The organism is Vibrio spartinae, assembly GCF_024347135.1.
GTDB lineage: Bacteria > Pseudomonadota > Gammaproteobacteria > Enterobacterales > Vibrionaceae > Vibrio > Vibrio spartinae.
Window position 1 is genome coordinate 1,038,088 of sequence record NZ_AP024908.1, and the last position, 57,671, is coordinate 1,095,758.

Consider the following 57,671-nt stretch of genomic DNA (forward strand, 5'->3'; position numbering starts at 1 on the left):
CAAGTGTTTGCCACCAACACGCCATCCTTGGTCATGAGTCGTTGCACTTCTTGTAAATATTCCCGGGTCATTAAATGCTCCGGAATATAGTCACCGGTAAACGCATCGAGAATAATAAAGTCATATTTTTTCTTCCGGAGAATGGCACGTTTGACAAAAACGCGTCCGTCCGCAACGGACACCGAGGTATGCGGCGTTTCTTTAAAATGAAAGTAATCCCGCGCAACTTTCACCACGCCCGGATCCAATTCCACCACATCCAATGCAGCGTCAGGGTAAAGCTGCGTCAACACATTCGGAATCGAAGCACCGCCCAGCCCAATCAACAGTATCCGCTGCGGATGAGGATTCATTAACAACCCGCCCATCACCATCTGACTGTATGAATACACCAGCCGATGATCGTGCTCGTCTTGATACTGACAGGTCTGCACACTGTCGCCTTTGACCAATGCAAACACCAAACAACGCAACCCATCTTTCTCAACCACCGCAATATCCCGATAGAGCGACTTCTGGGTATAGATCACTTCACTCTGAGCGGAAAACCCAACCACGAACAGCAATACAGGCAGCCAGATACGTACCGATAACATCGTCTTCAACATCATTTTAAGCCTCTGCAACCACACGGGGGAACCGGACATAGAATGCAACCACGCCTCCGGCACATAAAATCCCAATCAAACTCAATAGAATCGTATTCACTTCAAACCACAGCACTAGATAGAACGACGTCGCGAGCGTTCCCAATGCGCTGCCCAAAGTCGAGACAAAATAGAGCTTACCGGCAACCTGCCCGCTGCGCCCGGAGTCACTGACGAGCAAACGGATCGAATAAGGTGAGATCATCCCTAAAATCAGAGTCGGCAGGAGAAACAACAACAGAGACGCCACCAGTGAGCCATAACGCGGGTCCTCTATTCGGATGAAAACCAGTTCCATGACCGTATCCCCCCAGAACACCAACGGGAGTAACGTCGCCGCACCACACAGATAAAGTAAACTGAATTTACGCAAAGAAGGGGAATGCATCGACCACTGTCCGCCCAGCAGATAACCAGCCGACAATGCCACCATAAAAATGGTGATAATACTGCCCCACACATAAATACTGCTGCCAAAGTAAGGGGCCAGAATCCGCCCGCCCATCAGCTCGACCGACATGATGCAAAAGCCGCTCAGAAATGCGAGTAAAAAAATAAACCGATTCTTCAACAATCCATTGTCAAACGCCATATGATCCCTATTGTCTATTCCACGATAAAAAATCCACCAATCTCATAATACTTGCAGGAATCATTCATATAGCAAGTCAAATCATCAATAATTGGTGCACTAAAAGCCCACATGCCAGAATAGCATTGAATAAACCATGGCATTTAATAAAAATAGTAGTCAATCTTGAGATAACTGGCGCGAATATGCTCAATCAACAGCCGAATCTTATTCGGTGGCTGACGGGTAAACGGATAGATAGCATAGACCCCGAGTCTTTTGCCGACTTGCATCGGGAATAAATCAATTAATGTCCCGTCCTGTAAATCCGGGTAAACCAGACAGCGCGGCAGATAGGCAATCCCGTAGCCGCTCAGCGCTGCCTTTCTCAGTGCAATCGCATTATCACTGGAAAAACTCCCCGACACCTTTAACAAGTAGTTACCATCCTGACCTTTAAATTCCCAGTCACTGGCACCGGTAGACTGGTATACGTATTGCAGACAATTATGATGAACCAGATCTTCAGGCCGATACGGAATCCCCGCCCGGGCAATATAACCAGCCGTGGCACACACCACCCATTGCGAATCAATAATGTGCCGGGCAATTAAACTGGAATCATTCAGTAACCCGGTCCGAATCACCAGATCATAGCCTTCGCCAATCGGGTCAACAAAGCGATTATCCAGCGACATATCAACCGTCAGCCCCGGATGCATCTGACAAAACTCGGCAATCGCCTCTGCCAGAAGCAATTCACCGGAAATCGTCGGTACCGACATGCGGATATGTCCACTGAGGTTTTCACCATATCCGGCGACCGCGTCCAATGCCTCCTGAGTGGCTTGCTTCACATTTTTAGCACCTTGTAGCAAGGCTTTTCCCGCTTCTGTCAGGGTGAGTTTGCGGGTTGTCCGATACAAAAGTTGCGCCCCGAGCTCTTTTTCCAGACGCGCAATCCGTTTGCTAACCACTGAATTAGTAAGGTTATTTTTCTCAGCAACGAGACTAAAACTACCCAGTTCAACCACAGAAGAAAATAAAATCAGATCGTCAGCTCTCATTTGATTATGTCACTTTTGGAATCAATCATTTTCATTATTTCCCTATATCCATAAAAAATAAAGCGCTAGATTTACACTGACTTAACAAAAACATCATAAATAAAAACAAATTGTAGATATCCCTACCCATGCGGCCCGCTGTTGCGATGCGTAAAACGTCGCCATCCCACATGGCTGAATGCTACAAATAAGGAAGTAACCCAATGCGTGAAACATTATTAGCCTTACTTGCTTTTTCTCCGATTGTTGTCGCCGCAATCTTGTTGATCGGTTTAAACTGGCCGGCAAAAAAAGCGATGCCAATTGCATTTGGTCTGACCGTTGTCATTGCCTTATTCGGCTGGGACATGTCTGCCAATCGCGTCTTCGCCTCGGTGCTACAGGGGCTGGGCATTACCGTCTCGGTACTCTGGATAGTCTTCGGTGCGATTTTTCTGCTCAACACCCTCAAACACTGCGGTGCCATTACGGTGATTCGTAATGGCTTTACCGATATTTCACCGGATCGACGCATTCAGGCCATCATTATTGCCTGGTGTTTCGGCTCTTTTATTGAAGGCGCTTCCGGCTTCGGCACCCCCGCGGCCATTGCAGCGCCACTGCTGGTTGCGATTGGTTTTCCGGCACTGGCAGCGGTACTGATGGGGATGATGATTCAATCGACTCCGGTGTCTTTCGGGGCGGTCGGCACCCCCATTCTGGTCGGTGTCAGCAAAGGGCTCGATAGCCACCATATCAACCAGCTACTGACAGCACATGGTTCCAGTTGGGAGAGCTACCTACAGCAGATCACCACCAGTGTTGCACTCATCCATGCCACCGTCGGCACCCTGATGCCGGTTCTGATGGCGATGATGTTGACGCGCTTTTTCGGCAAAAATAAAAGCTGGACCGAAGGATTAGATATTCTGCCATTCGCCCTGTTTGCCGGACTGGCCTTCACCATCCCTTACGCGCTGACCGGTGCGCTGCTCGGCCCGGAGTTCCCCTCACTGATCGGTGGGTTAGTCGGGCTTGCGGTGGTTGTCACTGCGGCGAAAAAAGGATTTCTCGTCCCTCGTTCTGTCTGGGATTTCCGTCCTGAGCACGAATGGCCAAGTCAATGGCTCGGTTCGCTGAAAATGGATCTACAAACCATCCGCACCAACCCGATGAGCCTCACCCTGGCCTGGACGCCTTACCTGCTCCTTGCAGTAATTCTCGTCGCAAGCCGCGTCAGCCCCGACTTTAAGGCACTATTACAGAGTATCAATCTCTCATTTGCCAACATTCTCGGGGAAGTCGGTGTCAGTACCTCATTCCAGCCATTGTACTTACCCGGTGGGATTCTGGTGTTTGTGGCGCTGCTTGCTGTTCTGATTCAGGCCAGAAACCCGGCACCGATGTTCAGAGCGCTTGGTGAATCAAGTAAAACCCTGGTCGGTGCCGGATTTGTACTGGTCTTTACGATTCCGATGGTCCGGATCTTTATCAACTCCGGTGTCAACGGTGCTGAACTGTCCAGTATGCCGGTGACCACCGCTGATTTAGCTGCCGGACTGGTTGGCAATGCGTTTCCGGCGTTAAGCGCAACGGTTGGTGCGCTCGGTGCCTTTATTGCCGGTTCAAATACCGTTTCCAATATGATGTTCAGTCAATTTCAGTTTGAAGTGGCCCACACGCTCTCGGTTTCAAGCGTGATTGTGATTGCCTTACAAGCCGTCGGGGCCGCTGCCGGTAACATGATTGCCATTCACAATGTCGTCGCAGCATCAGCCACGGTCGGTCTGTTGGGCAGAGAAGGCGCAACCCTGCGTAAAACCATTATCCCCACGGCATATTATCTGGTGGCAACCGGGTTGATCGGATTATTGGTGATTTATGGATTTCATGCCACAGACGCCCTGATGAACTCAGTCTGATCGCTGAGAATTCACCACAAGAATTACCAATTGGCCATCACTCTTCTTTCCAACCGACATTTCCCCCAACGTCGTGTTTCTTTGAGTGTGATGGCCTTACTTTACTCATGCATTCACTGGAGAGCCTTATGAGAATTTACCCAGCGAAACCGGACAAAGTCTATTTCTACGCGACTTGTCTGGTGGATCTATTTGACCCCGATGCGGGGCTCGATGCCATCACGCTGCTCAAGCAGCAAAATATCGAGGTGATTTACGTTGAAAAACAGACCTGTTGCGGCCAGCCGGCCTACACATCAGGCTATGATGATGAAGCCAAATCCGTGGCCCTGAATCAAATCGCGCTGTTTCCCGAACCTTATCCAGTGATTGTGTTATCCGGCTCTTGCGGCGGAATGATGCATCACCATTATCGTCGCCTCTTCGCAGGCAGCGCGCAGCAAACCATGGTCAATGTCTTTTGTGATCGGGTGTTTGAATTCACTGAATTTCTGGTGCATGTCTGCCGCGCCAAACTGCAAGATCACGGCCCCGACACATCCGTCGTGATGCATACCTCCTGTGCTGCCCGGCGAGAAATGAATGTGCATGTCACCGCCACCCAGTTACTCAATCAGCTTGAACACGTCGAGCTGAAAGAACAAGACTACGAAAGCGAATGTTGTGGCTTCGGCGGCACATTCGCGGTCCGTCACCCGAATATTTCTCAGGCCATGGTGGAAGATAAAACCCGTCATCTCAAAGCGACACAGGCTGATCATCTGGTGAGTGCCGACTGGGGATGCTTACTCAATATCAACGGTGCACTGGATTTTCAGCATCAGCAAGGCGAGACGGCCACCATGCAGGGACGTCATTTAGCCAGTTTCTTACGCGAAAGAACATTACCGAAGCCGACACAGGAGCAATCATCATGAATGACTCTCCGCAACAATTTCATGCACAGGCCAAAACAGCGCTTGATGACGCCCAGCTCCGCGCCAATTTTCGCGGCGCAATGGATTACCTGCAAAGCAAACGCAAAGCCGCCTTTGCAGACCCGCAAGAAGAAAAACAGACCCGGGATCTGGCACAAGCGATTCGTCAGCGGTGTCTGAGTAAACTGCCGCAACTCTTAGAACAACTGGAAGCCAACTGCCAGAAAAACGGGATTCAGGTACATTGGGCTGACAATGCTGAACAAGCCAATACCATTATCGCCGGGATTGCGGAACACCACCGGGCATCTCTGATGGTCAAGGGCAAATCGATGGTCAGTGAAGAGATAGAACTCAATCATGAAATGGCCAAGCACGGGGTGACCTGTCTGGAAAGTGACATGGGCGAGTACATTATTCAGCTCGACGGCGACAAACCTTCACATATCATCATGCCGGCCATTCATAAAAATAAGCAGGAGGTCAGCAACACGTTCCGCGATAACCTGCCGGACTTTCAGCCCACCACCGATGTCGATCGCTTAATCCGAACCGGCCGCGCCCAGCTCAGGGAAAAATTTCGCACCGCAGATATGGGGTTATCCGGGGTCAATTTTGCCGTCGCAGAGACCGGTACGCTGTGTCTGGTCGAAAATGAGGGCAACGGCCGGATGTCCACCACCGTGCCGAACGTCCATGTGGCTATCACCGGCATCGAAAAAGTGGTGGAATTCCTCACCGATGTCCCCCCGTTATTCAGTGCGTTAACCCGCTCAGCCACCGGTCAGACAATCAGTACCTATTTCAATATGATCACCTCGCCTCGCCGGGCAAACGAGAAAGATGGTCCGCAAGAAGTCCATCTGGTATTGCTCGACAACGGGCGCAGCCAAGCCTATCGCGACGAAGAGTTACGCAAAACGCTGCAATGTATCCGCTGTGGCGCCTGTATGAATCACTGTCCGGTGTACACGCGAATCGGCGGTCACGCCTACGGAACCGTCTATCCCGGCCCGATTGGCAAAATCATTTCACCACACCTGATGGGGCTGGCGGCAACCAAAGAGCTGGTCACCGCATCGAGCTTGTGCGGTGCTTGTGGCGAAGTTTGCCCGGTCCGCATTCCGATTCCCGACATGTTATTGCGGCTGCGTCGCGAGGCCAAACATGCACCGCAACCCGGCCTAGAAGCCATGCGCGGGCAGAAGTCTGCTTATAAACCCGCAGAAAAACTCGCGATGCGTAGTTTTGCGTATTCCGCCACCCACCCGACCATTTATCGGATCGGGACGCGCCTTGCCGGACAGATGCGCCACCTGATCCCAACGAAATTGGGACCATGGACGCAGTGCCGGACCGCACCGAAACCCGCCGCCAAAACCTTACATCAATTGATGAAAGAACGCGCTCGCCAGCCACAGAAACAAGGGGAATCGTCATGAACCACGCCAGACAGCAGATTTTCGACCGCCTCAAGGCTGCCCAACCCGAGCCACTGGAAAATGATTCCGCAGCGCTTGCCCGCAATTTTGCGCATCATCACTTCAGCGCCGATGAAAAATTAGCGCATTTCAGTACCGCATTAACAGCGAATCATGCGCAGGTATTACCGATTGAACGGCAGCAATTGATTCACACCCTTCATCAATTATGCCAAGACCACGGTTGGCAACACGCAGCGATTGGTACCAATAGCCTGTGGCATCATGATTTTCGTCAAGGGCTGGAGAACGTTCAGATCACCGAATATCAGCAAACCATCGAGCAGTGGAAAGATGACTTATTCACCACCGTTGATGTGGGCCTGACCGACACGCGTGCCGGTATTGCCGACAGCGGTGCACTGGTCCTCTGGCCGGATATCCATCAGCCGCGCACCCTGTCATTGGTGCCCCCTTGCCATGTTGCCGTGATCCGACAATCAACGCTGTTTAACAATTTGACGGAACTGATGATTGAGCAACAGTGGCACCAGCAGATGCCGACCAACGTGGTTTTAGTCTCCGGCCCGTCTAAAACGGCGGATATTCAGCAGACGTTAGCTTATGGGGCACATGGGCCACGGGAGTTAATTGTGATTGTGTTGGTGGATGAGTAAGTTTTCGGAGGGCTGAGGTTTGGGGCGCGGTTACTTTTGTTGATTTCAATGGCTTCTTCGACAGCGCCCCCTTGTGCTTTTTCAGAATAGAGAAGTTCCCATTCATCGAAGCTCGTATGTTTTAACAGCGGCCAAATGTATTTCTCAGACGTAATACTGAGAATTGAATGTCATAGGTACGGTAAATTTGGTCACCTCATAAATTAACAGGTGACACTATGACAAAACGAACAAGACGCCTATTTAGCTCTAATTCCCCCTGTAGGTATAACGCTTCAATAATCGACGAAGCTTTGCTGCGTCCGGTGCCGAAGGAGCGAAATTGATTGACTTGTTATGTCGCTTTAGCTCATACACCTGAATCACTTTTTTCACTATTGATATCATGGGCGACCCGCCACCCTTTCTCGGTTAACTGATAATATCCGTCCGCTTGAGCTTCGAAGATACCAATTTCAACTAAATCTTTTACAACGAATATCCAATGAAGCCTCTCCTCTCTGTTTCCTGGAGATTTTCCTGAACGCAAGCATTCTTCTGGCGTTCTTTCCCAGCCCCATTGCATATCCATTGGATATCCGGGAACCCAAAGACATTCATACTCCCCCTTTGAAGCTCCGATGCGGCAAAACCCGTTATCCTGGTGGTACAAGCGATAAAGTAGTTTTTTTTGATCATTAGTTAAGATTTCACTCAGGCTGTTTTGCTGCGGAGTCTTGCTAGTTGCCTCCGAGAGCTCTCGGAGCATAGAAACCGTAGTTACCCGAAATAGCGTCTCGTGCTGAGAACAGGCAGTACAAAGAGCAATGGATAGTGACTTGATATGGGTTGACGCTTCTTCTTCACTTAGCAGAAAGAAGTCCTGTGGATGATCAATCTTCGAGCGAACATATTTCCACTGCTCAGTGAGTGCAGAATCCCAGCTCTCCTCCGATGGAATCTTCAAAGATTCTAACTCTGAGCGAAGATTGGACAAACAAGGGCGTTCCGCAAGTTCTTCATCTGCTACATGACTCGGAAACAATGCATTTGACGAAGTCAAACTTGCATGAGAAGGAAGATTAGACGCCCATTTTTCTACAGCCTTATGTAGATCGACAGTTAACTTATCTCTCTGGAATAGTTTAAGTACTCGATCAGCAAGTTTGGTTCCTGCATATCCAAATAACCACGTCTCAATTCCCGATGCCATTACCATGCCTCCATAGCTACATAACAGTTATTTAGACAACACTCTCATTGTTCTGTTGCTGCCATTCACCCTTTTTCGGATAAGCTCCATTGGTTCTCGTATAAGCACTTAAACACCGTACATAGCATTGAATAGGTTACAGAAAACATCCAGAAAAAATTGTATAGGCATGACATTCTTTGATGCAGGTAGAGTTTGCAAGAAATTGCAGTGTTTTAACAATCAGTAAGGTGTGATGTAACGGTTTGGTACACGAAGCCGTAACACTGTTGGTTTGGCTTTAAAAATGTTTCACCCAATTCAAATAAGCCACCCAACCAAGAAAATCATTCAAGGAAGAATGATTAAGCTTTTCCGGGCAGGACGCTCGTAAAAGCTGGTTCTGGACAACGTGCGACGCCGTCAAACAGAAAAGATTTTCTGGTTCGTCTTTCATCTCTGAAAGATGAACTGACGCACAGAGTACCGATGTCTCTGAAACTGAGGAATGCAATTGTGCGTCATATTTCGGAGCCCGGAGGCAAAATAGACAAAGAAACAAACGGCTATCCCCCTACAAGGGAAATGAACCCCATTGAATATATTGCAAATAACTCTATGATAATGGCTCTTATTATGAAATATGGGGGATTTATGTTCAAAAGAATTACTTTATTTGCAGTTGCATTACTTTCATTCAATGTGTTCGCGACACCCACACCAGCTGAACTTTTTTCAACCATTAATCTTCGGTTAAGTTATATGGAAGATGTTGCCCTGTACAAAGCAATCCACAGAAAACCGATAGAAGACCTTGAGCGAGAAGCTGTCGTTATTGAAAAAGCCAGTCTGTCCGCAGAAAAAGAAGGTCTGGATAAGCACAGTGTGATCGGCTTTTTTAAAGCTCAGATTGCAGCCGCTAAAGCAATACAATATAGATATCGGGCTGATTTATTAAGCCAGCCAGAAACTGGCACACCCAGAGACTTAAAAACGGTCATTCGGCCAGAATTAATCAAACTCGGCAAACAAATAAATACGGATATTGCTCATTATCTGCATGACGGTGGTGTTTTTTCTGCAAACGATCTGGCAACCTTTAAAGCAACATTAAATTCAAAATACTTAACTGACGCAGATAAAAAAGCCTTATTTGATGCATTGACCCAAATACGACTCCAGTGAGTTTCACTGGGGAATGTAAGAGAACATCAATCCCGAAACAGATTAAATGAATTACAGATATCTGCCGCTCAAAGGAAGAAATCCACGGATGGATTTCTAGGTCTTTCTGAGTCCATCGATCAATTCGCCTTTAAAAAAGGTTCACCCAATTCAAATCAACCACCAAACCAAGAAAACCATTCAAGGAAGAATGGTTAGGCTTTTCCGGGCAGGACGCTCGTAAAAGGCGGTTCTGGACAACATACACATTAGCCAAATAAAAAAAGATTTTCTGGTTCGTCTTTCATCTCTGAAAGATGAACTGGCGCACAGAGCACCAATATCCCTGAAACCGGAGAAGCTGATTGTGCGTCAAAATTTGGAGCCGAAGGCTGGGAAGGTTGAAAGTTGAGGTGCAGCGGTTTGGTGCGCAATCACTTTCCTCAATTTCAATAGCATCTCCGACAGCGCCCCAGAGACTTTTGCCCAGCAGCAAAAGTCCCCAAAAGTGCCTTGAGTTTGAGTTCAACGCACCGAATCAGGGTCGGATTGATTCGCATCCTGCTCAGACAATCCTGAAAAATCGTCCATGATTTTTCCCCCTGAGTTCAGTGATCAAATTGACTTTTTAAGAATGTTTCACCGCACGCAAATCAACCACCAAACCAAGAAAACCATTCAAGGAAGAATGGTTAGGCTTTCCGGGCAGGACGCCCGTAAAAGCTGGTTCTGGACAACGCGCGACTCCGTCAAACAAAAAAAGATTTTCTGGTGACTCTTGCATCTTGGCAAGAGTCACTGACGCACAGAACATCGATACGACTGAAACCGAGAAACCTGATTGTGCGTCAAAATTTGAAGCCGGAGGCTGGGAAAGCGGTTAGGGATTTCCGAGTAGGACATATATATCCCTGAGGCCGGAAAATTAATTACATCATATTTCAGTTCCAAAAAATAAAATAATAATATCACTCTATATAATTCATAACATGAATATTATTAAATAATAACAAGCATGTGAAACTGTAGCTATTTTCATCCAGTCATTCCAGCCACTATATTGACAAAAATAATATTAGCAACATATTGTAAATTTATTGTTTACAACATCATATGCAAGTGATAATTTAATTAACGATGTGTTAACATCGTAACATTAATAGCTAATTTAAAAGGAAAATAATATGAAATTCAAAAATAAAATGCTCATGAAAGGAACTACGACAATGAATGTTCAGACAATTGGTTCTGACGAGTAACAAGTTCCATAAGGGAGTGACTTATAGTCACTCCCTTATATTTTATAAATAATAACAATGGAAAAATTATTTTATTATTATATCTATCAATGAGAAAAATTAAAAAATGATTCCACATAATAAACATAGAGAGTTAATTGAAAAATTCTCACCAGGAGGTACAGAATGGGGTAAGAAAGACTTCAGACCTGTATTCCCTGATCTGGTTGATCATTTAGTTGACGACATATATGGTTTTGCATACATGCGTGAGACTATAGATATAAAAACGAGGCACCTGATTTCAATTGGCATTCTGTCAGCAATGGGAGGATGTGAAAACCAATTAGAATTTCAATTAAAAGCAGCCCTAAACCTAGGTTTAACTGAAGAAGAGATTAAAGAAGCATTTATTCAAGTCTGTGTATTTGCTGGTAACGCGAGAGCCATAAATGCTGCGAGAATATTTTATGATAAAGTTCTGGAGTCAAAAGTAGAAAATGATAAATAAAATTCCATATAAAATTTATCTATATATTATCTCCGATGTTTTTTCACAGGTTAGCTATAGATTATTCCAAGTATTCTGTACTTGGTATTACATTCAATATTATAATCAAGAAGAAAACTTAGCTAGTATTATGTTTTTTGTCTGGTTATCCAGTGTACTGTTTCTCCCTATTAGTGGCATTGCCTTAGAAAAATATAGGAAAACTTCCGTATTATCCATTTCTTGCTTTATTATATGTATTTGTTCAATTTTCACACTTGCTTACTACCACTATTATACTAACCATAATAATTATACAGATATTGTGTTTTTAGTCATTTCTATATTTTTAAGTGCCGCATCATCATTTATTCTTCCTCTAGGTGTATCCCTGATCCCTGAAATCTCTTCAAATCAGAATGAAACTTCCTTTGGAATAAGGATAAAATCATCTACCTTTATCATAAATTTATTTCTTGGTCCAATGCTGGGAGGATTTCTAGCTGGTACTTTAGGTGGAGAATCAATTTTGGTCGCTGCATTAATTTTCTCTTTTCTATCTGTTATAAGTTCATTGTATTTATCAATTAAAACTAATTTAAAAATAGTAAAAAACACTCAAGAAAAATTCATATTCGCATTAACCGAAGGTATAAAAAGAACTATAAAAATTAAAGAAGAACGAATTGTTGCCATTATATCTTCAGGTTCGAACTTATTTTTAGTTCCATTTATTTTTTTACTCCTTCCGAGCAAAGTAATTAGTGAAGGTAACACTATGGTTGATATATCTATTATTGAAGTATGTCTTGGCATCGGCATGTTATTATCTCCGATTGTGTTCATCCCATATTTAGAAAAATCACTTGGAAAACATATAACGATATGTTTAGGTCAAACTCTTATAGCTTTTAGTATATTCTCATTTTCACTAACAAATAATTTATACATCCAATATTTATTAGGATTCGCTCTAGGTATTGGCCTTAATTTATTTAATGTTATTATTAATACATGTAGAGCTATTTCTATTCCTGATGGCTATCGTGGTTCAATGGAATCATCATTCTTACTTCTATGTATGATAACGATTCCAACTGGATTCTGGATCTCTAAATTATATTTAAATACTTTCACTGCAAATGACATCATTTCATCATCAATCATAATATACATACCATCATTGCTCATTGTAATAATGTCTACCAGCATTAAAAATATCGTAGGTTCTAGCTCAGAAAATCAACCTTATTATAAGACAAAATATAAAAAATTATTTGTGTAGGTAAATAAATCATGGATTATAAATTTCTTCCTAACATATCAACTCCGAATTATTTGAATAAACAATTTCAAGAACAATTAATGAATAGTTATCTAGAACTTCTTAATGATGCAAATTCATTCATACCTGAAATTATTCCTAAACATTTTCATAATGATTTTTCACGACTAACGCCTGATAAATTAAATGGCTTTCACAGCATTGCTTATCATAAAACTATAGAACTATTAAATGAAGAGAAATTCAATGAAGCCCACATTATTCTAGAATCTGTTATTTATAGTGGCATTGAGAACTATACAGGTATTATCCTTAATAAAGAAATAAATGATATTTTTATAAATACAATATTAAGGCAAGCTACAATCGGTCTCGAACACTATAATATTCACCTAGAAAAAATGACAGAAGAGTCTGATCTTGTAGCAAGAAAAAACCTAGAATATGGTATATCTATTTTGAGTGCTTCAAATCCAAACTTATACAATGAAATTGATAAACTCGTATATTCAGTTGTATTCTTTTCATCAAAAAAAGGAAATGAAAATAATAAACTTTATTCACTGACCAGTAACGCAATGCAATCATTAATCATGATTGAAGGAAATCATGATAACAGCTGGATCTTCCTCTTGGATAAATATATTCATGAAGGTGCCCATAGCTTATTATTTGCTTTAAATCTCACAGAGGAACTTTTCTATAATTCGGATGAAGAAAGGTATAGTTCCCCTCTAAGAAAAGATCCTCGTCCTTTACCTGGAATCTATCATGCAACTTTCGTCGTTCAGAGATTAATCTATGCTTTCAAAGGTATTTTAAAATCACCTCATATCAGTATCTCTGATGTTGAGACAATAAAAAAATTGCTTAGCTTTTATTTGGAAAGAGTCAATGATGGATATAATACTGTTATGAAATATGGAAAACTTTCACCAATAGCAAAAGACATTATCCAACAAGGACAATCTATAATTTATTCTGACTAATATGAATTGTGCGTCAAAGTCCGTTGCCGAAGGCTGGAAAAATCAAAGTTAAAATACAGCGCTTAGGGGCGCTCAGCCCCAATCCTCCCCCGACAAACCCGCTCTGTTAACGCCTGCAAGCGCTGTACCTCTGCCACCAGATAATTGAGTTCTTCTTCCGTGATTTCAGCATCTTGGTAAGAGTCACTGACGCACAGAACATCGATACGACTGAAACCGAAGAACGCCATTGTGCGTCATATGCCGATGCCCGAGGCTGAAATCAGAGAATATCCGTCACTGAATCAATTCACTGACCGCCTGCTTTGCACCTACGAGTTCAAGTCGCTGATAGGCTTGGATGACCGATTCCACAAAATCGTAGTTGGTCGGGAGTTCTGAGCCAAAGACAGAGGTGATATCCAGTAACGATTGCACTCGTGCCACTTCATTTGATGAGCTGTGAAAGCGCTGATAAAGCATATCTGCGATCGGATCCCGCACATCGATTGCTTGACCTTGCTCATCAACAGCCCCCACGTATTTTATCCAAGCAGCGACAGCTAATGCGATATGAGGGAACGGACGATTGTGATGGATATGCCATGTGGCTGATTCCAGTAAGCGTTGTGGCAATTTTTGGCTACCGTCCATCGCAATTTGCCAAGTGCGGTGCTTTATATTGGGGTTACAGTAACGATCAATTAAACAATCCGCATATTGTGCTAAATCAACACCGTCCGGCATCGATAAAGTTGGTGCCTGTTCCTGTAACATCAAATGATAGGCTGCGAGTTTGAGTTGCGGGTCTTGCATACAGTCAGCGATATGTTCATAACCGGACAGGTAGCCTAAATAGGCGAGAAAGGAGTGGGAGCCATTTAACATACGCAGCTTCATTTCTTCAAATGGTAAAACATCAGCCACTAATTCAACGCCGACTTTCTCCCACTCAGGGCGTCCGCTGACAAAATTGTCTTCTATCACCCACTGTCTGAACGGTTCACAAATAATCCCGCATGGATCATGTTCACCGACTAATTCATCCACTTCTTGCTGTGCTGCTTCTGTGAGTGCCGGAACAATTCTATCCACCATCGTTGAAGGAAAAGAGATATTTTCTTCAATCCAACCAGCCAAGGCAGGATTAACATGGTGAGCAAAATCAACAATCGCATGATGTGTTTTCTTACCATTCTCCGGCATGTTGTCGCATGACATGATGCTGATCGGCGCAAGATGGTTTTCCATGCGGCGCTTCAATCCTTGCACAATACATCCGACGGCTGATTTTGGCTGATCAAAATTGTCTAGGTCAGTTTTGATAAATGGATGATTTATATCCAGACGTTCGGTATGTAAATCAATACCATAACCTTTCTCGGTAATCGTGATAGAGACTATTTTCGTTTCAGGATCGGCAATTTTATTGATGATAGCTTCGTGCCCGTCAAACGTGAGATGGAATGACTCACATACCGAACCGACCGTTTTAACTTTTGGGCCTTGCGGGCCTTTTTCGATGACGGTAAACAGGTGTTGCTGGTTGCGGAGATCTTCGATGAGCTGTTCACCACCAAATAGGTTTACTTCGCAATATCCCCAATCGGAGTCTGTCACACTCGCGAGCTCATCCGCAAATAGGGCTTGATGGGCTCGGTGGAAGGCACCGAAACCGATATGGACAATTTTAGGCTTAAGTTGGCTTCTAGCATAGTTGTTATGAAAGGTAGGCATCGTGTTATCTACTCGTTGTGTCGGTTAGTCCGGCTATTTTTTACTGTTATACATTTGGAAATTGTGATCCAAACAGTAAAAATTGTACAGACCAATTATTGTTTATTGGCTTTTCAATATTGATCACAAAAACAACCAATTTTTAACGGTTAAATAGATTCAAGCAACATTCTTAGTGTCAGGAGACCTCAATGAAAATTACCAGCGCCAAAGTTATCGTCTGCAGTCCCGGACGAAATTTTGTCACACTCAAAATCGAAACAGATGAAGGAATTTATGGCTTGGGCGATGCAACCGTGAATGGCCGTGAGCTAGTGGTCGCTCAATACTTGGAGGAGCATGTAATCCCTTCATTAATTGGTCGTGATGCTGGTCAAATTGAGGATATTTGGCAGTTCTTCTATCGGGGTTACTATTGGAAGAAAGGCGTGATTGACATGGCCGCACTTGCCGCTGTCGATATGGCACTGTGGGATATCAAAGCAAAAGCAGCCGGTATGCCGTTATATCAACTTTTGGGCGGCAAAAGTCGTGAATACATTAACGTTTATACCCATGTCAATGGCGAAACAATCGCAGATGTATTGGCAGATTTTGAAGTGGCTCTCAATAAAGGTTACAAGTTTATTCGCGTGCAGTGTGGTGTGCCCGGGTTAGCGAAGACCTACGGGGTCACCAAGAAAGGCGTGGCTTACGAGCCTGCCAATGCCAACCTACCAGAAGAACAGGTATGGAATACCACAAAGTACCTCAATAGCGTCGAAGCAGTCTTTAAGGCGGTGCGTGAAAAATTTGGTGATGAGGTTGAGTTACTGACGGATGTGCATCACCGACTCACACCCATTGAGGCCGCAAGTTTGGGCAAAATGTTAGAGCCATACCGCTTGTTTTGGATGGAAGATCCCACGCCGATCGACAATCAGGAATCATTCAAACTGATTCGTCAGCACACCACCACGAAAATTGCAGTGGGTGAAGTGACCAGCTCAATCTATGACATTAAAGATCTGATCACCAATCAGTTGGTTGACTATATTCGAACCACGATTGTTCATGGCGGTGGTATTACCCACATTCGTCAGATTGCAAACCTTGCTGCGTTATATCAGATAAAAACGGGCTTCCATGGCGCAACAGACTTATCACCGATCACGATGGGATGTGCCCTGCATGTGGGGACAGCAATCAATAACTTCGGTATCCAAGAGCATATGCCTCACTGTCAGGTGACCGAGTCGGTCTTTACCCATGCTTATCAGTTTGATCACGGGACCTTCCAAGTCGGTGAGGCGCCCGGACATGGCGTAGACATTAATGAGGAACTTGCCGCACAATACCCTTACAAAAGAGCGAGTTTACCTGTAAACCGCCTAGAGGATGGAACGTTACATCCGTGGTAAGCAAATAAGAGAGGCATATGTGTCGGTAAGCGAACGTTTATATATCAAGGTTGCTACAGATATTCTGCAGCAGATTCAAAATGATCCGATTCAAGTTGGTGAAAGAATTCCACCTGAACGAAAACTGTCTGACGATATGGGGGTGAGCCGCACCGTCATTCGTGAAGCGATGGTTTATCTCGAATTACTCGGGGTAGCCGAAATCCGTAAAGGATCGGGTGTCTATGTCATCAGTGATAAACCGCTGAATCTACCGACAGATTTACCGGACATAACCCCTTATGAGGTGACGGAAGCGCGTCGGGCGGTTGAGTCTCAGCTGGCCGCTATCGCGGCTGAAAAAGCAAGTGATCAGTTAATTGATGAATTGGAACAATGCTTAATTTTGATGGAAGCCGCCAAGCGTTTCTCCCGTCCCGATTTACGTAAAAGTGCCTCGGTCGATGCGGATATGCAATTTCACGCCTTAATTGCGCAGGCAAGTGATAACCCAATGCTCATTAAGTTCCATAAAGAGCTGATGCAGAATCATATGGGCGGCAAGATGTGGGAACGCCTTAATATCATGGCAGGCGAACCGGCAGAACGAGGTATCTGGGCCGATGATCATCGGCGGATATTTGAAGCAATCAAGGCAAGAGATCCACAGCGTGCATTTCAAGCAATGCAACAACACCTTGATAACGTTATATGCGAGATTACTTAGGATAATGTATGAAATCCCTTGTTGTTCAAGAACCGAATAAATTTATCATGTCTGAGAAAGCCATCCCTGAATGTGGTGACGATGACGTTTTAGTGAAAGTCGCGTATGCGGGAATTTGTGGTTCCGATATGCATATTTTGCACGGCCACAACCCTTTTGTGGTTTACCCTCGCACCAGCGGTCATGAATTCTCAGGTACGGTTGCCGCTGTTGGCGCGAAGGTCAGCGAATTGTCGGTCGATGATCATGTGGTTGTTGACCCGGTCATTAGCTGCGGACACTGCCGGCCTTGCCGTCATGGTCGGGTGAATACTTGCCTTAATCTACAAGTGATTGGCGTTCATCGAGATGGTGGTTTTTCACAATACCAAGTCGTACCCGCGAGTAATGTGTACAAAATTTCAAAACAAGTGCCACTGAAACAGGCCGCATTAGTCGAACCCTATACCATTGCTGCGAATGTATTTGACCGACTCCGTCCATGTGATGGGGATTCTATCCTTATCTATGGCGCAGGCGTGATTGGACTGACGTTAGTCCAAGTTGCCAAAGTGCTCGGTATTCCATCGATTGTGGTTGATATTGTGGATGAGAAACTTGCCGTCGCGAAGCAACTTGGGGCAACCGATACTATCAATTCTAAACAACAAGATGTTGAAGCGGTGATCATGGAAATGACTCAGGGTGAGGGCGTTCCGTTAATTGCCGATGCAGCATGTATTCCATCTTTAGTTCCCCAAATTTTACGACTGGCAGCCCCTGCCGGAGCGGTTTGTCTACTCGGATTCTTGTCCGAGCCGAGTGAACTGGCACAGATCGAAGTGATTAAGAAAGAACTGACGATTGTTGGCTCTCGGCTGAATAACAAGATGTTTTCAAAAGTCATTCCATGGATTGAAGCCGGTGAACTGAATACCGAAGCCATTGTCAGCCATGAATTTGCATTTGAAAATTTCTCTGATGCGGTTCATCAACTGGAAACCTCACCAGAGTCGTCTCGAAAAATCATATTAGCTTTTTAACTGCACACCACCCTACACATTAACTCTACCCGACAAAAATATAAAAATACTGATAAGAGGCAATAACGATGAAACGACTTACGCAAGCTTCACTACTCGCACTCTCCATACTATCCACCACTGTCATGGCGGCTGATTACACGCTAAAACTTGGTCATGTTGCGAATGAAGCACATGTCTGGAACAAAGCATTTATCCACTTCGCAGAAGTGGTGGATCAAAAATCAAACGGTCGCCTGAATATTGATATTTATCCCAATTCACAATTGGGGTCTGAGCGTGACGTGATTAGCGGTATCCAACTTGGCATCGTTGATATGACGATGAGTGGCGAAACCTTACAAAACTGGGCACCGAAAGCAGCATTACTTGCTGTCCCTTATGCGATTCGCAATAGTGAACATATGGCAAAAGTTGCGAATGGCAAAATCGGGAAAGAGATTGAACAACAGATCACCGAACGTACAGGTTTAGTTCCGATTGCCTGGTTTGAGCGCGGTGCCCGGAACCTGACATCGAATCAACCCGTCAAAGAGCCGGCTGACCTTAAAGGACTGACGATTCGTGTCCCTAATGTCCCCATTTTTGTATCGACATGGAGTGCTTTGGGAGCAAAACCAACACCAATGGCATTTAGTGAAGTGTTTACGGCGCTCCAACAAGGGACCGTTGACGGGCAGGAAAATCCTTTGTCTTTAATTAAGAGTGCGTCTTTCTTTGAAGTCCAAAAATATGTGAACAAAACGGAGCACGTTCGGAGTTGGATATATGTATTAATCGGTAAACGACAGCTCGAAAAATTACCTGCCGATTTACAAAAAATCCTGCTAGAAAGTGCAGTGGAAATGCAAGCATACGAACACCAATTAGCCACTGAAGCGGAAACAAAACTGGTTGATGAACTCAAAGCGAAAGGCATGAAGTTCATCGAGGTCGATCAGGATAAATTCCGTGCGATTGCGATTCCTGCCGTTAAGAAAAATTTGAAAGGCGATGCCCTCGATCTGTTTGAACAAATTCAGCAGCTTTAAGCCACAAGGTGACGTAAGGGGGAAGACCCGTCTTCCCCCTATCTGTGCAACCGGAGCAGAGTATGGAAGTTATGAATGTGAGTAAAATCAATCAAAAACAGGGTTGCTCGTCAGCGTTAGCCGTGGTTGTTCGGATTGAATCGATAGCCGACAAATTATTAGGTTATCTCGCCGCTATCGGTTTGGTCGCATTGAGCAGTGTTGTCCTGTTACAAATCTTTGGTCGATTATTTTTAGATACGCCCCCGGCATGGACAGAAGAACTTTCTCGCTACCTGTTTATCGGTACTGTCGCAATATCCGTCGGCATTGCTTATAAGCGGGGAGAATTAGTCTCGGTTGAGCTGCTGGTGAATGCATTAAGCCAACGTCATGCACATCTATTTAGTGCGTTGGTGGCTGCCATCATCTTTATATTTAGTTGGATTCTTTATCCTTCAGCGGTTCAGTTCGCACAAATTGGACAATTTCAACTCTCACCAACCATGTTTATCCCGATGAGTTATGTTTTTTACTCGACTGTCGTGATATTGGTCAATTTAATGTTTTTCTCAGCGCTAGGATTTATCCGACATCTCTTGAACTTATTCAATGCGGAGGCGATGTAAATGGAAGTGATCATTCTCTTCGCGACCTTTTTTATTTTACTCTTCGTTGGCTTACCAATCGCAATAACATTGGCATTGGCCTCGATGAGTTATCTTTTCTTAATGGATATCCCATATACCGTCATTCCGCAAAAGATGTACGCGGGGATGGATAGCTTCGTCTTATTGTGTGTCCCAGGATTTATTCTCGCGGGTAACCTGATGAATCGCGGTAATATTACGGAACAGATTATTAATCTGAGTAACGCGATGGTCGGCCATATTCGAGGCGGTTTGGGGCTGGCTAACGTGGCAGGTTCAATGTTATTTGGGGGGGTCTCCGGTACGGCGGTGGCAGATACGGCCAGCATTGGGGGCGTGATGATTCCCGGCATGTCCAAAGCCGGCTATGACACGCCATTTTCTGCGGCGATAACGGCTGCATCATCAACCATTGGCCCCATTATTCCGCCGAGCGTCCCCATGATTATTGTTGGGACGTTAACGGGGATTTCTGTCGGGCAGATGTTTTTAGCGGGTGCGATTCCGGGATTGTTGCTTGGCTTTGGCATGATGATTACGGTCTATATTTTGGCGGTAAAACGTCATTATCCGAAAGAAGAAAAAGTAACATTCAAACAACTGCTGATTGAAATGAGAAAAAGTAGTTGGGCAGTGTCACTCACGATGCTCATTCTGGTTGGGATTATCGGTGGTTTCTTTACCCCGACAGAGGCTTCTATTGTCGCTGCTTTTTATGCACTGATCATCGGGTTATACATCTATCGAGGTCTCAAATGGCGGGATGTTCCCAGTGTATTAGTTGCAACAGCGGTGACCAGCGCTTCGCTGCTCATTCTGGTTGGTTTTGCGAATGTATTCGGCTGGATTCTGACGTCAGAACGCATTCCGCAAATGATCGCGAGCGCGATTCTTAATTTGAGTGAAAATAAGTACGTCGTGTTGTTGATTATCAACCTATTGTTGTTACTGGTTGGTTCCTTTATGGAAACGATTGCGGCTTTGATCATCCTGTTCCCGACCCTATTGGGCGTCGCAACATCGGTCGGTGTGAATCCGGTTCATTTCGGCATTATTGCCGTCCTCAATCTCATGATCGGCCTCTCCACACCACCGGTCGGTGTCTGTTTGTTTGTTGCTTCTTCAATCGGCGGGGTATCGATGGAGAAAGTCGCGAAAGCGATTGTGCCATTCTTGATATGTAACATCATTATTTTGCTGATTGTGACTTATGTCCCCGCATCTGCACTATGGTTGCCGGGAATGTTCTACCAGTAACCTGCGGAGTTTACACTGTAAAACGCAAAAAGCCCCTGTTATCAGGGGCTTTCGATAAGCAAAAATGATCGTTCAATTGCCAAGTGTCTGCAATAGCCACCAGTACACACCACTGCCAGCGATACCGCCACCCAACACAAACATCATCGCCAGTTTCCACCAGCTGGTACCCGGCCTATTCACCGGCGTAGCAGCGGCAGGACGGCCGTTTTCCGTAAACTCTCGCCGCTTTAAAGCCACCTGATAACAGGTTTCTAAGCGATCAATCTGTTCAAAAATAATATAACCAATCGACTCAAAATCAGCTTTCACACCCGGCCTTTCTGACTGAAGCAAATAACTGATGCGATCACAGAGCTGTTCACAACGGTAAAGCTCACGCAGCATTTCATAACTGGCGCGAAGGTTTTGCAGTTCAATCAACGCTTGTGCATTCGCCCAATGAAATAACCGCTCAATATATTTATCGCTCTCTTTGATATCCTCTTTCAGGCTCACCAAACAGCCATACATCAACTCTAACCCGTTGGTATAACCGCGTAATCCATCCAGCTTGAGACAAGCAATGCTGTAATACACACACATTGCCAAATCAAGTCCGGTGACTTGTGCCAATTGCTCACTGTTTTGTTTGACCAGTTCCCAATCCGTGCCACCGGCAAAAGGAGAACGCTCGCGATAGATCTCTTTCTTGACCGCCTGATACAGGGCGTGATTGTGTAATGCTTCTTGTTCGGCTGTGAGAATGAAAGGCGTGTTTTCAATCAATAATCGTGGGGACATGGCGTTAAATAGCCCTAATCAATGTAGGGAGTGCCCGTAGGCACTCCGCAATTTGTTGTATGTTAATTCGTTGAATACTAATTTGTTGAATATTAATACAGGTTACCTGAGAGTTTGAATGATTTAAACAAACGCTGGGTAAATGGATTCATATCGGCTTCAGAGTTAATCCGGTACACCATATTACCGCCATCAACCGTAAACTTGTAGTCTACCGAGGTGGTACTTGCGGCCAGCACATCACCCGCATCAAGTAAGCGGAAAAATGCCCATGGTCCCTGAATAATAATACTCCGTGGCGACAAATTCGATTTGGTCGGGATCAGCGTGATTTTCGAAATTGCAGAATCACGTAGCGTATTCGGCCAAATCAGCTCCACATTCTCTCTTGAGCCATGACTGTACGACAAGAATTGCCCGTCAACATTCAGAACACTGCGACGTTTATTCCCCGTCAAGCGTATCGGTTCAATCGAGAAGCTCACATCCAGCACACCTTTACGATTGAAGAATGCATCCTGAATGTGCCGTGCACGTTCAATCTGCTCCAATACTTCGGATTTCACCACACTCTGACCACTTTCCGAGTCAGATAAACCCACTTTTTCATCAATGAAGATCTTCAGCTGATTCTGATAGAAGCTATCTAAAATCCCATTCGGGGCAAAGAATTCTTCAAAGTCAGTCAATGATGCATCTTTGTTTGAGTTTGGATTGAACGGATAACGGTCCGCCAGTTTTTCGCGGAAGACACGGTAAACATCATCATGCCAACGCACTTCCAAATATTTCACCGCTTCTTGCTTGATCACATACCAGCTTTCATCAGCCAGTTTGGTCAAGATTCGATCCAGCGGTGCCGGTAACCCTGATGCAACCCGTCTGAGTGTATAAATCGGATCGCCGTTCACCAGCTTCATTCTCGCCTTGGTCGCATTCAGCGCGGCCATTCCCATATCAGGTGATGCCTGAATACCTTTCAGGTAGAGCTTCAGTTCATCAATCGACCCCATCACTTCGCTGATATAAGCCGGTTTGTCACCGACAGCGTCCAACATACCGTTGAGATCCGCAAACGGGGTATCGATCATCGACGCAACACGATACTTCGGTGATTTCAGCAGTTCGTCCTGTGCCGCAGAATCATCCGGGATACCGGCGATCATTTTGGTGTTGGCTTCCAGTGTTCGCAACAAACGCTGGATGGGCTCAACACTACTGGTGATGTTATCCAGTACGGTGACCGCATCGTTGATATCTTTGAAGTATTTGATATCCACTTCTGCCAATGCTGCCCGCCAAGTCTTGGTATAGTCCGCAACATAAAGTCCCCGGATTTTATCCCGTAGGTCTTGCTTGTCAGCTTCACTGAACTCAGCAGAACGGTTCTGTCCCAAAACCCAGCCATCAATCAATGCCAGTTTAGAAACCGATTCAACCTGCGGAATAAAGTAGTCTTCAAAGCCGCGCTTGGTCAGCATTTGCGGAATATATAACCCATCGCCATTCATAACACGTTCATCAAAGACGAGGTCAAAGATCGGCCCCACCAGATTACGCAAGTTCAGCGCAGGTCCAAGCACGGTCGGTGCATTCAGTTTGAGGTTACGATAAACACGCTGCTTGTTCGGCATCGCATTCAGTTCAGTCTGAACTTTGGCAATGGTCTTATCGTATGCACCCATAATTTTATCAGCATTCGGATCACCGTCTTGCCGGGCCGTCGTTAAGTCAGTATGGTCCATCGCATAATCTAAATGCCCCATCAACTCTTCCTGAACAGCACGGCGAGCCGGGAATTCTCGCTGCCAGTATTTACCGAAGTAATCCAACACGATGGATTTATAACGCCCTTCTTTGTCGGTCATCATGCGGTAAACCCGCAATGCATCCAGTTTTTCAACTTCAGTGTCGGCTTCGTTCATTTTCACGATCACATCAGACAACAGGATCGGCAGAAAACGGGTTTCCAGCAGGTTTAGATAGGTCTTTTCAACCATCGGCCCGATGGTGTGACCTTGATAAAGCCCCATGTCTGAAAAATATTTCGACTTGTTACGGAAGAAACCAAACTCCAGTGTGGCCTGACGAATCTTATTCAGTGAGTCGAGCATATCGCGTTGAGATGCCTGATAAATATTTTTCGGCAACTCATTCTTAAACTGATTCACTTTAGTCAGTACCGCATCCGCATGTGCCACGTTGACAGCATAGTAGCGTTGCCATACACCAAATAATAATAACGATGCGATGGTACAAGTAACACCCGACAACATCATCAGACGTCGTTTTCGCTTGGCAACCCGACGGTTATCAGATGCCAGACCTGATTCGGCATAAATAATGTTGCTGAATAACTGCGACGCAAAATAGACTGTCGAGTTTTTTGCAATTTGAGCACGGTTGATCGCGTGATCTAAGCCATAGCGACGCGAGGCTGCATCATCAAACGCATTGGTCGGTACGCCTTGCTGATAAACCGAGGTGAAGTAAGCCCCCCGGACCACGGCAGACAGCGAATACTGGTCATTGCCCAATGTTTCGCGGAAAAACTGCGTCAGAATGTCTTTCAGCCCGGAAATTTGCCGGCTAAAACTATAAACGCCATGTCGCTCATCGGCTTCCATCGGCACCGAAACTGCTTTTGGCAACATGTCATTAATCGTTGACATGAATTGTAGATAGTCATTTTCGAACTCTTGTAACCAAGCATCTTGATCATCATTCGGATTGAGTTGAAACGTAAATCCTAATGCTTCTTCTCGTTCTGCTTTGGAATAGTGTCTGAAAAAAGGTTCAAAGCCATAGAGCAGGTCCAGTTTGGTCAGCGCAATATAGACCGGTAACTGAATCGACATGGTTTCCATCAGCTCACGTAGTCGGGCTCGCAGGATACTCGCATAAGCTTTTCGCTCTGATGCTTTGGCTGTCGCCAAATGCGACACGTCCAGCGCCAGTACAATCCCATTCAGCGGACGACGGCTGCGGGTACGCTCTAACCATTCAACAAAGTGTTTCCACAAGCGGCGTTCCATTTCACCGTCATTGTCTTCATCGCGATTCCCTTGCGTCAGCAACTCACCGTCGGGGTCAATGACGACCGCTTTATCGCCAATCCACCAGTCGAATGAATAAGGGTTTTCGCTGCGTTGGCCAGAAGCCCGCATCACCGAAGACAGCGTAAAGTTCTGTCCGGAACGGTTAATCAGGCTGGTTTTACCCGCATTTTCTAAACCGAGAACCAGATACCAAGGGGAAGAGTACAGAAAATCGCGCTTATTCTTCAGGCTCTTACGCATATTGGTAATGACCTGATTCAGCTCGACTTCTTGCCGTTCTTCCATCAGTTTGACCGGATCTTGACGGAAAATTTCTTCTTTTTGTTGTTCAGCTTCGTAATTCTGTAGTTTCCGCCACTGCCAGAAACCCCATACAGCAGCCGCCAGCAAAAAGACGAGTAAACTGGCAAAGATCCGTGCCGTAATACTCGCTAATGGTTTGGTATCATAAATTGTGAGCCATGGACCAGCCCACCAAATGGCAATATTAATTAAAATAAAGCTAATTAACAGTAATGCCGGTACCAGTGCTACCATACTCGGCATTAATTTTTTTAGCAGCCCGAAAATCTTTTTCAACATGGACGATATCCTTCGCTTACTCTGACGTTGAATATTTCTCTAATCGTTGCATGAGTGAGGGTTCCCACTCTGAAACACTTGCTGAACCCGCCTGACGATACAATGTCTGATACTGCTCTCCGGCCATGGCTGAAAAACCATGTTCATTAAGCAAATCAGCAGACATCATCCGCCAATAAAATTTATCCCGGGGTTCGACCGCCTTTTCAAGGCCGCCATTAATCATGGAGAGAGCGACAGCAATTCCGGCTTCTTTTGCCAAAGTAAACGCTTCCTTACGTTTTTCCTGCCAGCTTCCGACCACCGAAGCCTGCGTCGTCGCCTGCTCCTGCTCTCCCAGCCATGTATTTACTTCTTCTGAAACAAACGGTTGCCCGCCTTTAAACTTCAGCGTTTTTAACTTGGGTAAACGCTCAAGAAAATAAGTCGCTTCTTCCCGGATGGCCCGACACCAGTCTTTTTTATCCAACGCCTGGGCGATTTGATAACTCATCATCTGCCCTTCAAACCAATAAGGGGCCATCGTCAGACTCTGTTCAATCTTGCGCCATAAAGACAAATCAGGGCTGCGCATCAGATCTTGGTAGTCTTTGATGCGATCTTGCTGCATCGGCCGCAGCATCGTTTCTCCGTCCGAATTATGATCGGGCTCAGAGAGAATGCCTGACCACACCGCATGACGCCGCAAACGAATCGCAAGTCCAATGCCTTGTTCCTGTTCAGCAAGAAACTCAGACACTTTCAACAATGTCTGTCTGGCCGCCTTATCACTGGAATTGTCAACCGATAAGGGACTGCTGGTTGTCGGGGTTTCCTGCTGCGATTGTCCTTTCGGCTTCTGCGCTTTCTGTTCGGCACGCTGACGCTCTTCAGCCAGACGCATTTTTGAGCGAACAGTATTGAAGAGTTCGGAAAAATCTTCAGTCACCAACCCTTTGGTTTCCACCGCCTGATTGAGACTCTCCAACGCACTTTCCAGATCACTCATCAGCTCGCCGGAAAAACGGTTGAAATCCTGTTTGTCGATAACAATGCCAAAGCGCTGAACGATTTGTCCAAAATATTTACGCCGTGGTAATGCGCCTCGCGGCCCCGGGGCCGGGTAACTCTCTTCCCAGAATAACGAAATAAAATCAGCCCAGATAAACAGAGACAAATTAAACCGGGCCGGTGTCACTTGATGATGCAAACACTGTAAGAGATAGACCAACAGTTTGATATCTTTCGATTTTTCTTTGAGTAGTTTTAAAACACTGTGCTCAACTTCATCCCACTGCACACTGCCATGAGAAAGAGAACCGACTTTCATCATCTGATCTTCGACAAAATCAAATAATGAATCGTCAATCAACCGTTCACCGACCGGGTTCTCTCCCTCAATTGGTGTGGTAATACACGGACGATATTCAGATAGTTCCATAATTTCAGTTACCAATCACAACGTGTTCTTAATGGCTTGAGTGCTTCGCTCAAATCCGAGGTGTCGAAAGTCAGCCCATCAACGGCCTTTGAATTAGAACGCAACACCGTGTGGTCTTCCTTGGTCATAATCCGCATCAGACTAATCGCCGGCATACCGCGTCCTGAGGAGAGCAACAATCCGGCATCATCACTTCGCCAGTATTGCGTTTCACGCTGGATCGTGACTTTGGCTCTTGCATCAGGGATCTCACTCGGGAGTGCCAATTCAACCCGACTAATACGGTGAATACAGCTCATCATTAACACCGGTTTTTGATCATTCTCGAACCGTGATGCGGGATTCGATGCCAACAGAATCAACCATGCATCATCCCCTTGTTCGGTCAGACGCATCATTTGGCCATCACCGAGTTTCGCCAATGAATCCCTTGCATGTAGCCACGACGCTGATGCACCGATCTTCTGCTCTTTGATGGGCGTCAGATGCAGCGGGGTTTCAAACACGCGATCAAAACAGCGTAATCTTTCCAGACGCTCCGAAACACTCCGACACTGATTTGCCTGTTCAACCAACTGCTCCGGTTTGGTTAAAGTCTCCGGTTTTGGCATTTGGGGGCCGGTTGCCGCTATCGCTGCAACTGCGGGCAATAACATCAATGTCGCCAAGCTCATGACTGAGCAAGAAATTCTTAATTTCATGGCGCTTTAATCTCCAGTTTCTGGCATTTGTAAGCCAGTGTCCGTTTGGGAATCCCCAAGCTTTCTGCCGCTTTGGCACGGTCACCGGAAAACAATCGCAGGCGTTCTCTGATAATTTTTGATTCAAAATCCTGAATCGCCTGTTTGAGATCTTTAATCACAGTACACGATTCCGGCTCTTCAACCTGAAACAGGTTGACCTCTTCCCGAGGCAGAATCCGATGAATAAAACTATTCACCTGAACTTCATTGCCGTCTTGTGTCTGTGCACATCCAAACTCGATTAAATGCTTAAGCTCACGCACATTACCGTTGAAGTTGTGCTGCTTCAGACAATCAATCGCTTTGTAATTCAACCCACGGATCTGAGTCCCGTGCGAGTCATTAAATAACTGAACAAAATGCTGACTCAATAACGCAATATCGTCGATTCGCTCGGTCAGACATGGCACCGTAATCGGATATTGAAACAGTCGGTAATAGAGATCTTGACGAAATACTTTCTGGCGAACCTGACCCAACAAATTGACGTGCGTGGCAGAAACCAGCCGAAAATCGGAAGTCAGTTCTTCTTTACCACCAACCGGACGAAATGCTCGCGTCTCAAGCACCCGCAGTAGCTTGGCTTGCAGCACCAAAGGCATATCACCGATTTCATCAAGAAAAAGAGTGCCGCCATTGGCCTGAGCGATCAGCCCCTGTTTATCGGCTTCAGCCCCGGAAAAGGCCCCTTTGCTATACCCGAACAACTCACTCTCAAGTAGGTTTTCCGGAATCGCGGCGCAGTTGATGGCAATGAAGGGTTGATTTGCCCGTTCAGACAAGTCATGCACCGCCTGAGCCACCAGCTCTTTCCCTGTTCCCGTATCGCCCTGAATCATCACCGATAGCTGAGAACCGGCGGCACTGACAATCTGCTCCCGGAGTTTGACCATCGGTGCGCTCTGGCCCACAAGTGTCTGGGATAAAGAATCACTCAGACGTTGCTGTTCACGGGCTCGCTCAACATCGAATAGTGATTCGCGAAGATCGCGCTGATTCTGCTCTTCACGTTCAATACCGGTTAACAGAGTCCACTGTTGGCTGAACACATCCACATAACGACAAAAATCGTCATCAGAAAATATCTGCTGAAGATGTTCCGTCTCGCCAATCAGGAATAGTAATGTCTTGATGACATCCTGATTGAGAGGCAACGGGACGATGCGAACAACGTCAAACATGCCGACGGATTCAGTCAACTGGGCAAATGCGCGATTAGACTGCCAAAAAACCAAACTCTCTAATGACAATGTCATCGGTTTTGAGGACTGGAGAACATGGGCGAACGGACACTCAAAATCACTCACCGACCACATCATCTCCAGATCAGACCGATGAGGGACTAATGTCCGCCCATCGGCACTGGGTACCAACAATAAGCAAGTATCAAGATCCAACTCACGTGAAACCGTATCGATAAAAAGCGACGCTAATTGCTGCGCTTTTCTGATACCGACGAGATCGGTCGCGTAAGTTAACCAGCGGTTCATCCCTATTCAACCTCACCGATGAACTCACCATCAACCGCAGCCAGATAGACCCGGTTAATCGGTTCACGCTCAGCAAGCTTGTTCAATAGTGCAAGCGAGACGGGGGGTAACAATTGTCCTTCGATAATCGCTTCCAGCATCCGCGCACCATTTTCAGAACGGGTCGCCCGCGTCAGGATTTCCTCAATCAACGAATCGGCAATCTCAACTTCTGCGGCATAACGCTCTTGGAAGATGTTTTCCAAACGCGTCAGTTTCGCCTGAACAATTTCAGCCAGAACTTCTTTCTTGAGCGGTAAGTAAGGAATCACTTCCATCCGAGCCAGCAGCGCTGGTTTAAAGAAGTCAGCCAGTTCAGGATACAACCGGTCTGCAATGATTTTCGGTTCGTCAGCATAATCAACGATGGTCTGATAACCGAGATTCGATGTCAGGAAGAACACGATGTTCTTACAGTCGATCACTCGGCCTTCCCCATCGGCAAGCTCACCTTTATCAAACGCCTGATAGAAAATATTCAGCACTTCAGGGTGGGCTTTTTCAACTTCATCCAGCAGTACCACCGAATAAGGCATTTTGCGGATCGCTTCGGTCAAAACACCACCTTCGCCATAACCGACATAACCCGGAGGAGAACCGATCAAACGTGAAACGGTATGTTTCTCCTGATATTCAGACATGTTGATTGTGGTCAGGAATTGTTGTCCGCCGTACAGTTGTTCGGCTAACTGAATTACTGTTTCTGTTTTACCGACACCACTTGGTCCCACCAACAGGAAAGCCCCTTTCGGACGGCCGGGACGACGTAAATCAGCACGGGCAGTCAGTAAATGACGGTGAATCCGTTCGATAGCTGTATCCTGACCTTTGATGGTTTCCCCTAAGATGGAAGTCAGATTGGTAATTTTGTGCAATTCATCAGTGTTCATCTGATCGACAGGAACGCCGGTCCAGTCTGCAATCACTTCTGCAATTTGGTCTGAATCTACCTGCGGATAAATCAGACGCTCACGATGAGGAATCGCTTCAAGCGCGGCATATTTCTCTTGCAGTTCGCTCTTCAGCGTTTCCATCACCTCTTGTGGCGATTGCTCTGCGGATGCTTCCTGCACTTCAACCAGCTCATCCAAGACTTCAAATGAAGTGGCTTCGGCAGGTTGTGCTGCGGCCTCTGTTTGTTGCAACGAAAGCGCAATCAACTGTGAACGAAGTTCAATAATTGATTCAACCAGCGTTTTTTGACTTTCCCAGCTTTCAAGGAGCGTTAATTTTTCTGCTTCGTCTTGGTCTTCCTGAGCTCGGAGCTCATCCAGACGTTTGACATCACTTTCACTGCCGAGGAACTGCGCTCTTTCTAGCATGTCGATTTCTAGCTGACGCTGGTAACAATTGGTTTCCAACTGAGCGAGACGTTTCGGTGGCGTGGTCAGGTGAATCGCAATTCGGGCACAAGCCGTATCTAAAACATCGATGGCTTTGTCTGGAAGCTGACGTCCTGAAATGTAGCGCGCCGATAGTTCAGCCGCCGCTTTCAACGCTTCATCCGTGATCAAAACGTGGTGTGCTTTTTCATACACACTATTCAGACCACGCAGGATATCAACAGCCTGAACGATACTTGGCTCTTCCAGTTTCACCAGTTGGAAACGACGGGTCAGCGCCGGATCTTTTTCAAAATATTTTTTGTACTCTTTCCAAGTCGTTGCGGCAACGGTACTCAGTTCACCACGGGCAAGCGCTGGTTTGAGCAAGTTGGCCGCATCGGCCCCGCCTTCCTGATTACCGGCACCGATCAAGGTATGCGCTTCATCGATGAACAGAATAATGGGGGTTGGTGACGTTTTAATCGCATCGATCACACCTTTGAGGCGTTTCTCGAATTCACCTTTGACTGACGCTCCCGCCTGAAGCAGGCCTAAATCGAGCGCCATGATATCGACATTTTTCAATTGATCAGGCACGTTGCCTGCAACAATTCGCAGCGCAAGGCCTTCAATCATGGCACTTTTACCGACCCCGGCATCACCGACAACAATCGGATTGTTCTTACGGCGACGACACAGAATATCAATCATCAGATTGATTTCATTTTCACGGCACAAGACCGGATCAAGCTCACCCCGACGGGCCTGCTCACTGATATTCGAACAATATTTCTGTAACGGTGTGGTTGCTTCTGTCAGGGGCGATTTCGCGCCACTTTTTTCTGTCGGTTTGTCGACTGCCGTTTCAGAGGAATCGGCAACTACAGCAACGAAGTTTTTCTTCAGGGTTTCCCGGTTAATACTTTCTAACAGCGTGATCAGTCGCACGGGCAGATATCGGTCAACCCGAGTCAGTGCCGCCAGAAAAATAGCACCGGAGCGTAATTCATGTTGATCCAGCTCGGTGGTAGACAGTAGCCAGGCTTCCTGAAGCAATTCAACCAGCAATGGTGAAAAAGCAGGATAGGTGTCCAGTGCATGTTCACGCGTGTACGAGCTGGCAATGGCTTGTCTGACACTTTCAAAATCGATATTGGCCTGCTTGAGGATGACTCGGATATCTGAAAGCGGGTTGTCCAGCAAAACATCAATATAGTGTTCTAGCGTGACTTCAGGATGTTGACGTTCAATACACAAAGAAGCCGCCTGTTCAAGCGCCAGCTTACTTTGTTGGTTTAACTTTGAAATAAGAGTGGGTAATTCAATTCGGATCACAGCGATCACCTAGCCTAAAAAATTAATTAAGAAGTTGACTTAACTGGTTCACAACGTCAGCCGATTTCTCGTGCAATAACCATGTGTAACCCAGAAAGATCCCGCTCCACAGCAGGAAGAATCCAAGAAAAACGGACCAAACCGGCAATTGACGATTCAGACGGTACTTGGCATCGACGATATGTTGATTGGCTTGATTGAGCGGTTGAATCTTTTTCTCTTCAAGCGCGGCCAGCATATCGTATAAGTGACTGAGCACCCTTTCGCGTTCATTGTGGCCATTTTCCATCACGCGATACTTGCCTTCGAAACCAAGGACTAGACAGTGATAGATAAACTCCAGCAGAAGCTTGTAGCGTTGCGGTTCACCTTCGAGACGAGCAAGAATGGTATAGACCTTTTCTCCACCCCAAGTTTCATTATGAAAACGGGAAAGCATGGAATGCGATGCCCAGATACTGGAAGAGCCCCATTCAGTGCCCATGACGGCTTCATCGAGAAACGTGCACAAGATGTATCGATAAGCCATCAATACAGCATTATCAAAACCTTTCTCGGTCAGTTCGATTTCTATCGCTTTGATCTCTTCAACCGTTTGATGGTAGATCTGTTCGATATTCGGACAACTGGTCATGCTCCGAACCCGGAGCGACAGACCAAATAACGGGGTCGCTGCATCAATCAGAATATTGGGGTTATCCCCCCGTAATTGGAACCAATAGTCTTGGTCCCGGTTGATATTTTCCACATTATCAAACAGTAAATTGTCAATGTGTTCACCCGTGTTCTGCACCATCATTAACTCCTTATCGCCCAGAATTGTAAGTCAAGGTCTTCAAATGCTGCTGCCACATGGAAAGCGAAACCGCTGGCTTGTTTGATCATTGACCAAGCTGAACTGGATTTATCAAGTTGATAATAGGTATAACCGGCATGGTAAGGGAGCTGACGAGGCGCAACAGGCAGCGGCGTCAATGGAATCCCCGGTAGCTGGAGAGAAATCAGCTCTCTGATCTTCTCAACAGAAGCGACTTTTGTTTGTTGGACAAACACACGACGCAGCTCATCCAGTGGCATTCTTGCTTTCACCGCAATAATAAAGTCAGCATCTTCCATGAGGTTGGTATCATGGATTGGCGCAACCATCAGGCCATATTTCCGTTTATCCAACTGGATGGAAACCGCACGCGGTTCAAGCACGACACTCAGACTCTGTCTCATATGACGAATCAACGTCATAAAACAGTCCGTCGGCATGTCATGGTTATAAACCGGAATGGTTGGCGGCAGACGACTTTCATCGGTAAACGTTGCCAGTTCCCCACAAATCGACGCTAAACATTCAAACAGCCGTTCGGGATGGAGGGTCCGGAGTTTGGATAAATGCTCAATCAGCGGCTGCAAGCGGTTCAGCGCCTGTAATAACATAAAGTCAGATACGTCAGCCACAGCGCCCTGACCGGGAGAACTGATCCGTTCAGCGATGCTTTTCGCTCGTTCATTCATCAGCCCGGCGATTTCAGTCACCACCCGATGCAGTGTTACGTTGACAGATGAATTGAGATGACACGGGATAAATTCAGGATCCAGCACCAAACTGCCATCCGGACGCTTTTCGAGAATCCGCGCAATCGCAAATGATGCATAGGAACTGCGATCTTCTTTTTCCAGCATCAGATGCATCCGCACCGGAGAAACATCGATGGTGGTGGTGTCGCCGCGCATACTTTGTACATCGCGGACATCCATCCGGCGACTTTCATAACGCCCGGTGCCTCGTTCCTCAGGCCAATTCACTTCGAGCAGTGATTCGGTCCGCAATGGCAGTGCCAGATAGACCAACTGCCCAGCCAGTGAAGCATCTTCGATTTCCAGCGGTTCAGGGAGCGAGTCTTCCTGCGGGACGTTAAAGACTGTACCGTCAGGCATAACGCCTGATAAACGTTCAATTGCAATCCGGCCAAATGCCAGATATTCCGGATTTAATGCCAGCTCAGAGATGCCGTACAGATAGCCACTGACAGAATTCATCCGTGCATCAACATAGTATTCTGTATATCGTTGTTGTTGTTGGAAATGCTGAGGCTTGATAAACAATCCTTCGTTCCAGATAACACGGTTACGTGCAAACATCTCGATTATTCCACTTTTTCTAATTTAACATCGTAGTCTTTGAACAGCATCAGCAGGTGATACTCTCGGCCTTTATTCAGGACCTTGACGGCTTTTTTCCACTCACTCAGTTCAGGTTCGGCAAAATGCGCCATGACACCGATATAATGCGTGTCCGGAGAAATTTTGAATGCATTCACAAACTTAAACTGGCCGGGCATCATCATGTAATCGTAATCTCTGACAAAGTTACTGCGGAGCGCTTTCTTGTAGCTGGCTTTGATCGTGTCATAGTCAGCCGACATGAACATGGAATCATCTTCCAATTCAAAGACCTGTACTTCAACCGGTGATGCTTCGCCCCAGATATTGGGGTTTACACCAGCATCCGTCACCATACTGAATGTCACTGTTGTCGGAGCTTCTGCCGGATTATATTCATCCGCTGCCGTACTACTGCTACTGCTGCACGCAGTAAGCATGAGTAAAGCGAATAAAACACAAGCAAACTTTTTCACAATCAGAACTCCAGTTGCTTCTCACGGATTTTCTTGTCGTAAGACTGTTCGAAGATTTCCCAAAACAGCTTTTCAAATCCTTTTTGGCGGTTAGACGTCAGTTCTTGGTAGTAGCTGCTATACATATTCCAAGCCCACGCATCCTCAGAGTCACTGCGTTGCTCATTCGGACGCTTATAATTATTAAAGCGACGCAAAAGTACCTGAGGTGAGAACGCTGCCAGTATCTGAGTCAATGCTTCTGTCGTCGCATACTGAACCGCTTCGTTATGATCTTGAATGCTTTTCAAACTTTCGGTAATGGCTGCCGGTGCCGACAAATGAACCAGACTCTTTTGCGAGTCGTACATGGTTTTCATGGTCTCTTCATAAGACAGACCCAATCGCAGCGGATTATCTTCAATGGGCTGAAGATTGCGGTTCATCATATCGAAATGACCATGAGTCACCTGTTTGTGCAGCTCCAGTAATCCTTTGACACATGACTGAAGCGACAGGCCCAGCTCTTCGGAAAGAAAGTGCATTTTTTCCATATCATGGCTATCGGTCAGATCGACACCCAAGCCATCCAGCATCGGACCGGTCAGCAGGTGTTTTCCATGATGATTTGTTTCATCAGACTGTTCTGATGTCGATGACATGCTTTTTGCGACTTCTTCTTCGAGTAGATCGAGTACGTTCTCATCCATCCCATAGCCCTCTGATTCGTTGTTCACTGATTGATAATCGACTGATCCATGACTCACAGATCGGTTGTGCACAGATTGATTGTCTGTCGCATTGGTGTGGTTACTGCGCGTATTGACAGGCGCTGCCTGCTGTACGTCTGATTTGGGCTTTCTGCCCAACTTCAATGCCCCGAATCTGAAGATTTTCTTCAGACTAATCGACGCGGTCATATCGTATTCACCGTTCTCTTGCTGCGTTTCCTGCAATGGGCGCTGGTAATATTCTTCAGCAGCAAGCAAAGGTTGCTCTTGGTTTTCATCTTCTGCCCGGACTTCATCTTCATCACCGTCAATCAACACATAACTGTCATCTTTGTTCTGGGGAGAGAGTTCATCGAGTGCCATTAATGGGTCAGTCACGCTGTGATCGATTTGATCGTTGCGGTGTAAAGTCTCGGCTTCACCGTCATCGTCCGCTAACAGACTATGACGATCATCATCAAACAACTGCTCCAGTACATTGCTGGAAGCAATATCATCATCACCCGTGTTACCTAAATGAACACGGAGAAAGTACGGACCCACTTGAATTTCATCTTTGTTTTCCAATCGGGCTAACTTGTTGCGGCCTAACGCCATCGATGAACCGTTCACATAGGTTTCACCGCAGTTATCACGAACGCAAAAAGCACCGTCAACGACCACAATTTCACAATGATTCGGGTAAATCGCGCCATTCTTATCCGAGAGATGCCAGAAACTATCTGTCGCTGTTCCGATTGTGCCACCCGCAGGCGTCCAAGACGTCCGCGAGATCAAACCGGATTCCAACACCTGAACATTGGTGACAATGATGTTGAGGGAAGGCTGTTTACTCTGAACCATCACTATTGCCTCACCTGAATTAACACGTTTTTCTCGCGCTCACCTGAGCCAAGAAACGAATACCACCCCAAGGCCACACTATCCTGAGAGTCCAATCGAAGTACGGGGACTTCTTTCTCATCCATAGAGAGCTCCAAGTCATAAGCCATCTGCTCTCGCAAGACGAATTCCACCAACTTACACAGGGGTTGAAACTCCTTACCGATCGGCAGAAAGTCTGCAAATCGCTGGCGTGACAACCCTTTAATACAAATCACAAATTTACCGTTGCAATCCATCACCGATTCACCGATGACCGTGTTCATTCCCAAGTTGCCATTTTGCTGACCAAGGGAGAATTGCTGCGACGGATCAATCATCACTCTGCGCTTTTCCCACTGCCGGATGCTGACGTCTTCCAGATCAAAGCAGTGGGCAATAATCCCCGCAACCACCTGCGGAGATCGGCTTCGTCCGGCCAGGACACCCGCGTAAGCGAGCATTTTGCACCAGTTGATTGGTGTATCGCCCCTTAAATCAGGATCAGCTAAGCCAACGAGCGCGAATAATTGTTGTGAAAACAGATCCTGCGCGTCATCCTGAAAACGCACGTAATAACGATATTTACGCCAGATTCGATAGACCAAGTTGATCAGGCGGTTATTGAAAAAATCCAGAAAAGGACGTTTGAATCCGCCCGGGTCTTCAACCGCCAACTGCTCCAGAATGAAGCCCGGTAACGGAGACTGCGATCCGGTCAAACCAAAAAAGTTGGTTTGTAAAATCAAATGTTCGTCATCAAACTGGGTCAAATCCGTCACGTCAGCAGGTGAAAACCCCAAGCTGGGATTCGCACTGAATATCAGGCGACAAACTCTTTCCCAATCTTCATCTTCCGGATTTGAACGCTGAAGTTTTTGTAACAATTCCACCAGTTGGAAAAAATTGTACGACCTCACCTTATCCGGTATTGGTATGAGCGCTTGCTTTTTTTGAGCTGAATCTATATCAGCGGCTGCATCCCTGTCCGGGTTCCCCATGAGTATTTCTCGTTATTACTGACGTTGACCAAAATCAGTTCATGAAATGAATTGATGTTGGCATACAAAGCAAAAAAGTGGCTCAACACCCGACCAAACAGATAAAGATCACCTTCTGAACCAAAACAGCCCTGATCAATATGAATCTCGGATTGCAGACCACGTACAGGAAGCCCTCTTAATAATTTATCTATGGGCTTCGATTCTATTTTGATAATGCCTTCCAGACGCTTTTTCGCCACACGCTCGGCCTGACGGTCAACCAGTGCCCGGAAGTCATAATTTCTGAGTACACTGCTCAGTGCATCTTTCGAAAGCAGCGACAGATAATTCAATGATAAATTTGAAATTAACCCCCACAGCAAGCTGCCATCCAAAACCGGACGCAACGGCTGAGTCGGTGCAATAATATTTTTGAACGTCACATAGTCGGGCGAAGTGTCCGTTGATTGGCAGATATCTCCGGCCCCAAGTTCAATCGGTAATAATCGATTGGTACAGGTCAGCTGGATCGAAATCGCTTCATCAACATCGACTGATCGCGTTTCATCCCCGCGAATGAACGAAATAAAGGTGTCGAAACCATCATTACGCTGACTATCTTTGACGCGTGAACGGTAATAGAGCACTTCACGCTGTCTGGCTCTTTCAACCTGATGCTGAAAACTTTCAAATGGGTGATAAACGCGTTTTTCACCACGAATCCGTTGACTATCCTGCGTTTTATCCTGCCAGCCATAAACCCCGTCGATACTGAATACTTCATAATGTGACGGATAACGACTCGATGGAATCACGCGGTATTCCGACTGCTTACCGGTCAAGTCAATTGGATCTGCATCATGCTCAAACAGGTTAATAATCGGCACACAGTAAAGTTGGAAACTGTTCTGATTAATCCGGACATCTGTCGGCAATGTTTTTGAAAAATGAATGCGGAGCGTCATTTTGCCACGCACTGATTTCGGCAGCACTTTATCCAATGCATGAATATCAAAGAAATGGAAAGCCTCTGGAAATGACAGATACTCCTGTAAAATCCGATACCCTTCATACACATTTTTCGGGTACGGCAGCAGTGCGTCTTCACCGGCAAAACCAACCGACTGAAGTGCATCCCGCGGGATACTGAATTCAGTCCCATTGACGTCGACCACCATTTTATCCAGATGGTGATGGAGCCACAGGTACAGCATCTGCGCGCTATACAGCTCGCCGCCAAGATAAAAGCGCAAACTGTCAACCAGCGCTTCGCCGACCGACATCTCGCCTTTCATCGCTAAATTGATATCAACGGTACTCGATTCCCGTGTGTGGTGAGAGGTAATATCCTCGATCACTAAAGGGTAAACTGCGACGTCACGACATGTCCGGAAATGACATACCGTGCCTAAGACTTTCTCTGAACTGTCGAGTTGAATACCTGCGCGGACAACCTGCTTCTCACTGACTTTCGATTCTGGCTGAAACGCAACAATACTCATGCTGGGAACAGGTCGAAGATAGTTCGGCCATAGCATATTAATAATGGAATGCGTCAGCTCAGGAAATTCATCTTCAACTTTTTCACGCAAGCGTGCTGTCAGGAATGCAAAACCTTCCAGTAGACGTTCAACATCCGGGTCAGTCACCTGACCATGAAGAAAACGAGAAAGCTGGGGATGAATTTCAGTGAAACGCTTCCCCTGCTCTTTCAAAAATGAAAGTTCTTCTCGAAAGTACTTATCTTGTGCCATGTATCAATACACTCGATATTGACGGTTTTGATCCAATAACAGATTTAGTTTTACCGTGTCATGAACAGCACTACTGTTCACTTCTGCGGTGATCCGAAATCTCAATGATAATGGGTTCAAATCGTCTCTTTCTGACGTCACCACAATGTCTTTCAATCGTGGCTCATATTTTCTTAAACAGTCCTTAATCGCCATGCGGATTCTGACAGCCAGATCAAGTGTTTCCAGTGTCGCATCGTTAAAATCAACGAGCCCCAGCTCAGGTGCGCTTTGCGCTTCTCCCAGCCGAGTATTCAGAACATTGGAAACGTTCCGCTTGATCGAATTAAGCACATCGTTTGCATCTGGACCCTGAGTCAAAGACCGAGGTCTTTCGCCGGCTTCTAAGCGTTCAAAGAAGCCGACGCCAAATGCAACCTCTTCAGGCGCAATATAAGACATATTACTGATCTAAACGGCCAACGAGTGACAGTTCAAAGTTCGCACCCATGTACTTGAAGTGTGGGCGAACCGCCAGTGATACCTGATACCAGCCTGGGTTACCTTCTACATCGGACACTTCAATGCGTGCAGCACGAAGTGGGCGACGACTACGAACGTCTGCCGGTGGGTTTTCCTGATCAGCAACATACTGTTTGATCCAACCATTCAGTTCACGCTCAAGGTCTTGTCTCTCTTTCCATGAACCAATCTGTTCGCGTTGCAATACTTTGATGTAGTGTGCGAGACGGTTGATAATCATCATGTAAGGGAGCTGAGTACCCAGCTTGTAGTTGGTTTCTGCTTCTTTACCTTCTTTCGTATTCGGGAAGACTTTTGGCTTCTGAATCGAGTTGGCAGAGAAGAATGCTGCGTTGTCGCTGCCTTTACGCATCGTCAATGCAATGAAACCTTCTTCTGCAAGTTCAAATTCTTTCCGGTCAGTGATCAGCACTTCCGTTGGAATCTTCGCTTGTAAAGCACCCATTGTTTCAAAAACGTGAACCGGTAGATCTTCAACAGCACCGCCACTTTGAGGACCAATGATGTTCGGACACCATCTGTATTTTGCAAAGCTATCGGTCAAACGAGTTGCAAATGCAAAGGCTGTGTTACCCCACAGATAATGTTCATGAGATTCACGGACACTTTCCTGATAGTTAAACGTTTTGATTGGGTTTTCGATTGGATCGTAAGGGACACGCAGCAAGAAACGTGGTGCAGTCAGACCCAGATAGCGTGCATCTTCAGATTCACGCAGCGAACGCCACTTGGTATATTTCGGACTTTCGAAGATCGATTTCACATCTTTGATATTAGGAAGTTCTTCAAAAGAGTCGATACCAAAGAATTCAGGACCTACACTCGAAATAAACGGTGCATGAGCCATTGCGCCAAGCGCGCCCATGTACTGAAGTAGTTTCATATCCGGTGTAGACGGTGTGAACGCATAGTTGCCGATCATCGCGCCTGTCGGTTCACCACCAAACTGACCGTAACCAGAAGAATAAACCTGCTTATACAAACCGGATTGAGAGATTTCTGGTGCAAACTCAAAATCTTCCAGCAGTTCTTCTTTGGTGACATGGATGATGTCAACTTTGTTGTTTTCCCGGAAATCGGTACGGTCGATGAAAAGCTTCAGTCCACGCCATGCCGATTCCATTTGCTGGAATTGTTCATGGTGAAGGATCTCATCCATTTGCGCACTGATTTTCTTATCCAGCTCAACCAGCATTTGGTCAACAAGTGATTTATTGACTGGTTCTGCTTCTTGGCTCGAACCAATCAGGTTTTCGATAAACGCGGCAACACCTTTTTTCGCGATATCATAACCTTCTTCATTCGGCGCAAGACGTGTTTGAGCCATAATTTCATCTAACAGACTGAGTTCACCAGCCTGGGGACTTTCTAGTACCGTTTCTTCTGTAGCAGACATTAATCAAGTTCCTATGACAATAAGTTAAAAAACACCAAAAGTATTGCGTCTATCGTTACTCTTGAGGTTCTTTTTCTTCAGACCCGCCGACAATATCCAGTTCAGCAAGGAGCTTTTCACGAGACTCTTCAGATGCGATCAGGGCCTGTAAGCGCTCTCTGAATGCAGGGATATTTCCTAAAGGACCTTTTAAAGCAACCAAGGCTTCACGAAGTTCGATCAGCTTATTCAATTCCGGAACCTGAGCCGCAACTGAATCTGGGGCAAAATCTTGCAACGACTTAAAGCTCAGCTCGACTGGCAACTCAGCATCAGGGTCATCACCCAATTTATTTTTTACAGTTGCGCTGATTGAGAGGCTACTCTCACGCATCACTGACTCGAAGTTGTTCTTGTCAACTGAAACAGATTGACGATCCTCAAGGGGTGTTTCTTCCGTATGACCTTTAAAATCACCAACCACTAATGTTTTGAGTGGTAATTCAATTTCGGCCTGTTGATCCCCTGTCGCAGGAACATATTTAATATTAATGCGCTCTTTCGGAGCGACACTACCTTCTTTAGACATATCAAGTCTCCAATACCTATGCCAATAGTCGTTGCTTGCGTATATTCATTTCACCAGCAAAATGATATCTAAGCAGAAATAATATTCTGACTCAGACATGAGAACACGAATCACATTCGTATCAATTAAATAAGTGAAAACATCCACTTATTTAATAATGTTTTCAAATCGATAATATTACACTTAAATTCAACCAATTATTAAATCCCCTTATTTTATATTTGAGGAAATAAATAAAAACACTGTGCCTTATTTATAAATCCCAATAAGTGTCGTGATTATAAAAGGTTACCTTTTCCTTATAAGTGTCTGTAATTTTTTGAGCACGTTCAATATCCGGAGGCGTCATCTCATTTGTAATATCAACGAAAAATTGTTCCATTGATTTATGTAAGCTTGTCAAGCGATCGCTACCAGCATAATCCAGATAAAGTTCAGAATAAGCACGGGCTTTAATCAAATCTTCATCGACAAACCGATAAGATGATGCTTCACCCGCATATATTTTCGCGACTACAGCCAGAGATGTCAGGTCACCGGCATCCAATGCCCGCTGACGCCATGCAAAAGCTTTTTTAAAATCACCGCGACCTTCGTATAGTTCAACACATGCTTTCATCGCCGGGATAAAATGATGTTCCGCTGCATTGCGGTAGTTGGTATAAATCCCAGTAGAAAATCTTGTTTCCGTATATAACTGATTTATATCATCAAGTGATCTTCTGGAATTATCCATCCACGCGAGCGGATAACTGTAATCCATTGCGCGCTGTAAATAATATTCAGACTGATCCGAGTCAGTTTTTTCATAATAAAGCGACAGATAATAAGCGGCCTTTGCAGGTTGTGTCGCTGCGAGTCTGACCAGACCATCATGGTAGCGTTTATGCCATGACCGTCGAATCGTGGTACGTAGCCAAGTGCCATGTTGGTACAGGTAATTCATCGCATGCAGATTACCCTGATTTGCCGCCTGCTCAACATATTCTCTGACAAGCCGCGGCGTCCGGATGGTCGGATTATATCCCGACAACTCTACCGCATATAAGTAAGCAGCATCCGCATCGCCTTTATCAGCAGCATATTGTAGATAATGTCGTGCTTCTTCATTTTTAAACTGCGCACGCAGCAAACGTCCTTTTTCATAAGCCTGAGTCGGGGTCAAAAAATTAATATCATAGTCATATTTTTGCTGATCTGCCTGCTGGTCTGATTCTGGTATCTGAATCGAAACACGATTCAAATTATCACGATCCAAGCTGCCACTATGATCCACGTTATCACCATGATCCAAGTTGCCACCATGACCCAAGCTATTACGCTCCACGTTACGATGACCCGTGGCATATGGATTTTCATCAATTGTCACCGCCGCCTCAGGATTCACAACTTCGTCCGCCATGACAACGTTGCTGTAAGAAGCGAGCACAAAAGCACTGAGCAAAAAAGCCTTGTTTTTAGCCGATATTAACTTTTTAGCCGATATTAACACTGGTACCACCTTGTAAAGCACCACCACAACTGATCGGGTCACCAGCACGGGCAGCTGGCTTTCCATCAACCATTACCGTTCCTGAACCTGCTGCAATAGCGCGTCCATGAGGTGGATGTTTCGGCTTATCATGTGGCGCAAGAGGATCACCTTGCCGAGCCGCAGGAATACCATCATATTTAACGGTTCCTGACCCTGCGGTGACAGGAGTAGGAGGAAAGCCATCATGATCAGAACCTGTATTACCAACGACGATTCCGTTTCCCATATTATGCCTCTGTTGTTAGCTGATAAAAGTGTAAATAAATGCAAAATCGGTTGAACAATCATCAGATTTTGCCGGCAACTACTTAGAATCTATCTATTTTATTTATTCTTGCCGATTGTTTTTTATTCAGTCGGGCAATATCTTGCCTATCTCAAGCAATATATTGCCTAATTGGTGAAATAATTTTCTCTTATATTGACAAAATAATCTAGTGCAGGATATCTAAAAACATTTCTATTATTTAATAAATTTTCATTTACCGCAGAAGATCACAAAACAGCCTAAGGCCAGATGTCAGGTAGATTACATTTATGATAGAGAGCAATAATTTGCACAGAATTTTCACAAAAAAGTTTTAATTCTGACAACAAAAATGTATAATGTCCGGTTTTTCTATAAAAAATATCAAGATTTTCCGGAATCAAGAAAACAAAATAATTCATAGCACAAATAACAAGATCATAAAAATATGACGTTGATTCCAATTTCAATACGAATTGAATGAATCAAACATTTATTTTACTCATATAAAAATATACAGAGTCCATATTTTTATGGGTGATATTCCAAATTTTCAATCAATGATATATTTGAAATGCTCAAATTATATTCACTCCACCTATGAACTGGTCATATCAGTTCTATTGATATAAATAAAGTGAATAACATCGCGCATAAAAATAAGGTCGCCCAAACTCTCGATGACAAATCTTTCGATGGATTGTTTCAAATCGATATCAACACATTTTTGACTTCCGAAGCCATATTTTGATCGGTCTTACAGTCAAGAAATGCAACTGGTGATGCTGACGAAAAATCTACAGTCCGGATTGAGTCAGACCCACAGCCCGCTTCGTGGAGTATCGAGCAACATGGGTAAACCGATTAAATCAGTCCTCTTACCTCTCAAAATAAGTGATAATGTGCTTGTTTTTATATCGTGATTTTATTCATACTAATCGTATTGTTTTTTATGCATCATGTTTATAATATTTCAACGATTTACTCATAATAAAAACAAATAAAAAACTGAACGGATATGCACGAAATAATTCGGACGTTTCCGGGATCCTAACAATCGGAGTGGCTTTATGTTCAATCTATCCTGGCGAAATGCCTCGAAAAAACAATCTCGACATCACGAACCCCCAGTCAAAGTGAAGGCAATCTCCAGCCATGAGATTCGTGTCAATCAATTAGAAGAAATGAGCTTTCATACCAGTAACACAGCCCTTGTTCTCGCCTATGTGTCACCCCACCTTCCTTTCGAAGCGATTTCAAGACAATTAAAAGAGGCGATGCCTTTTGCAAAACATGTCGTCTCGATCATGAGTGCAGGAGAGCTGGGAGGGCGGGATAAAAAAGGGCTCTATCATACGACACCGGAAAGCTGGGATAACATTGTCATCCAAAGCTTCAGTGAACAGGTATTCCAAGCCATTTCTATTGCCGAGGTACCACTCTATTGCGAAGATATCAAAAGTGGTCAAATCAAGTTTAGCCGCCAAGATCGAATCGCACGTATTCAGGATGAAATCAAAAAAGTTAACCTTGATTTTCCTGTCAGCTACCTCGATACCGTGGCACTGACATTCTTTGATGGTCTCTCTTCTTCTGAAAATTTCTTTGTACAAGCGCTCTATCAGTCTGATTGTTTTCCCTGCTACTTCATTGGCAGCTCAGCCGGCGGCAAACTGGATTTCGGCCAGGCCGATGTCGCCTTAGACGGAAAAATCCTAACCAATAAAGTCTGTCTGGTCTTTGTGAAACTGGCACCAGCCATTCGCTATGGCATCTTAAAAACACACAACTTTGAAGTAACTTCAACTCACTTTACGATTGCCGAAACAAATGCCGCGACGCGCACCGTGAAAACATTCCTTGATGAAGCGACGATGTCACTCCAGTCACCACTATCGATGTTATGCCGACATTTTGCTTGCACCCCATCGAAACTGGAGTCCATGCTTGATCAATATAGTTTCGGGGTAAAAATTGGCAATGAAACGTATATTCGCTCCATTGCCAATATTAACTATGAAGATGAAACCATCAATTTCTTCTGCGATTTTTCATTCGGTGACAAATTGTATCTGATGAAAGCAAAAGATTTTTCAGAATCAATCCAACGTGATTATGCAACATTTCAGCGTGGTAAACCGCGAGAACCGATTGCGATGCTCGCAAATGACTGTATTCTGCGTCGCTTACATAATGGTCCTTCGCTTGCTGCCGTGCATAATTTTGATCATATTCCTGCGGTTGCCGGATTCAGTACATTCGGTGAGTTTTTGGGGCTGCATCAAAATGAGACGCTTACCGCGCTTTATCTGTATCAAATGCATGAAGGGGAGTCATTTCACGACGAATACACCAATAACTTTCCTATTTACTACAGCCATTTCAAAGCCTATTTCTTGCAGAATGAGTTGCATAGCTTGAAGAAGGTCGCCTCACTGCAACAGACAACGATCCGGGATTTATTCCGCTATAAGGAACTATTGGGACGGATGCTCCAAAGTTTACAGAACGTTGCCTCCTACGCCAGAGATACCTCAGACGTACTCCAAAATGTTCAGACTCAGTTTACCGGGCTATCCAGTGAAGTGAAGAAACAAACTGAGCATAGTCAGGAACTCCAGCAATATGTCGAAACCTTAAAAACCGATTCAAACAAGATTCAGGATATTCTGGACGTCATTGATGGTATTGCAGAGAGAACCAACTTGCTGGCACTCAATGCCGCGATTGAAGCAGCCCGGGCCGGAGAACAGGGACGAGGGTTTGCCGTCGTTGCCGATGAAGTGAGAAATCTATCTCAAAGTACTCAAAATAGCCTCAGCTCTACCGGAGAAACAGTGAACAATCTTTATTCTTCAATCGATGCAATCAAAGAGGTTATTGAAACAACCGTTGCACTGATGGAACATGTCAATCACTCTTCACTCGGCCTGAATGAAGAAATGAGCAAGATGTTAACCCTGTCCAGCGAAGCGTCTGCGAGCATTGAAGAAAGCATCCACGATATCAATGAAGTTCAGTCTGAACTGGCCCAAATTGATCAGAACGTTCTGACCATCACACGGTTGACTGAATCTCAAGCCCAATAATTCTGGTGTGTGCGGCACTATTTCTGCGCTTCTTATAGAGAAATAGAGAAATAGTGTCTACCTCATGAACCCGGAAAAATATCATTCCCCCGCCCAAGGGAATCCGGTAAAATCGCGCTTTGTGCATGAAAATGATCCATTGAGGGAATAGATGGCGACAATCATTGATGTCTGTAAAGCGGCCGGTGTATCAAAAGCGACCGTCTCCCGAGTGATCAACGGCAGCCCGCAAGTCAAAGAGAAAACCCGAATACGCGTACTTGATGCGATGAAGTCATTGGGATATCAACCAAACGTTCTGGCGCAAGCATTGGCGACCAACACCTCAAACACCATTGGGTTAATCCTGCCTCATTTTGATAGCTATTACTTCGGTTCAATCTTAAAACAGACCGCACAAACGCTCCAAAAATCCCAAAAAAAGCTGTTTGTCATGGAAAGTCATAACAGTGAAGCCGGGGAAATTGAAGCGATGAATACACTCGCGCTTCAGCGTTGTGATGCCATTATGATCTACAGTCGCTATCTCAGCGAAACTCAACTCGTCCATTATCAAGAGCAGACACAGAGGCCGCTGGTTGTCTTAAACCGCAGTCTGTCCACACAGCAGTTGGTCAGTTTCAGCTTTGATCAATACCAACTCAGTTCGCTTGCGGTCGAGCATCTATTGCAACTCGGTCATCGCAACATTGTCTGTCTGACCACACCGTTGAACAATCAAACCGGCCAGCTTCGATTACAGGCGTATCGCGACCACCTTGCTCAACACAATATTCCGGTAAATGAAGCTCTGATTATCGAGGGGAAAAGCACCCATATCTGGGGATACTCCGCCGTGATGCAATTATTGGATTGGGGGCAAACATTCAGTGCCATCTTTTCTTGTAATGACGATATGGCTCTCGGAGCCATCCGGGCGTTACATGAACGAGGACTTTCTGTTCCTCAGGATATCTCAGTAATGGGTATCGATAATGAACCCGCGGCATTTTATGCTATCCCAAGCCTGTCTACCGTCTCTCTGCCTATCGAGCAACTCACCATTGATGCGACTAATCTGGCGATTAACATGGCCAATAAGATAACCACTCCCCCGCAGCATTTCGAATATTTCGGCGCACTGGAACTGCGGGAATCAACACGCCTGCTCGCATAACCCATCATGTGTGATCGCTTCGCGAATCGGTATACCGTCACCACCGGCGCTCATGTTTAATGCAGGCGCACTCGTTTATTCCTCGGGGCCACTCAAATATTCCTTGGACCACATAAACACACGTTGATGACACTGACCGGGTCTTAACCCAAAATTAACCCTATATGATAAATAGATATAAGTCAATAGAATGATTCGTCTCATACATATTTCAAACGTGACTAAGTTCAAAAAAATTGAAAGTAACGAACGAAATTATGTTATCGAAGTCACACTTATTTCGGCTCATAATCACTCTCGACATAACGAAATAATAAATACAACCAACAACGAATATGGGTGAGATTATGAAAAACCAACTATCACTAGCTGCCGTGACTGCAATTGCAACGCTACTTTCAGCCAATGTATTTGCATCTGAATCACAATACGACATGAGTATCTATACGCTGCCCGATCAAGCGATTGTCAAAGTGACTGAAAACGGCCAACCTGTCAGCCAGGTTCCTGTTGAAGTTGATGGTGGCAGTCAGCATCAAACATTAATGACTTCTGCGCACGGTACTGTCATTGTAGAAAACAATGAAAACCATTCCCGTAGCTTCAAAATTAGTGTCAATGAACCAAGCGGTGAACAAATCGTCACTCATCGTTTTATTTCAGTACAACACTAATCCAAATCGATACTGTCCATAGAGATTTGGATGTCCAGCAAAGGCTACTACTCGTAAGTGATAGGAAAGGCGATGTTCACTTTGCACATTTAGCTTGAATGACTATACGATAGAACTGACTGGCACATTAAAAACGCACATACTATGCATAACAGTATGTGCGTTTTTTATACTCATTCAGTATGGCGTCATAAGATGAATGGCTCAAAATCAACAATCATAAATTGGAAAAATGAATCATCTGCTGTCGCGTAGCTACACGGGCATAAGCCATATAAATACCCTCTCCCCTAAAGATTAAAGGTATCAATATTATCCATCCAGGCTGAAAATATAATTATCTATATATCCATATAAAAAATAACAATTATTTATCATTTACAGGATACACATTAAACGAGTGATAAAAAATTTGCCTATGGATATGGCATATTTGCATTACAGCTAACCTATATTAAACTATAAATGTATTATTGACATAGATAATGAATACGAATAATTTAAATAATTAATATATAAAAACTCGGTTTAATCCTTAATTTTTATAACAAAAACAAAAAGTTATACTAAAATCAACCATCCTAATCTCAAACCGATTGGACAGGTTGGCTTTAAATATAAAATACTGATATATCACTCGATAATTGACTGTATGCGTCATTCAATGAAATTGGTATAGCAATAAAAGTATGAAAGACATAAGAAAGTAGAGCATATGTAAATCACAAGACAATGTTATTAGGAAATATATTTGCTTATGGATAAGTTAAAGCTATTCGAACTATCAAATCAGTTAAGGTGTGTAGAAAGCTCCGATTCAATTCATGTCTGGTTTAGTGAACTACAGAACGAAATCAGCTTTGAGTTCAGTATACTTACTTTGTTTGATAATGATGATACTCCGGAACCGATTTGTTATGGTTTCTCTTCAGCTCAATTTACTAATTGCTTTAGCAAGAATACAACAAAAAACGACCCACTAACCGCAGTATTACAACACTCAAACAGTGGCATCATTACACTGATGGATTCTCATACACATCCAGATTATGGCAGACGACTTCTTCTGGCTAGTTATTATGGGAATAAAAAAAGCATTTATCTAACCTCATTTGGTGACCGCCAACCGTCTTGTGAAGAAATCAATGTTTTATATCTACTAACGCCTCATCTCAACATGGTTTTGAACAAGGTATCAGATCACAAAACTCATCTGGCTACTTATTTCCCTCCAGAGAACCAACTTACCAGCAGAGAAAATGAGTTACTATCCTGGCTCAAGATTGGAAAAAGCAATTGGGAAATCGGTCGACTACTCAATATTAATGAATGTACGGTTAAATACCATCTGCAAAACATCTATCGGAAACTAGGCGTTCATAATCGTACCCATGCAGTATCAAGGGCAACGGAACTGGGTTTGAATTAATAAGAAAGAGCTTAGGGCAAAAGCCCTAAGCTCTGTGACCATTGATCAAGCCACTTGTGGTTTATGCTGAGTTGCGATCACTTCTTTACCTGTAATCTTAAGTAAAGCCGGTACCAAAAGTAAATCAAGTATTAATGCAACAATAATAGTAATTGCGGTCATCAGGCCCATATCCGCATTCATCTTAAAGGAACTACTTGCTAGTACAAAGAAGCCGGCACTAAGCACTATTGAGGTACCGATAACAGCGACCCCCGTTTCTTTCACTGCACCAACAATTGACTTTTCTTCCGACTCTCCACCTTTGCGCAATGAGTGATAACGATATAACAAGTGAATCGTGTCATCAACGACAATACCCAGCGTCATACTTGCTATAACAGAAAGACTAAGTCCGACTTCACCAATAGTCATCCCCCACAAGCCAAACGCAATAGATGCAGGCAAAATATTTGGCAAGATGCTGATAACGCCAAGACGAACTGAGCGCAGAATCAATCCGATCAAGAATGATATAACTAACAAAGCGGCAGCCGAAGCAGTCAACATACTGATATTATTGCTATAACCAATATGAGCAAACATAATGTCAGCACTCACCCCCGGACTGACACTACTTTTAGGGAATACCCTCAACAGTTGACTACGTAACGTTGACTCTAATGCGATCAAGTCATTCGATGACATTTTCTTCGCGGTGACGGTGATACGAAGCTCTTTTTTGTCTAGCGCCACCTGATTACTTAGATTCAAACCGTATGGCAATGACATGTCGTACAACAATAAGGTTTGTGCAGACAGCTCAGGATCAGTCGCCAAACGGTATGCACCCGCTTTGTCATTGTGCAGACTACTGTTTAAGCGCTTCATTATGTCCGTCAGCGACTGAATGTGGTACACGCCTTCGGTCTTACGTGCTTGCTGAACAAATTGATCTAATTTATTCAGGAAACTTGGTGATGTCACCAACTCTCCCTTTTCTGGACGAATCGCGTACTGAATACTCGCAACACCTGTCAAGTTAGCATAAGTAAAGTCATTTGCCTGACGCACCGCATAAGACTCATCAAAATATTCAAATAAAGTGTCATCAATATCATTGCGGACTAGGTTAGCAGCAATCACACCACTGACAATCACAACCAGCGCTATTTTCATTCCCGGTTTGACCATAGCCCAACGGGCAATCGCTTCAAGGGGCTTATCCAATCTCTGATGTTTGAACTCTTTACTACGACGAGAAGGTAAGATTACGAGCATAGCAGGGATAAAAAACAGCGTAAGAAGCATCGCCGCAATCACCCCCATTGCAGTAATATTACCTAAATCGTTAAACGGCGGTGAATCGCTAAAGTTCATTGAGAGGAAACCAACAGCAGTCGTCAAACTGGTAAGGATAATTGGCAAACGATGTTTTTCCATCGATTGTTTCAATGCCACCAGCTTTTCTTCTCCTTTATTCAAAACATGTTTGTATCCCTGTAGATAATGAATACAGTCCGCAACAGCCATAGTCAGAATGATCAACGGTGCTGAAGCTGACGGGGACGTAATTGCTATACCTAGCCAACCTGCAGCACCCAATGAGATGAAGACAGAAGAAACGATAGTTAACGTTACGACCACAGAACTCCATAAGCTACGTAGATAGATACCCGTACCAATAACAATGAGTAGCAGAGCTCCAGGTACCAAGCTTCCCATGTCTCGTTGCGTCGCTTCACCAAACGCATCGTTTTGCATCACCTGTCCGGTTAAGTAAAACTGCACCCCTGGATAGCGGGTCTGCATTTCCGCAATTTTGTCTTGCCAGAATTGGGCAATTTCACGGACTTCTTCAGACTGCTCTTCTGTTGTCAAATGCACTAATACATTGATAGCTGTAGATTTAGCATCTTGCGCTAAATACCGGTTAACTATCTCCGGTTGTTTTAGTGCATACGCTTTCTTCTGGGCTAACAACTGGCTATTCGCCAATTGTTCCATGTTCACAAAGTCTTCGACGATCAGATCATCACTTTGTGCGTGAGTGTACTGGTAGTTAGTCAGAGAATCGACACGGAAAGAATGAGGGGTTTTCCAACCGTACTCGGTAAGCTCAAGTACCGCTTTTAATACATTTTCCTGGAACACATTGCCAGATTTTGGATGGAGTACAATCAATACACTATCATTACTGTTGTACTTTTCCTCAATACTTTCGAATGCGATCAAATCGGGATTATCTTCGCTGAAGAATACCTTATAGTCATTGTTCAGGCTGAGCTTCCCTAAGCCAACAAATGCAAGGGCCATGATGCAGAGCCAGCCCGCTAAGGCGAGCAAAGCTCTAAGTTTTGTCCAGTTTTTCATGAGTCGAAACTTCCTTTGAATTAGGCCTGTTGAGCAGCCAATACTGACAGTCGATGGTTTTCTATTTCTATCGCCTCTGCTTTCACCTTGCTCACAGCTTTTTCGATAGCTTCATCGGGGTCCACATGGAAGGGCAACCCGAAGTGTTCTGCAATAGTCAGTAAGCGGCTACGAAGATCACCACCAACAGAGATATGGGGAATGTTGAGTTCTTTAACAGTGGAGAGCAAAAGGTCGTTAGAGAGCCTTCTAAAATTATCGGATACGGGGCGGTGCCCATCCTCTACTAAATCAAACTCAATCGGTAGATGAACAAATTTACTGTAAGTTTTTTTCGCATAACGCTTTGCCACATTGCCAAACGCATCAATATAGCCTCGGTGAATAGGCGCATATGGCTTACTGATAAATCTTTTCATTGCAAGGACAAAATCACTTTCATTTGGGTTGATCCCCGTTTCTAGGCGTGCTGCACCATATACCCACTCGTGCAAACAAGAACCATCCGAGAAAAAGTGATCACCACACCGTTCTTCATTAACAACACGCTCGCTCAATCGACTCAGTCCCAAGTTTAGTAGCTCGGCTGGATTACACTGCTCCAATGTTTTGCCCGGCACTGCATCTGGTAGAATCTCACGCATAGTACGAGCTTGAGTACGAGGAACCTGAGTCGCAATAGCAAGGGCTTCTGTCAGAGTGGTTTTTCCTGTTGAGTAAGTTCCTGAGATGGCAATTTTCATGCTGACTCTCCTTGTGGTAATTGGTGACAAAGTTTGGCGGTTATACTGAATTCTGGATGGCCGGATACAGCGCCATTTACGGTGGCAAGTCGCCATGAAAAGTCTTTCTTTTTCACCAGTGAATTCTTCATACTGCAAAGTGTAAGCATATGTTTGCGACGTGGAATAATTGGATATGGCGTCGTTACCGATACGGAACGCATCCACAAATTGTAGGTTTTACTACGGTCAAGCTTATCGAGTCGATACATAACCAACTGTGACAACTGAGCAAAACATGTCAGCCAATCTACCATCATCAATGCATACGGATATTGCCCCATTGCACCAGTCGATGGCTTGCCCGAACACTGAAAAAGTAATTCACTGGAAACAGCACCAGTTGAATCATAAAAGGTATTATTAGCAAGGTGGCAGCTACGTAATCGGAAGTCGTTGGTGAAATATTCATCATCATCTGTAATTGACTCAATGGAACATGAATGTTCGACCATAGCCTCATGGTCGATGACCACTTCAATTTCCATGCTACCGAGATTGGTTTTGACTCGTGTTAATGTACCAAATAGGCTATCGGGAGAGTTGGTGGTATTGGAAAGCTCAGCCGACAGCCTAACGTTCCCCAGGTCCTCTAAAGCATCAGATCCAGCTTTGATCGATACATGGCGAATCCACGCCTGTGAAGACTGATGAGAAGAAAGTTGATAGTGACGCTTGATAATGCCATAAGAAACACGTCCAGCAATTAAGAACGCATCAATCGTACTCATATGAGGACGGCGATGTTGTGTGTTCTTTTGTGACCAGTCAGTTTTATATAAAACATTCACTAAACCTTGCGCATTATCTTTGTCATAATTGATGTTGCATTCATATTGTGTACGCTTATAGCCTTCACCAAAATAACGCTGCTCAGAAGGCCCCAAAATGTCATCAATGCTGGTGATGACCTCGTTAATTTCCTTATCTAAAAGATTCAGTTCCATAAAACAAACACTCCTTGTTGTTTAAATAGCATTGGCTCCAGAGTCTTTTATTCTACATACTGCATATTTATTTTTATCCTGTCCGAATGTCTACCGGTACTATCCGTTCGTATAGGTTCACTCCTTGACTAAACTTTGTATATTTCATAGCTAGACTCGTTCTTCAATAACAATCTTCAATAACAATAAGGCGTTAGCTATGAGGATATTTCTCAGTTTATTGGTAACACTCTCAACAGCCACCGCAGCAGAAGGGCTCACTGGGCTAGATGTTGCAAGTGAAATGATTGCTCGCGACACAGGGTATATTTCCTATACGTCGGATGTGGAAATGTCGATCACGGCAGCAAATGGCGATAGCGTACACAGAGAACTCACGATTAAAGGCATTGAGCAAGAGCATGATGGCGATAAGATCATCACTTACTTTCAGGCCCCCCGAGATATTGCGGGCACTGCACTTCTGACTTTCAGTCATGCAATTGATGCAGACGATCAATGGTTGTACCTACCTTCCATTAAACGGATCAAACGTATTTCCTCGAATAATCGTTCGGGTCCATTTATGGGTAGTGAATTCGCCTATGAAGACATGAGTTCTTGGGAATTGGATAAATATCGCTATGAGTTAGTAAAAGAAAAAAAACAGGATGGACGAGCCTATTGGTTGCTGGCCTGTTTCCCTCGCTATGAAAATTCCGGATACTCAAAGTTGATCGCTTGGATTGATCAAGATATCTATCAACCGAGAAAAATTGAATATTATGATCGTAAAGGCATTCTATTTAAACAGCTAACCAATTCTCAATATGAGCTTCACAATCAACATTACTGGCGCCCTAAATTCGCGCAAATGGATAACCTGCAAAGTAAACGTTCTTCTTCACTAACATGGCAAAATATGACGATGGGGGAGGATGTTTCGCAGGCTCAGTTCGAGCCGAAGCAACTACGTAATGCATACAGGTACCACTGATGGCAGTAAAGCATCGATTCTTAACAACTGCGCTAGCACTTGGTTTTACCCAGTTTGCTTGGGCGGATTGGCAAACCGAAGGCTTTGTCAGTGCCATAGCTGATATATACAAAGATGATGCCCAATCCGAACAATGCTGCAATACATTAGCTAACCGAATGCTATTTGCCCCTCGCCTGTTGTGGTGGAATGATTCAGGTTGGGCAGCAACATTCAACCCTTACGTAGAATATGAAACTCAATCCGAACAAGGATTTATCAACCTTAGGGAAGCCAATCTCACCTATGCTGGCGACGGAATTGAATGGTTACTGGGTTATAACATTGTTTATTGGGGGGTAACGGAGGTTTATCAGCCAGTTAATGTCGTGAACCAATATGACGGACATATAGCCCTCGGAACGAAGGACAAAATAGGGCAACCCATGCTTCAGGCGCGATGGCTCCCTCAATGGGGAGATGTACAAATGCTGCTTCTGCCCGCCCATCAACCACGCCAGTTTCGCGAACCAGACCAGCGTCGGAGCTTGACTAAACCGGTCAGAGACCAAGCTCTTTACCCAGATGGAGAAAAGACTATCGATAGCGCAGTCCGGGTCGGTTTTTGGCAAGATGCTTTGGATGTCGGTATCAGTGCTTTCTATGGTAACAGCCGTGAGCCACTGCTGGTTGAACAAACTCATGACTGGCAGGCATCTTACGCCACCATCTTCCAACTAGGTGTCGATCTGCAATGGACCCAGGACGACTTACTCCTCAAATGGGAAAGTACTTATAAGTCAGGAGAAGGCCGAGACTACACCACTCTTGTAACCGGATTTGAGTATTCAGTTTATGGCTTCTCATTTAGTCAGGGAACACTTGGATTGATCAGCGAATATGCATGGGATGATCGTGATAGCTCTGCACCACCAACCATCTATAATAATGACCTATTTCTTGGTTTACGCTGGCAGGCAAACGATATTAAAGATACAGAACTATTACTCTCTGGGTTATTTGACTTGGAACAAACGTCACCTATATACAAACTAACGGCATCAAGACGGATCAATGAAAATTGGAAGCTGATCATAGAAGGTTACTACTTATCGTCCATGGCCAATAACGAACCTATTGCGTACCTGAAAAACGATAGTTATTTCACCATCGGTGCAGAATACAATTTCTAGGAATAAAGGACACGAAAAACAACAATGGTATTGCCTGATTAAACGGTAATTAACGACTGGCTATGCATGCACAGTCGTTAAAGGTTGTTTTCTGTTCATCCCCACGAACACCGAAGTCATCCTATCAGTAGGATGATCCGAATCTTCCCGACTCTATTTGCCTTTCACTCAATCGCCATTGCCAGCAAACTGATTGGGTGAATCGCTTCAAGTTGGGTGTTCTCCTCGATCTGCCATTTACAGGTTTCACAATCGGTGATCACCATGTCTGCACCGGATTGATCAATCGATTCAAACAAGTGTGCACCGATCTTCATCGATACCGGATAGTTCTCGGTCTTAAACCCATATGTTCCGGCAAGGCCACAACATTCACTATCGAGAACCGTTACCGTCACTCCCGGAATCATTTTCAGTAATTCAATAGTAAAAATCGCTTGCCCGCTGCGTTCCAAATGACAAGGCGTGTGATAAACCACATTCAGATTCAATGGTTTCATCGCCGGTTGCTGCCCATTCATAAATGATCGCAATAAAAATCGCGTCACATATTCGATTTTGTCAGCAACCTGAGAATTATCGACCCCAAGCACATGCGGATATTCCTGTTGCAATGTAAAAGAGCAGGTCGATGACGTGGAAAGAATCGGGGTTTGATAATCCTGTACAGCCGCTATCATCGATTGAATATTTGCCTCAGCATTCTGACGCGCTTTCTGATGAAATCCGTTCGCCATCAAAGGCACACCACAACATTTTTCACGTTCCAGCAAGCGAACCCCGATGTTCATCGCATTCATGACTTTGATGAAGTCTTTGCCCAGTTGCGGATGGTTGTAGTTCACATAACAGCCATGAAAATAAGTCACCTGATGCTGATACAACGGCTGACGGGTGCAGTTTTGTCTGAACCACCGTCTGAATGTCCCGTGTGAATACTTGGGTAATGATTTATGCTGGTGAACACCAATCACCTGATGCATGGCTTTTTTGACCATCGGTAACGCGGTCGTTGCATTGATAATCGGTGCCAGTGGTGATGCCAGTGTGCCGAACAGATCCGTATGGCTGAGGACATAATCACGGATGCGTTTCGGATTGAGCGGCTCCTGACCATATTTCCCCCGGGCTACAGCGATCATATCGCCAATTTTGACCCCGGAAGGACATGCGGTTTCACACCGTTTGCAGTTGGTGCAATATTTCAACGCTTCATCGTAATAAGCCGGATTCTTGATACGTAAACGTTCACCATCCGGGCCGCACTGTTTCGGGCCCGGGTAGTCAGGATTCGCCTTCGAAACAGGACAATAAGCAGTACATACCGTGCACTTGATACACTGTTCAAACGAGGTGCTCTGAGGGGCAAGCTGAGTAAAACGACGATTCATGAAAGAGCCTCCTGACAAGTTGCCGGACAAACATTATCGGTGATGCATTGCGCAACGGCATGATACGCAGTTGCAATGGCAACACCGCCACCACTGCCTTCAAACACGGGGTCATATCCGGCCAGCATTGCCCCACAACAATAAAGATTCGTGATCGTTTCCCCGCAATAACTCGGATTCAGCTGATCGTTGGTTGACACCCCAAAGGTCATGAACGGATGCGGTTGATCGGCAATAAAATCATGTCCGCCCCATTGTGTTCTCGGTGTGATTTGCGCGACGTCCAACCCGAAAACGGGCTCTTTGATCACCTGTCGTGATGCCTGAAGTCCCTGACTGAAATAACTGCCGGTTGCCATAATATATTGATCGGCCCGCACCGGAATATCGGTCAGATTACGGGTATACACTTTCGTCAGACGA

At 45.0% G+C, this 57,671-nt stretch carries 48 protein-coding genes (2 of these 48 only partly in view); 20 read left to right on the top strand and 28 right to left on the bottom strand.

Going from position 1 to position 57,671, the window contains the following annotated elements:
- The 3 genes from OCU60_RS22345 to OCU60_RS22355 all read right to left on the bottom strand — a co-directional run.
- Positions 1-611 carry the 5' portion of a spermidine synthase gene (locus OCU60_RS22345; protein ID WP_228449071.1) on the bottom strand. 301 nt of this gene lie to the left of the window's left edge, so only the first 611 of its 912 coding nucleotides appear in the window; the start codon lies at positions 609-611; its stop codon lies beyond the left edge, outside the window.
- 1 nt (position 612) lies between these two features.
- Positions 613-1,239, bottom strand: a complete 627-nt coding sequence (locus OCU60_RS22350; protein ID WP_074374403.1) for a fused MFS/spermidine synthase — start codon at positions 1,237-1,239, stop codon at positions 613-615.
- Positions 1,240-1,382: 143 nt separating this feature from the next.
- Positions 1,383-2,285, bottom strand: a complete 903-nt coding sequence (locus OCU60_RS22355) for a LysR family transcriptional regulator (RefSeq protein ID WP_074374404.1) — start codon at positions 2,283-2,285, stop codon at positions 1,383-1,385.
- A 203-nt stretch (positions 2,286-2,488) separates the two neighbouring features.
- On the opposite strand from OCU60_RS22355, the gene OCU60_RS22360 reads away from it, so the two are divergent.
- The 4 genes from OCU60_RS22360 (at position 2,489) to OCU60_RS22375 (ending at position 7,201) form a co-directional block, all read left to right on the top strand.
- Positions 2,489-4,186, top strand: coding sequence for an L-lactate permease (locus tag OCU60_RS22360; protein ID WP_074374405.1), 1,698 nt, complete (start codon positions 2,489-2,491; stop codon positions 4,184-4,186).
- Positions 4,187-4,314: 128 nt separating this feature from the next.
- Positions 4,315-5,103: a (Fe-S)-binding protein gene (locus tag OCU60_RS22365; RefSeq protein ID WP_074374406.1), complete on the top strand. Its 789-nt coding sequence runs from the start codon at positions 4,315-4,317 to the stop codon at positions 5,101-5,103.
- On the top strand, positions 5,100-6,545 hold the full coding sequence (locus tag OCU60_RS22370) for a LutB/LldF family L-lactate oxidation iron-sulfur protein (protein ID WP_074374407.1): 1,446 nt from the start codon (positions 5,100-5,102) through the stop codon (positions 6,543-6,545). Before OCU60_RS22365 ends, OCU60_RS22370 begins: the two co-directional genes overlap by 4 nt.
- Entirely contained in the window at positions 6,542-7,201 is a 660-nt protein-coding gene (locus OCU60_RS22375; protein WP_074374408.1) for a LutC/YkgG family protein, read from the top strand. Before OCU60_RS22370 ends, OCU60_RS22375 begins: the two co-directional genes overlap by 4 nt.
- A gap of 349 nt (positions 7,202-7,550) precedes the next feature.
- Here OCU60_RS22375 and OCU60_RS22380 read toward each other — a convergent pair whose 3' ends face one another.
- Positions 7,551-8,393, bottom strand: coding sequence for a hypothetical protein (locus OCU60_RS22380; RefSeq protein ID WP_074374409.1), 843 nt, complete (start codon positions 8,391-8,393; stop codon positions 7,551-7,553).
- A gap of 468 nt (positions 8,394-8,861) precedes the next feature.
- Between OCU60_RS22380 and OCU60_RS22385 the strand changes: the two genes are divergently transcribed.
- The 4 genes from OCU60_RS22385 to OCU60_RS22400 all read left to right on the top strand — a co-directional run bounded on the left by OCU60_RS22385 (position 8,862) and on the right by OCU60_RS22400 (position 13,538).
- Entirely contained in the window at positions 8,862-9,557 is a 696-nt protein-coding gene (locus OCU60_RS22385; protein WP_235862218.1) for a chorismate mutase, read from the top strand.
- A 1,344-nt stretch (positions 9,558-10,901) separates the two neighbouring features.
- Entirely contained in the window at positions 10,902-11,285 is a 384-nt protein-coding gene (locus OCU60_RS22390; protein WP_074374411.1) for a carboxymuconolactone decarboxylase family protein, read from the top strand.
- Complete coding sequence (locus tag OCU60_RS22395; protein WP_074374412.1) at positions 11,275-12,549, top strand: MFS transporter; 1,275 nt, start codon at positions 11,275-11,277, stop codon at positions 12,547-12,549. Before OCU60_RS22390 ends, OCU60_RS22395 begins: the two co-directional genes overlap by 11 nt.
- Before the next feature lie 11 nt (positions 12,550-12,560).
- Positions 12,561-13,538: an aKG-HExxH-type peptide beta-hydroxylase gene (locus OCU60_RS22400; RefSeq protein ID WP_074374413.1), complete on the top strand. Its 978-nt coding sequence runs from the start codon at positions 12,561-12,563 to the stop codon at positions 13,536-13,538.
- 62 nt (positions 13,539-13,600) lie between these two features.
- On the opposite strand, the gene OCU60_RS22405 is transcribed toward OCU60_RS22400, so the two are convergent.
- Both OCU60_RS22405 and OCU60_RS22410 read right to left on the bottom strand, forming a co-directional pair.
- Positions 13,601-13,768 (bottom strand): hypothetical protein, encoded by a 168-nt coding sequence (locus tag OCU60_RS22405; RefSeq protein WP_159439487.1) that lies wholly within the window; start codon positions 13,766-13,768, stop codon positions 13,601-13,603.
- A 46-nt stretch (positions 13,769-13,814) separates the two neighbouring features.
- A complete protein-coding gene (locus OCU60_RS22410) occupies positions 13,815-15,254 on the bottom strand; it encodes a mannitol dehydrogenase family protein (RefSeq protein ID WP_074374414.1) in 1,440 nt (479 codons plus the stop codon).
- A gap of 191 nt (positions 15,255-15,445) precedes the next feature.
- Here OCU60_RS22410 and manD point away from each other — a divergent pair, with 191 nt between their 5' ends.
- From manD to OCU60_RS22440, 6 genes are all read left to right on the top strand, one after another.
- A complete protein-coding gene (gene manD, locus OCU60_RS22415; RefSeq protein ID WP_074374415.1) occupies positions 15,446-16,654 on the top strand; it encodes a D-mannonate dehydratase ManD in 1,209 nt (402 codons plus the stop codon).
- Positions 16,655-16,673: 19 nt separating this feature from the next.
- The gene (locus tag OCU60_RS22420) at positions 16,674-17,360 is read left to right on the top strand and encodes a FadR/GntR family transcriptional regulator (protein ID WP_159439488.1); all 687 of its coding nucleotides are present in this window, start codon (positions 16,674-16,676) and stop codon (positions 17,358-17,360) included.
- An 8-nt stretch (positions 17,361-17,368) separates the two neighbouring features.
- Positions 17,369-18,382: a Zn-dependent oxidoreductase gene (locus tag OCU60_RS22425; RefSeq protein WP_074374417.1), complete on the top strand. Its 1,014-nt coding sequence runs from the start codon at positions 17,369-17,371 to the stop codon at positions 18,380-18,382.
- Between the two features lie 68 nt (positions 18,383-18,450).
- The gene (locus OCU60_RS22430) at positions 18,451-19,413 is read left to right on the top strand and encodes a TRAP transporter substrate-binding protein (RefSeq protein ID WP_074374418.1); all 963 of its coding nucleotides are present in this window, start codon (positions 18,451-18,453) and stop codon (positions 19,411-19,413) included.
- A gap of 62 nt (positions 19,414-19,475) precedes the next feature.
- On the top strand, positions 19,476-20,021 hold the full coding sequence (locus tag OCU60_RS22435; protein WP_074374419.1) for a TRAP transporter small permease: 546 nt from the start codon (positions 19,476-19,478) through the stop codon (positions 20,019-20,021).
- Entirely contained in the window at positions 20,022-21,299 is a 1,278-nt protein-coding gene (locus tag OCU60_RS22440; RefSeq protein ID WP_074374420.1) for a TRAP transporter large permease, read from the top strand.
- A 72-nt stretch (positions 21,300-21,371) separates the two neighbouring features.
- Here OCU60_RS22440 and OCU60_RS22445 read toward each other — a convergent pair whose 3' ends face one another.
- The 17 genes from OCU60_RS22445 to OCU60_RS22525 form a co-directional block, all read right to left on the bottom strand.
- Positions 21,372-22,082, bottom strand: a complete 711-nt coding sequence (locus tag OCU60_RS22445; RefSeq protein WP_074374421.1) for a type VI secretion system ImpA family N-terminal domain-containing protein — start codon at positions 22,080-22,082, stop codon at positions 21,372-21,374.
- 92 nt (positions 22,083-22,174) lie between these two features.
- The gene (gene tssM, locus OCU60_RS22450; RefSeq protein ID WP_205410525.1) at positions 22,175-25,678 is read right to left on the bottom strand and encodes a type VI secretion system membrane subunit TssM; all 3,504 of its coding nucleotides are present in this window, start codon (positions 25,676-25,678) and stop codon (positions 22,175-22,177) included.
- A 61-nt stretch (positions 25,679-25,739) separates the two neighbouring features.
- Positions 25,740-27,143, bottom strand: coding sequence for a type VI secretion system protein TssA (tssA, locus tag OCU60_RS22455; RefSeq protein WP_074374423.1), 1,404 nt, complete (start codon positions 27,141-27,143; stop codon positions 25,740-25,742).
- An 8-nt stretch (positions 27,144-27,151) separates the two neighbouring features.
- On the bottom strand, positions 27,152-27,844 hold the full coding sequence (vasI, locus tag OCU60_RS22460) for a type VI secretion system-associated protein VasI (RefSeq protein WP_228449069.1): 693 nt from the start codon (positions 27,842-27,844) through the stop codon (positions 27,152-27,154).
- A complete protein-coding gene (locus tag OCU60_RS22465; RefSeq protein WP_074374424.1) occupies positions 27,841-29,376 on the bottom strand; it encodes a sigma-54 interaction domain-containing protein in 1,536 nt (511 codons plus the stop codon). Before OCU60_RS22465 ends, vasI begins: the two co-directional genes overlap by 4 nt.
- 2 nt (positions 29,377-29,378) lie before the next feature.
- Positions 29,379-32,084: a type VI secretion system ATPase TssH gene (tssH, locus tag OCU60_RS22470; protein ID WP_370738694.1), complete on the bottom strand. Its 2,706-nt coding sequence runs from the start codon at positions 32,082-32,084 to the stop codon at positions 29,379-29,381.
- Between the two features lie 13 nt (positions 32,085-32,097).
- Complete coding sequence (gene icmH, locus OCU60_RS22475; RefSeq protein ID WP_074374426.1) at positions 32,098-32,871, bottom strand: type IVB secretion system protein IcmH/DotU; 774 nt, start codon at positions 32,869-32,871, stop codon at positions 32,098-32,100.
- Between the two features lie 2 nt (positions 32,872-32,873).
- A complete protein-coding gene (gene tssK / locus OCU60_RS22480) occupies positions 32,874-34,208 on the bottom strand; it encodes a type VI secretion system baseplate subunit TssK (RefSeq protein ID WP_074374427.1) in 1,335 nt (444 codons plus the stop codon).
- Between the two features lie 5 nt (positions 34,209-34,213).
- The gene (gene tssJ / locus OCU60_RS22485; protein WP_370738695.1) at positions 34,214-34,711 is read right to left on the bottom strand and encodes a type VI secretion system lipoprotein TssJ; all 498 of its coding nucleotides are present in this window, start codon (positions 34,709-34,711) and stop codon (positions 34,214-34,216) included.
- Positions 34,708-36,258, bottom strand: coding sequence for a type VI secretion system-associated FHA domain protein TagH (gene tagH / locus OCU60_RS22490; RefSeq protein ID WP_074374429.1), 1,551 nt, complete (start codon positions 36,256-36,258; stop codon positions 34,708-34,710). Before tagH ends, tssJ begins: the two co-directional genes overlap by 4 nt.
- A gap of 2 nt (positions 36,259-36,260) precedes the next feature.
- Positions 36,261-37,277, bottom strand: a complete 1,017-nt coding sequence (tssG, locus tag OCU60_RS22495; RefSeq protein WP_074374430.1) for a type VI secretion system baseplate subunit TssG — start codon at positions 37,275-37,277, stop codon at positions 36,261-36,263.
- A complete protein-coding gene (gene tssF / locus OCU60_RS22500; RefSeq protein WP_074374431.1) occupies positions 37,241-39,013 on the bottom strand; it encodes a type VI secretion system baseplate subunit TssF in 1,773 nt (590 codons plus the stop codon). Before tssF ends, tssG begins: the two co-directional genes overlap by 37 nt.
- 3 nt (positions 39,014-39,016) lie before the next feature.
- Positions 39,017-39,454 (bottom strand): type VI secretion system baseplate subunit TssE, encoded by a 438-nt coding sequence (gene tssE / locus OCU60_RS22505; RefSeq protein WP_072963202.1) that lies wholly within the window; start codon positions 39,452-39,454, stop codon positions 39,017-39,019.
- Between the two features lies 1 nt (position 39,455).
- Entirely contained in the window at positions 39,456-40,931 is a 1,476-nt protein-coding gene (tssC, locus tag OCU60_RS22510; protein ID WP_074374432.1) for a type VI secretion system contractile sheath large subunit, read from the bottom strand.
- Between the two features lie 55 nt (positions 40,932-40,986).
- On the bottom strand, positions 40,987-41,499 hold the full coding sequence (tssB, locus tag OCU60_RS22515; protein WP_074374433.1) for a type VI secretion system contractile sheath small subunit: 513 nt from the start codon (positions 41,497-41,499) through the stop codon (positions 40,987-40,989).
- A gap of 253 nt (positions 41,500-41,752) precedes the next feature.
- Positions 41,753-42,901, bottom strand: a complete 1,149-nt coding sequence (locus tag OCU60_RS22520; RefSeq protein WP_139302145.1) for an SEL1-like repeat protein — start codon at positions 42,899-42,901, stop codon at positions 41,753-41,755.
- A 73-nt stretch (positions 42,902-42,974) separates the two neighbouring features.
- A complete protein-coding gene (locus tag OCU60_RS22525; RefSeq protein WP_074374434.1) occupies positions 42,975-43,259 on the bottom strand; it encodes a type VI secretion system PAAR protein in 285 nt (94 codons plus the stop codon).
- A 1,091-nt stretch (positions 43,260-44,350) separates the two neighbouring features.
- On the opposite strand from OCU60_RS22525, the gene OCU60_RS22530 reads away from it, so the two are divergent.
- From OCU60_RS22530 to OCU60_RS22545, 4 genes are all read left to right on the top strand, one after another.
- Complete coding sequence (locus tag OCU60_RS22530) at positions 44,351-46,369, top strand: methyl-accepting chemotaxis protein (protein WP_074374435.1); 2,019 nt, start codon at positions 44,351-44,353, stop codon at positions 46,367-46,369.
- Between the two features lie 151 nt (positions 46,370-46,520).
- Positions 46,521-47,525: a LacI family DNA-binding transcriptional regulator gene (locus OCU60_RS22535; protein ID WP_074374436.1), complete on the top strand. Its 1,005-nt coding sequence runs from the start codon at positions 46,521-46,523 to the stop codon at positions 47,523-47,525.
- A 347-nt stretch (positions 47,526-47,872) separates the two neighbouring features.
- Positions 47,873-48,199 (top strand): hypothetical protein, encoded by a 327-nt coding sequence (locus tag OCU60_RS22540; RefSeq protein WP_139302146.1) that lies wholly within the window; start codon positions 47,873-47,875, stop codon positions 48,197-48,199.
- A 757-nt stretch (positions 48,200-48,956) separates the two neighbouring features.
- Entirely contained in the window at positions 48,957-49,628 is a 672-nt protein-coding gene (locus OCU60_RS22545) for a helix-turn-helix transcriptional regulator (protein WP_074374438.1), read from the top strand.
- Between the two features lie 45 nt (positions 49,629-49,673).
- Here OCU60_RS22545 and OCU60_RS22550 read toward each other — a convergent pair whose 3' ends face one another.
- The 3 genes from OCU60_RS22550 to OCU60_RS22560 are packed head-to-tail and all read right to left on the bottom strand — an operon-like array spanning position 49,674 to position 53,709.
- Positions 49,674-51,980 (bottom strand): efflux RND transporter permease subunit, encoded by a 2,307-nt coding sequence (locus tag OCU60_RS22550; RefSeq protein WP_074374439.1) that lies wholly within the window; start codon positions 51,978-51,980, stop codon positions 49,674-49,676.
- 20 nt (positions 51,981-52,000) lie between these two features.
- A complete protein-coding gene (locus OCU60_RS22555; protein WP_074374440.1) occupies positions 52,001-52,723 on the bottom strand; it encodes an AAA family ATPase in 723 nt (240 codons plus the stop codon).
- On the bottom strand, positions 52,720-53,709 hold the full coding sequence (locus OCU60_RS22560; RefSeq protein ID WP_074374441.1) for an AvrD family protein: 990 nt from the start codon (positions 53,707-53,709) through the stop codon (positions 52,720-52,722). Before OCU60_RS22560 ends, OCU60_RS22555 begins: the two co-directional genes overlap by 4 nt.
- Positions 53,710-53,908: 199 nt before the next feature.
- On the opposite strand from OCU60_RS22560, the gene OCU60_RS22565 reads away from it, so the two are divergent.
- Together OCU60_RS22565 and OCU60_RS22570 are read left to right on the top strand one after the other, a co-directional pair.
- On the top strand, positions 53,909-54,685 hold the full coding sequence (locus OCU60_RS22565; protein ID WP_083602731.1) for an outer membrane lipoprotein-sorting protein: 777 nt from the start codon (positions 53,909-53,911) through the stop codon (positions 54,683-54,685).
- Entirely contained in the window at positions 54,685-55,857 is a 1,173-nt protein-coding gene (locus OCU60_RS22570) for a malate transporter (RefSeq protein ID WP_074374442.1), read from the top strand. Before OCU60_RS22565 ends, OCU60_RS22570 begins: the two co-directional genes overlap by 1 nt.
- Before the next feature lie 164 nt (positions 55,858-56,021).
- Here OCU60_RS22570 and glpC read toward each other — a convergent pair whose 3' ends face one another.
- Both glpC and glpB read right to left on the bottom strand, forming a co-directional pair.
- Complete coding sequence (gene glpC / locus OCU60_RS22575; RefSeq protein ID WP_074374443.1) at positions 56,022-57,248, bottom strand: anaerobic glycerol-3-phosphate dehydrogenase subunit GlpC; 1,227 nt, start codon at positions 57,246-57,248, stop codon at positions 56,022-56,024.
- A protein-coding gene (gene glpB / locus OCU60_RS22580) for a glycerol-3-phosphate dehydrogenase subunit GlpB (protein WP_074374444.1) crosses the window boundary here: on the bottom strand, positions 57,245-57,671 show its 3' portion. The gene runs 968 nt beyond the window's last position; the window shows 427 of its 1,395 coding nt (coding positions 969-1,395); its start codon lies beyond the right edge, outside the window; its stop codon occupies positions 57,245-57,247. The genes glpC and glpB overlap by 4 nt, the downstream gene beginning before the upstream one ends.

Excerpts from the sequence above, each read along its gene's own strand:
- OCU60_RS22375 (WP_074374408.1), top strand. The coding sequence starts at position 6,542 with ATGAACCACGCCAGACAGCAGATTTTCGACCGCCTCAAGGCTGCCCAA.
- OCU60_RS22445 (WP_074374421.1), bottom strand. The coding sequence starts at position 22,082 with ATGTCCCCACGATTATTGATTGAAAACACGCCTTTCATTCTCACAGCC.
- OCU60_RS22540 (WP_139302146.1), top strand. The coding sequence starts at position 47,873 with ATGAAAAACCAACTATCACTAGCTGCCGTGACTGCAATTGCAACGCTA.
- OCU60_RS22390 (WP_074374411.1), top strand. The coding sequence starts at position 10,902 with ATGATTCCACATAATAAACATAGAGAGTTAATTGAAAAATTCTCACCA.
- OCU60_RS22425 (WP_074374417.1), top strand. The coding sequence starts at position 17,369 with ATGAAATCCCTTGTTGTTCAAGAACCGAATAAATTTATCATGTCTGAG.
- tssK (WP_074374427.1), bottom strand. The coding sequence starts at position 34,208 with ATGTTTGCACGTAACCGTGTTATCTGGAACGAAGGATTGTTTATCAAG.
- icmH (WP_074374426.1), bottom strand. The coding sequence starts at position 32,871 with ATGGTGCAGAACACGGGTGAACACATTGACAATTTACTGTTTGATAAT.
- tssA (WP_074374423.1), bottom strand. The coding sequence starts at position 27,143 with ATGGAACTATCTGAATATCGTCCGTGTATTACCACACCAATTGAGGGA.
- OCU60_RS22570 (WP_074374442.1), top strand. The coding sequence starts at position 54,685 with ATGGCAGTAAAGCATCGATTCTTAACAACTGCGCTAGCACTTGGTTTT.
- vasI (WP_228449069.1), bottom strand. The coding sequence starts at position 27,844 with ATGAAATTAAGAATTTCTTGCTCAGTCATGAGCTTGGCGACATTGATG.
- OCU60_RS22400 (WP_074374413.1), top strand. The coding sequence starts at position 12,561 with ATGGATTATAAATTTCTTCCTAACATATCAACTCCGAATTATTTGAAT.
- tssF (WP_074374431.1), bottom strand. The coding sequence starts at position 39,013 with ATGGCACAAGATAAGTACTTTCGAGAAGAACTTTCATTTTTGAAAGAG.
- OCU60_RS22385 (WP_235862218.1), top strand. The coding sequence starts at position 8,862 with ATGTCTCTGAAACTGAGGAATGCAATTGTGCGTCATATTTCGGAGCCC.
- tssE (WP_072963202.1), bottom strand. The coding sequence starts at position 39,454 with ATGTCTTATATTGCGCCTGAAGAGGTTGCATTTGGCGTCGGCTTCTTT.
- tssM (WP_205410525.1), bottom strand. The coding sequence starts at position 25,678 with ATGGTAGCACTGGTACCGGCATTACTGTTAATTAGCTTTATTTTAATT.
- OCU60_RS22395 (WP_074374412.1), top strand. The coding sequence starts at position 11,275 with ATGATAAATAAAATTCCATATAAAATTTATCTATATATTATCTCCGAT.
- OCU60_RS22410 (WP_074374414.1), bottom strand. The coding sequence starts at position 15,254 with ATGCCTACCTTTCATAACAACTATGCTAGAAGCCAACTTAAGCCTAAA.
- OCU60_RS22365 (WP_074374406.1), top strand. The coding sequence starts at position 4,315 with ATGAGAATTTACCCAGCGAAACCGGACAAAGTCTATTTCTACGCGACT.
- OCU60_RS22530 (WP_074374435.1), top strand. The coding sequence starts at position 44,351 with ATGTTCAATCTATCCTGGCGAAATGCCTCGAAAAAACAATCTCGACAT.
- tssC (WP_074374432.1), bottom strand. The coding sequence starts at position 40,931 with ATGTCTGCTACAGAAGAAACGGTACTAGAAAGTCCCCAGGCTGGTGAA.
- OCU60_RS22350 (WP_074374403.1), bottom strand. The coding sequence starts at position 1,239 with ATGGCGTTTGACAATGGATTGTTGAAGAATCGGTTTATTTTTTTACTC.
- OCU60_RS22535 (WP_074374436.1), top strand. The coding sequence starts at position 46,521 with ATGGCGACAATCATTGATGTCTGTAAAGCGGCCGGTGTATCAAAAGCG.
- OCU60_RS22405 (WP_159439487.1), bottom strand. The coding sequence starts at position 13,768 with ATGGCGTTCTTCGGTTTCAGTCGTATCGATGTTCTGTGCGTCAGTGAC.
- OCU60_RS22435 (WP_074374419.1), top strand. The coding sequence starts at position 19,476 with ATGGAAGTTATGAATGTGAGTAAAATCAATCAAAAACAGGGTTGCTCG.
- OCU60_RS22550 (WP_074374439.1), bottom strand. The coding sequence starts at position 51,980 with ATGAAAAACTGGACAAAACTTAGAGCTTTGCTCGCCTTAGCGGGCTGG.
- OCU60_RS22370 (WP_074374407.1), top strand. The coding sequence starts at position 5,100 with ATGAATGACTCTCCGCAACAATTTCATGCACAGGCCAAAACAGCGCTT.
- tssG (WP_074374430.1), bottom strand. The coding sequence starts at position 37,277 with ATGGGGAACCCGGACAGGGATGCAGCCGCTGATATAGATTCAGCTCAA.
- OCU60_RS22525 (WP_074374434.1), bottom strand. The coding sequence starts at position 43,259 with ATGGGAAACGGAATCGTCGTTGGTAATACAGGTTCTGATCATGATGGC.
- tagH (WP_074374429.1), bottom strand. The coding sequence starts at position 36,258 with ATGGTTCAGAGTAAACAGCCTTCCCTCAACATCATTGTCACCAATGTT.
- OCU60_RS22555 (WP_074374440.1), bottom strand. The coding sequence starts at position 52,723 with ATGAAAATTGCCATCTCAGGAACTTACTCAACAGGAAAAACCACTCTG.
- OCU60_RS22360 (WP_074374405.1), top strand. The coding sequence starts at position 2,489 with ATGCGTGAAACATTATTAGCCTTACTTGCTTTTTCTCCGATTGTTGTC.
- tssB (WP_074374433.1), bottom strand. The coding sequence starts at position 41,499 with ATGTCTAAAGAAGGTAGTGTCGCTCCGAAAGAGCGCATTAATATTAAA.
- glpC (WP_074374443.1), bottom strand. The coding sequence starts at position 57,248 with ATGAATCGTCGTTTTACTCAGCTTGCCCCTCAGAGCACCTCGTTTGAA.
- OCU60_RS22355 (WP_074374404.1), bottom strand. The coding sequence starts at position 2,285 with ATGAGAGCTGACGATCTGATTTTATTTTCTTCTGTGGTTGAACTGGGT.
- OCU60_RS22560 (WP_074374441.1), bottom strand. The coding sequence starts at position 53,709 with ATGGAACTGAATCTTTTAGATAAGGAAATTAACGAGGTCATCACCAGC.
- OCU60_RS22565 (WP_083602731.1), top strand. The coding sequence starts at position 53,909 with ATGAGGATATTTCTCAGTTTATTGGTAACACTCTCAACAGCCACCGCA.
- OCU60_RS22465 (WP_074374424.1), bottom strand. The coding sequence starts at position 29,376 with ATGAACCGCTGGTTAACTTACGCGACCGATCTCGTCGGTATCAGAAAA.
- OCU60_RS22380 (WP_074374409.1), bottom strand. The coding sequence starts at position 8,393 with ATGGCATCGGGAATTGAGACGTGGTTATTTGGATATGCAGGAACCAAA.
- OCU60_RS22440 (WP_074374420.1), top strand. The coding sequence starts at position 20,022 with ATGGAAGTGATCATTCTCTTCGCGACCTTTTTTATTTTACTCTTCGTT.
- manD (WP_074374415.1), top strand. The coding sequence starts at position 15,446 with ATGAAAATTACCAGCGCCAAAGTTATCGTCTGCAGTCCCGGACGAAAT.
- OCU60_RS22430 (WP_074374418.1), top strand. The coding sequence starts at position 18,451 with ATGAAACGACTTACGCAAGCTTCACTACTCGCACTCTCCATACTATCC.
- OCU60_RS22545 (WP_074374438.1), top strand. The coding sequence starts at position 48,957 with ATGGATAAGTTAAAGCTATTCGAACTATCAAATCAGTTAAGGTGTGTA.
- OCU60_RS22520 (WP_139302145.1), bottom strand. The coding sequence starts at position 42,901 with ATGGCGGACGAAGTTGTGAATCCTGAGGCGGCGGTGACAATTGATGAA.